Origin of the sequence: Paenibacillus sp. KS1, from assembly GCF_001680695.1 — a bacterium.
Lineage (GTDB): Bacteria > Bacillota > Bacilli > Paenibacillales > Paenibacillaceae > Paenibacillus_B > Paenibacillus_B suaedae.
In genome coordinates this window covers 1-57,671 of the sequence record NZ_MAIS01000009.1, presented here as the reverse complement: position 1 = coordinate 57,671, position 57,671 = coordinate 1, and the positions used below count along the sequence as shown (strand labels likewise).

18 protein-coding genes and 2 pseudogenes (1 of these 20 running past the window's edge) are annotated in these 57,671 nt (G+C 46.7%); 17 read left to right on the top strand and 3 right to left on the bottom strand.

From position 1 onward, the window contains the following. From BBG47_RS04960 to BBG47_RS04905, 13 genes and pseudogenes are all read left to right on the top strand, one after another. Nucleotides 1-3,714: the 3' portion of an SDR family NAD(P)-dependent oxidoreductase gene (locus tag BBG47_RS04960; RefSeq protein ID WP_065290794.1), read on the top strand. The gene continues 4,479 nt to the left of window position 1, outside the view; only the last 3,714 of its 8,193 coding nucleotides appear in the window; its start codon lies beyond the left edge, outside the window; the stop codon is at nt 3,712-3,714. Next, complete coding sequence (locus BBG47_RS04955; RefSeq protein WP_065290793.1) at nt 3,711-12,179, top strand: SDR family NAD(P)-dependent oxidoreductase; 8,469 nt, start codon at nt 3,711-3,713, stop codon at nt 12,177-12,179. Before BBG47_RS04960 ends, BBG47_RS04955 begins: the two co-directional genes overlap by 4 nt. Nucleotides 12,180-12,195: 16 nt before the next feature. Then, entirely contained in the window at nt 12,196-19,371 is a 7,176-nt protein-coding gene (locus BBG47_RS04950) for an SDR family NAD(P)-dependent oxidoreductase (protein WP_175400482.1), read from the top strand. Next, nucleotides 19,371-25,127: pseudogene (locus tag BBG47_RS04945) on the top strand (acyl carrier protein); the annotation flags it as partial. The gene BBG47_RS04950 and the pseudogene BBG47_RS04945, both read left to right, overlap by 1 nt. A gap of 101 nt (nt 25,128-25,228) precedes the next feature. Next, nucleotides 25,229-26,638, top strand: a pseudogene (locus tag BBG47_RS31370) (type I polyketide synthase); the annotation flags it as partial. Beyond that, nucleotides 26,615-27,460 (top strand): acyl carrier protein, encoded by an 846-nt coding sequence (locus tag BBG47_RS31365; protein WP_483310695.1) that lies wholly within the window; start codon nt 26,615-26,617, stop codon nt 27,458-27,460. The pseudogene BBG47_RS31370 and the gene BBG47_RS31365, both read left to right, overlap by 24 nt. Then, nucleotides 27,457-36,465 carry an SDR family NAD(P)-dependent oxidoreductase gene (locus tag BBG47_RS04935; protein ID WP_065290789.1) on the top strand — a complete coding sequence of 3,003 codons (9,009 nt, stop codon included), beginning with the start codon at nt 27,457-27,459 and terminating at the stop codon, nt 36,463-36,465. The genes BBG47_RS31365 and BBG47_RS04935 overlap by 4 nt, the downstream gene beginning before the upstream one ends. Further along, nucleotides 36,462-39,401: a type I polyketide synthase gene (locus BBG47_RS04930; RefSeq protein WP_065290788.1), complete on the top strand. Its 2,940-nt coding sequence runs from the start codon at nt 36,462-36,464 to the stop codon at nt 39,399-39,401. The genes BBG47_RS04935 and BBG47_RS04930 overlap by 4 nt, the downstream gene beginning before the upstream one ends. Beyond that, a complete protein-coding gene (locus tag BBG47_RS04925; protein WP_065290787.1) occupies nt 39,398-45,064 on the top strand; it encodes an alpha/beta fold hydrolase in 5,667 nt (1,888 codons plus the stop codon). The genes BBG47_RS04930 and BBG47_RS04925 overlap by 4 nt, the downstream gene beginning before the upstream one ends. After that, nucleotides 45,045-45,950 carry an alpha/beta fold hydrolase gene (locus tag BBG47_RS04920; RefSeq protein ID WP_065290786.1) on the top strand — a complete coding sequence of 302 codons (906 nt, stop codon included), beginning with the start codon at nt 45,045-45,047 and terminating at the stop codon, nt 45,948-45,950. Before BBG47_RS04925 ends, BBG47_RS04920 begins: the two co-directional genes overlap by 20 nt. Beyond that, a complete protein-coding gene (locus BBG47_RS04915) occupies nt 45,947-47,167 on the top strand; it encodes a glycosyltransferase (RefSeq protein ID WP_065290785.1) in 1,221 nt (406 codons plus the stop codon). The genes BBG47_RS04920 and BBG47_RS04915 overlap by 4 nt, the downstream gene beginning before the upstream one ends. Before the next feature lie 68 nt (nt 47,168-47,235). After that, nucleotides 47,236-48,084 carry a dTDP-4-dehydrorhamnose reductase gene (gene rfbD / locus BBG47_RS04910; RefSeq protein WP_065290784.1) on the top strand — a complete coding sequence of 283 codons (849 nt, stop codon included), beginning with the start codon at nt 47,236-47,238 and terminating at the stop codon, nt 48,082-48,084. A gap of 59 nt (nt 48,085-48,143) precedes the next feature. Then, nucleotides 48,144-49,460: a hypothetical protein gene (locus BBG47_RS04905; protein ID WP_065290783.1), complete on the top strand. Its 1,317-nt coding sequence runs from the start codon at nt 48,144-48,146 to the stop codon at nt 49,458-49,460. Between the two features lie 48 nt (nt 49,461-49,508). On the opposite strand, the gene BBG47_RS04900 is transcribed toward BBG47_RS04905, so the two are convergent. Continuing rightward, nucleotides 49,509-50,681: a cytochrome P450 gene (locus BBG47_RS04900; protein WP_065290782.1), complete on the bottom strand. Its 1,173-nt coding sequence runs from the start codon at nt 50,679-50,681 to the stop codon at nt 49,509-49,511. Nucleotides 50,682-50,869: 188 nt separating this feature from the next. On the opposite strand from BBG47_RS04900, the gene BBG47_RS04895 reads away from it, so the two are divergent. From BBG47_RS04895 to BBG47_RS04880, 4 genes are all read left to right on the top strand, one after another. Next, a complete protein-coding gene (locus tag BBG47_RS04895) occupies nt 50,870-51,718 on the top strand; it encodes a DUF92 domain-containing protein (RefSeq protein ID WP_254659745.1) in 849 nt (282 codons plus the stop codon). Between the two features lie 115 nt (nt 51,719-51,833). After that, the gene (locus BBG47_RS04890; RefSeq protein WP_028533850.1) at nt 51,834-52,412 is read left to right on the top strand and encodes a TetR/AcrR family transcriptional regulator; all 579 of its coding nucleotides are present in this window, start codon (nt 51,834-51,836) and stop codon (nt 52,410-52,412) included. 230 nt (nt 52,413-52,642) lie between these two features. Then, nucleotides 52,643-54,568 carry an ABC-F family ATP-binding cassette domain-containing protein gene (locus tag BBG47_RS04885; protein WP_065290779.1) on the top strand — a complete coding sequence of 642 codons (1,926 nt, stop codon included), beginning with the start codon at nt 52,643-52,645 and terminating at the stop codon, nt 54,566-54,568. A 103-nt stretch (nt 54,569-54,671) separates the two neighbouring features. Further along, nucleotides 54,672-55,202: an STM3941 family protein gene (locus BBG47_RS04880; protein WP_065290778.1), complete on the top strand. Its 531-nt coding sequence runs from the start codon at nt 54,672-54,674 to the stop codon at nt 55,200-55,202. A gap of 114 nt (nt 55,203-55,316) precedes the next feature. Here BBG47_RS04880 and BBG47_RS04875 read toward each other — a convergent pair whose 3' ends face one another. Together BBG47_RS04875 and BBG47_RS04870 are read right to left on the bottom strand one after the other, a co-directional pair. Continuing rightward, the gene (locus BBG47_RS04875) at nt 55,317-56,324 is read right to left on the bottom strand and encodes an oxidoreductase (RefSeq protein ID WP_065290777.1); all 1,008 of its coding nucleotides are present in this window, start codon (nt 56,322-56,324) and stop codon (nt 55,317-55,319) included. Between the two features lie 120 nt (nt 56,325-56,444). Then, nucleotides 56,445-57,530, bottom strand: coding sequence for a M42 family metallopeptidase (locus tag BBG47_RS04870; protein WP_065290776.1), 1,086 nt, complete (start codon nt 57,528-57,530; stop codon nt 56,445-56,447). Between the last annotated feature and the right edge of the window lie 141 nt (nt 57,531-57,671).

The following is a 57,671-nucleotide window of genomic DNA, read 5'->3' as shown; positions in this document are numbered from 1 at the left end:
ATGATCCGATACACCTATACGGATATTTCTATTGCGTTTGTCAATCACGGAAAAAAGGAATTTGGCGCCGATTATCCATTTGTGAATTTCAAAATTCTCAATATAGAGGAAGATCCGGTGAAGCAAGGTTATCATCTGGAAGATTACGATTTGATTTTGGCGACTAACGTGCTTCACGCGACGAAAAACATGACGGTTACGTTAAGACATGTGCAGCAGCTGTTGTCCGAGCAGGGAGTGCTTATTGTCAATGAAGGAACGGAGCGGCAAAATTTCTTAACGCTTACGTTCGGGTTGCTTGATGGCTGGTGGCTTTATGAAGATGAAAACATTCGCCTGAAGAGCTCTCCTCTGCTTTCGGCTGATATGTGGTGCTCGCTGCTTAATCATTTGGGATTTGCCGATGTTGCAGTGCTGGGGACTAACAATTCGGAGCAGCGTGGTACTGGACAGCATGTCATCGTAGCCAAGTCTTTTTTACGTAAACATCAAGAGCTGACTATTGAGAGCCATGTCACTCAGAATCCCGACATGAAGCTGGAATCGCTAAAGCACGCAAAAGATGAAATAAATCTTGTATCCGCAACAGAGTGCATGGAGGCGGCCATTATGGACAGCCTGTCCGAAGTGCTTGAGGTCGAGAGGGAACGCTTTGATATCGATGCTCCATTTACTGACTTCGGGGTAGATTCGATTTTAGCGGTGGAAATCATTGAACTAATTAATGCAAGACTCCAAATGTCGTTGAGGTCGACGGACTTGTTTAATTATGCAACGATTCGCCAGCTAACCGAGTACCTTTGCAAGCAGTGTGAGGATTACCGGTTGTTCGAAGAGGCAGCCAACAGCCGACCTTCCCCGCCAGAGGCTATGTTAATTGAAGATGTTGCGCAAGCCGGAAAGAGAATGGACATTGCAGTTATAGGCATGTCCGCACAAATGCCCGGGACTCGAAATATAAGGGAATTTTGGAGGAATATTTGCAGCGGAATTTCCAGTGTGAAGGAAATCGATCGATGGTCTATGGATTCGTTTTATGACCCCGACCCGGAAGCTGTAGGTAAAAGTTACAGCAAACATGCGGGGCTTATGGAAGATGCGGATAAATTCGATCCAGCATTTTTCAATATTTCTCCAGCTGAGGCGGAATTCATGGATCCACGGCAGCGCTTATTTTTACAAGAAGCATGGAAAGCAGTAGAAGATGCCGGATACAGCATGAGGCAAATGGAGGGAACAAAATGCGGTGTTTATGTCGGTGCTGGTTCCGGTGATTACCATAAATTAATGGAGGGTTATCCCGAATGTCAGGATAGTCATGCATTTATGGGGAATAGCGATGCTATTCTTGCTTCTAGAATTTCATATTACTTGAATTTAAGAGGACCCAGCATGGCAATTGATACAGCTTGCTCTTCCTCTTTGACGGCCGTTCATTTAGCCTGCGAAAGTATTCGAAACGGGTCGTGCGAGATGGCGATTGCTGGAGGCGTGGAAGTGTTGGCCACACCTCAATTTCATGTGCTGGCTAGCAAAACGGGCATGATTTCTGCCGATGGGGCGTGCATGACATTCGATCGGCGAGCCAATGGATTTGTACCGGGTGAAGGAGTAGGCGCAATTCTGTTAAAGCCACTTGCCACTGCGCTGAAGGATGGAGATCATGTATATGCCGTAATAGCTGGTTCAGCCATGAACCAAGACGGAAAAACCAATGGCATTACAGCGCCGAGTGCTCCTTCTCAAGCAGCATTGGTATGCGAAGTATACGATACTTACGGAATCGATCCTGAGAGCATCGGCTATGTGGAGGCGCACGGAACGGGGACGAAACTGGGGGATCCGATTGAAATCGATGCTTTATCGGATGCTTATAAACGATATACATCGAAGACATCGTTCTGCGCAATCGGCTCTGTAAAGACGAACATAGGCCACACACTGGCAGCGGCTGGTATCGCAGGGCTGATTAAAATAATACTTTGCATTGAGCAGAAGCATCTTGTGCCATCGCTTAATTATAAAGAAGCCAACGAATTTATTCATTTTGAGGACAGTGCCTTTTATGTCAATACGGAACTGCGCCCATGGAAAGTCTCAAAGGGGAGTCCAAGGAGGGCGGCAGTCAGTGCATTTGGTTTCAGCGGCACGAATGTGCATATGGTTGTGGAAGAGCCTCCTTTGATACCAAAAAGGCCGCAGAAGCCGGTAGGTCCTCAGTTGATATTCATATCGGCGAAAACGGATGCCGCATTGCGGCAAAAAGCGGCGGATTTGCAGGCGTGGATGGAGCGGGAAGGACATCATTATGATTTGGATGATATTGGCTTTACCTTAAACACAGGAAGAGACCATTTCCCGATTCGCTGCTGCATGCTGGTACAAGATGGGGCCGGTTTAATTGACAATTTAGAAAAAGTAATCCGCGGTGAGAATTCGCAACACATTTATCGCCTTAATCCGGCTGAACGGAAGGTTAAAATGGAGCCATCCACGATTCGGGAAGGGGAGCGCTTTTTGAAGGTTTTGACCCAGTCAACGGATCTGTCTAGTCGATACGAGATACTTCGTACCTTAGCGGAGATGTATATTCACGGTTGCGATTTGCGTTGGGAGGAGCTGTATCCGGGAGAGCGGCCTTTAAAAATTTCGCTTCCCGCATATCCTTTTGCCAAAGAACGCTATTGGTTTGATCCTAATGCGCATCATGCTGCGCCTTCTATGAAGTCGGCGGAGAGCCTGCATCCTTTAATCGACAGCAACATTTCCTCTTTGTACGAGCATAGGTATGAGAAGATATTCACTGGCCACGAATTTTATTTAGCTGATCATGTTGTATTTGGGCATAACATACTGCCTGGTGTGGCGTACTTGGAAATGATGCGAGCCGCGGCCGAATTGGCATCTGACCAGAGGATCTTGCAGTTGAGAAGTGCGGTTTGGGCTAGTCCCATTCAAATGGGCTCCCAACCTCGCAGCGTTTATGTCGGATTGCGTGAGGGAGATGAGGGCTTATTGGATTGCGCGGTATACTCCGTACGGAAAGACGGCAGCAAGGACATGCATTTTCAGGGAAAATTGAGCATCGGCAAGAGCGGAAGCGGTGTGCAAAGGGAGCTATCGGTTGATTTAGGGGTCATACGCCAGCGCTGTACGATGAATTATTTTACTGGTAGGGAGTTGTACTCCCTCATAAGCGCCAAGGGATTAGAACTTGGTTCCCGCTTCCACGCCATTCAACAAGTGTGGGGCAGCCCGATGGAAGCTCTTGCGAAGCTGCAATTGCCTGATGAACTGTGCCAGCAATTTGACCAATATGTCCTTCATCCGATCCTGATGGATGCTGCGCTGCTATCCATTGCCGGGATTAAGACCGAAGAGGGAAGAAATCAGCTATATATACCATTTTCACTGGGGACGCTCGAAATTATAAGGCCAATGTCTACCTCCTGTTATGTTCATGTCACGTTAGCGGATAGGAGCTCGGAAATTGATTTTCGTGCGACCAAGTTCAATATTGTCATTGCAGATGAACAGGGACGAGTAGCTATCCAGATTCGTGATTTTCTTGGCAGGATTGTGGACAAGCAGAGGATGCAGCTGCAAACCGAGGATATGCGTGATAAAGAACTGTTGAATGTATTCCGCAAAATATATAGCGGAGAACTTGATGTTCATGCAGTTGAGTCTATTACGGGAGTGAGCAAGGTATGAGCAGACAATACGAGTTAAGCGCCATTGCTGACATGCTGAAAAGCCGGAAAATTACTCCTGAACAAGGCTTGGCGCTCTATAAAAAGCTTGACTTGACTAATTCGGAAGCAAATGGGGGGATCAGGAAAGAACCTTCCATTCTTCTTTATCGGCAGCATTGGGCGGAAAGTCGACTGGATGTGGAAGTGGAGACAGCGTCTCCGCTTCTGCTGATTGGTCACGATTCGCAACGATTGCGTCGTATCAATGCCTCAATTGAACATGTAGAAGGTATGATTAATAAGGTTGTTTCCGCTTGTTTCGGAGAAAGATTCGAGGAGCTTGACGGACAAGGCTTCGTTATTGCCCGAAACAATGAAGCTGATCTTCATTCGCTGTTTTCCATTTTGGAAAACCGTTTAGAAATATTACCTTCGAGGATCGTATATATCGCGCCGCAATGGGACGGAGAATTAGCAGAAGCTGCAGCTGCTTCTTGGGCCTATGAAATGATGTCGCTTTTTTCTTTCGTGAAAACGGCTATACGACGACAGCCTTCGCGACAAATACAATTTCTATATGTATTTTCAGATACGCAACAGGGAGCAGCGTTTCATCAGGGGATGAACGGGTTCCTGAAATCAGTGAAGGCCGAGCATCATTCATTTTTAGGGCGTACGATTTCTTTTGCAGCTTCCGATGATACGATGCTGGCTAGTATTATTATGGGTGAGCTGGCGTGTTCAGATCGAAATCAAACAGAAATTCGTTATATAGAAGGCACTAGGTGGATTAAAGAGCTGCGCGAAGTCACCGGACAGCCGATGGAGGTAACAACTACGGCCTGTCCGAAGCTACGAGAGAATGGTGTATATGTTATAACTGGCGGTGCAAAAGGTATTGGTTACCTTGTTGCTCGGCATTTAGCAAAAAAGTATAGGGCCAAGCTCGTATTGGCTGGCAGATCTCGCAGCACGGAAGTAGAGGGAAGCATAGCAGAACTTCAATCCTATGGCTCGGAGGTTATTTATGTCGAGGCGGATGTAGCAACTAGGGAAGATGCTTATCGACTCATTGCCACAGCCCGAAGCAAGTTCGGGGCTTTGCATGGCATCATTCATAGCGCGGGCTCAAATAATGATTCGCTTTTGATTAATAAGAAAATAGAAGAGAGCCTAAACATTTTCGGCTCTAAAATACGGGGAACTATTTATTTGGATGAAGCGTCAAAGGACGAATCTCTCGACTTTTTTATGTTGTTTTCTTCACTTGCATCCATATTTGGCAACCGCGGGCAGAGCGATTATGCATTTGCTAACGGATTTATGGATGAATATGCGCGTTGGCGTGATAGCCTGCAGCGCGCAGGGAAGACAGTATCAGTTAATTGGCCTTTCTGGGAAAATGGCGGAATGAAGCTCGAACAGGACACAAAAGATTATTTATCGAATGTGCTTGGTTTGCATTCATTGAGCGATCAGGACGGAATGTTGATTTTTGAATGGCTGCTGACGCAATCTGATTGTCAAGCGGTTGTATTGACAGGCAATCGAGACAAAATCACAACACAAATTAAAGGCGGGAAAAGGCAGCAGCATTCAAGGGGGAATGTTGCGGAAGTGCTACGCCAAAAGGATGACTTCTCACCTTCCGATAAAGAACTGCAGGGAAAAGTGAATCGAGATCTGACTAATTGTGTTCATGAACTGTTAAAAACCGACTTGAAGCGCATTGATCTTGATTCAGAACTCAGCTCCTTCGGATTCGATTCTATCACTTTGACAAGGTTCAGCAACCGTTTGAACGGACTGTACCGCTTGGATATTATGCCCTCGATATTTTTCGAGTTTCCTACTCTGCGGGCGCTTTCTGGATATTTCATATCTGAACATAAGGAACATTTGTGCAGATATTATGGTCTGTCTTCCTTCCCTCCTGAGATGGAGGCGCATGCATCTGTTGCCGAGGCGCCGCCAGTAAATCGAATCGAAGCAGAACAAGTAGAATCGTTAATCCCGGATACGGAAGAGAAGGACGTGAACACATTCGAACCGATTGCCATCATCGGAATGAGCGGCATGATGCCGCAATCGGACAATCTGGACGAGTTTTGGGAACATTTGCGCGACGGACACGATTTGATTACGGAGATCCCCCCCGACCGTTGGGATTGGCGCGAATACTATGGAGATCCAAAAGAGGAAGGCAACCAAACTTATGCAAAGCATGGTGGATTCATGAGAGAAGTCGATAAGTTTGATCCGCTTTTCTTCGGCATTTCGCCGAAAGAGGCGGAACTCATGGATCCGCAGCAAAGACTCTTTATGAACGCAGTTTGGCACGCTATCGAAGATGCGGGATATCGGGCTTCTGATCTGGCTGGATCCAGAACTTCGCTTTTCGTGGGCGCAGCTACGCAGGATTATAATGAAATATTAAAAATGAGTGTACCTAACTTGGAGCCCCAATCCCTGACCGGCATGACGCATTCAGTCCTGGCCAACCGCATTTCGTATCTACTTAATTTGCGCGGGCCGAGCCAACCTGTAGATACAGCTTGCTCCAGCTCCTTGATCGCGATCTATCAAGCGGTGGAATCGATTCAACATGGAGGCTGCGTGATGGCGATAGCGGGTGGAGTAAATGTGATGCTTACTCCAACGCTTCATATTTCTGAAAGCAAAGCGGGGATGCTGAGTCCTGATGGCAGGTGCAAAACATTTGATGACCGAGCCGATGGTTACGTGCGAGGTGAAGGGGTTGCAGTTGTATTGCTGAAACCTTTGCGTAATGCCGTGAGCGATGGCGATCATATCTATGCCGTCATTAGAGGCAGCGCGGTAAATCATGGAGGACGCGGGAATTCCTTAACAGCCCCAAATCCAAATGCACAGGCTGAATTGCTCGTAGAGGCTTACGAGAAGGCAGGCTTCGCTCCAAATACCGTCAGTTACATAGAAGCGCATGGGACTGGAACGAGTCTTGGTGATCCAGTTGAAATAAACGGGCTCAAGAAGGCATTTGCAATACTGCAGAAAAAACATGGGCGGATGCCGGCAACTAAACAGCATTGCTGGATCGGTTCTGTGAAAACGAATATCGGGCATCTGGAAACCGCGGCTGGGATTGCGGGAATAGTTAAGGTTCTGCTTGCCATGAAGCATGCAACGATTCCAGCCAGTCTTCATATGAACAAGTTGAACCCATATATTCGATTGGACGATGGTCCGTTCAAGATCGCTACCCAAACGATACCATGGGATCCGATAAAAGATGATCGTGAACGGGCTATACCAAGGAGAGCTGGTGTCAGCTCATTTGGATTTGGCGGCGCCAATGCCCATATCGTTCTGGAGGAATATGTTTCGGCCAAGAAGCGCGTGCATGATAATATCGATGGGCGAGCTCAAATTATATTACTATCGGCTAAAAATGCAAACAGACTACGCGCGTACGCCCACAGCTTGGGGGTGTACGTAGATCGGTTGCTGGAAGCCCGCTCAGCCGCATGCAATGACTTCACAGAGCCGTTGCTGGCCTTTTTGGCCGAAGCTACGGCCGAAATTTTAGGTATTCGTCAGCAAGATATTTCTTCCAATGAACAATTTACGGATTTGGGACTCGATCCCGTGCATATAAGTCGCTTGGCTGGCATGATTAGCGAGCGTTTCGAATTGGAGATGCAAGCATCCATATTGGCGAATTGTGCAACATTGCATGAGTCAGCCGTTTATTTGCAGCATCATTATGGACGGAGCCTACAAAAACATTTTACAGGGGCTGGTCGGCCTACTCGATTTGATGAACCCTCTATCGGAGATATTGCATATACACTTCAAGTTGGAAGAGAAGCTATGGAAGAGCGCTTGGCATTTGTTGCATCCGATCTTTCCCAAATGAGAGAGGCGCTTTTTGCCTATGCATCAGCCGAAGCTTGTCATGATACTGTTTATGTGGGGAACTCGAAAAAAGGAAATCTCCTTTGTGATCTTCTACTGGAGGGCAGTGAAGGAGAACAATATTTACACAGGTTAATCAAGGATAAAAAATATGCGAAGCTGGCACAGCTTTGGGTGGTGGGTGTGTCTGTCGATTGGAAAATGGTTCATATGGGAAGGGAGTCCCGAAGGGTTTCACTTCCTGTGTACCCTTTTGCCGCAGAAAGATATTGGATTCCGCAAGTGAAGCACAAAGAGAAACCGACCGTGGTAACAAAATTGCACCCGATGGTTGGGGAAAATATATCGACGTTGGATGAGTTTAAGTTCTCTACCAAGTTTAGCAGTTCGGATTTCTTTATTCGAGATCATATTGTAAATGGTGCCCCAATGTTTCCTGGTGTAGCGTATTTGGAGTTGGCTAGAGCAGCAGGAGACTTGGCTTCCGGGCGTACTGTATATGGATTGCGAAATGTTGTTTGGGCCAAGCCTATCATCATGGAAGGTAGAGATTGCCCGATCCATACACGCCTAAGCATAAAATTGCCACAGTCGGGTTCAGTGGAATTTGCGATATCCACGGAGAATGAAATACATGCTCAGGGCAAACTGGTATTTGAGCCCGTTACACAAAGCGACGAGATTATAGATATCGAATCCATTAAACGTCGCTGCACGGTTTCTATTACTGGCAGAGAGTGCTATGAAGCTTTTTCCTTGATCGGATTTCGCTATGGAAATGCAATGCGGTCGATTCAGCGTATTTCAGGAAACGAAACAGAGGCAATTGCGGTTCTATCGCTGCCTAAAGAACTGCGCGGAAGCTTTCTGGATTATGTGCTGCATCCGGCATTAATGGACGGAGCGCTGCAAACCGTGGAAGGATTGATGAACGAAGGTTCTGAGTCGAACGTATCAACGTATTTGCCGTTTTCTGTGGGTGCTGTCGATATATTGCATTCCTTATCTGAGACATGCTATGTACACGTTCTGATGAAGACAGCATCTTCCGCTAGCGGCACTAAGAAGTTTACTATCGTTATCGCGAATGAATCGGGACAAGTGGCAGTAAAAATAGATGATTTCGCGGTGCGGGCTGTACGCGACGACGTGCGATCGCCCTCGGTTGTTTATTTAAAACGACAGTGGGAAAAAAGCGATAGAGACGATTCAGAAACAGCTATGACCCGACTTAACGAAGATGTTCTCGTATTGGCGCCAAATCGGGAATTTATTGAGGCTTCTAAATGGACGCACTATGCGAAGAGGGTTGTCTATTTGCTGCCTGGCCAATCTTTTGGACATATTGGAAAGAGCATATATGAAGTTAATCCGGGCTCTGAAGCGGACTATGATCAATTATTTCAAGTCCTGCGGGATGATGGGATTACTCCCCGCAAAATCATACATCTGTGGATGCTGAATAGAGACGGCGATGAACGTGCAGACCTTCTGATGGAGTTGAAGAAAAGCTTCTACTCCGTATTTTATATGTATCGCTGTTTGTTCAGAAAAAGGCAGCCAATCAGCTCGGATATGATTTATGTTACAGGCAATGATCATGCCACGGGGATTACGTCTCCTGTTGCAGCAGCGACTTATGGATTGTTGAAAACGCTTTCCATTGAGAGTTCAAAGCTTTCCTTTAAATCAATAGAAATAGGAGCATCTGAGTTGCAGGGCGACGTACTATCTATAGCGATGCGGGAACTTCTATACAGTGAAGATGCAGGTAAGGCTATCCGATATGCGGACAGTGGAAGGTATGTCCAAAAATTGCAGCCGGAGAAAGAACAGTCGTTAGTTCCTCGTAATGTCGTCTTTAAGCATCATGGAGTATACGTCATTACAGGAGGTGCCGGAGGCATTGGTCAACACATTTCTGAATACTTAGCCGAACAATATCAAGCGAAGCTAGTACTGGTAGGCAGATCCGATCTTAGCGCCGATCAAAGAAGGAAGATTGATCGCATAGCGCGACAATATGGCACCATAGTTGAGTACAGGAAGGCAGATCTTGCGCAATCTGCTGAAGTTCGCAAGTTGATTCACGAAATAAAATCGGGATTTGGTCAAATTAATGGCGTGATTCATGGGGCTGGAGTAATACAAGACAGCCTTGCGTTGATGAAATCGCCTGAGCAGATCGACAGCGTGCTTGCTCCAAAAGTATACGGCACGATGAATTTGGATAAGTCCTTGGCTGACGAGCCATTGGACTTTTTCGCCCTGTTCTCTTCGGTATCGGCCGTGACTGGAAACCGTGGACAATGCGATTATGCTTTTGGAAATGCATTTATGGATCATTTCATGCTGCGGCGCGAGCAGTTGAGACAGCTCGGCCAAAGGCAAGGCCGAACGGTCACTATTAATTGGCCACTATGGGAAAGCGGCGGCATGCGTGTTGAGGAACATCTGTTGCGCATTATGGAAGAAGAAGCGGGACTTGTGCCCTTACCGACTAAAGAAGGAATCGCCGTATTGGAAGAAGCGCTCGCCTCAGACAGAACGCAGACGATTGCATTGTTCGGACAGAGGAGGAAGATTGTAGCAGCATTATCTCGCAGCGTATCGCCTCGGTCTAACGAAAGTGAAAATTTCGTTGCATCACCAGCGCATTCGGAGAAAGACTTCGAACGGGATATCACTCAAATATGCGCAGAAGCCCTGAAATTAAACATTACAGATTTTCAGCCTGAAGACGATTTAAGCGAATACGGTGTGGATTCGGTGACGATGATGGCGCTTTTGAATCGGTTAGAGCATCATTATGGGGAAACGATCGATCCGAGCGTGATTGCCGAGCATCGATCAATCCGTGGAATTGCCCGTTACTTAACGGAAGAATCGAAAAGTTGGAATGTAATGCGGAATCATGAAACAGTATCAAACGTTGTCATGCCTGAGTCTGTACTTGGTGTGTGGGAATCGGCTGTTACGGTTCCTCGTGGTAATGAAGAGGAAGAACGTCGGAAGGCCCAACAGGAGGACGGTCGTAAGCACGGAAGCTCTGGTGTACAGGATCGCAGGATCGCCGTTATCGGGATGGCGTGCCGCTTCCCTGGATCGGACAATCCCGAGCAGTACTGGGATAATCTTCGCCAAGGGAAAGATTTGGTGACCGAGGTTCCCGGTGAACGCTGGGATGCCGAGCTCTATTATGACAAGAACAAAGCCGAACCGGGGAAGTCGTACTCGAAGTGGGGAGGCTTTATCCGTCATGTGTTCGACTTTGATGCCGAGCATTTCGGGATTGAATCGAATGATGCTTTGATTATGGATCCACAGCATCGAATCATACTCGAGCTGGCTGAAGAGTTGTGGTCTAGAGCGGGCTACCAGAGGGATGAAGCCGCCAACACGAGTACCGGGGTGTTTTTAGGTGGCGGAGCCAGCTCATATGTGAAAATTTCAGATCCGGGGCTTGCTGACGAGTATTATAAGCGCTTAGTGGTCAATTCCATTCCTAATATGATGGCCGCTCGAATTTCCGACTATTTTAACCTGAAGGGAATATCTCAAGTTATAGATACGGCATGTTCCTCATCGTTGGTCGCTATTCACCAGGCTTGCCAATCTATTGCTAACGGAGAAATAGACATGGCTATCGCTGGAGGTATTGAACTGTTGCTTGATCCTTCTGTCTTTATTGCTTACAGCAAAGCGGGAGTGCTTTCTGACGACGGAAAATGTTACGTCTTTGATGAACAGGCAAAAGGATTCGTCTTGGGAGAAGGTGCTGGACTTATTCTGCTGAAACATTATGAAACAGCATTGGAGGATGGCGACCCCATTATTGGGGTTATCGCTGGTTCGGCTGTAAATAATGACGGGAAAACGATGGGGCTTACCGTACCTAACATGGAAGGGCAGAAGCAAGTGATTCAGATGGCGTTGGATAATAGTGGAGTCCGACCAAATGAGATCGGGTACTTGGAGGCGCACGGCACTGGTACGCTCTTGGGTGATCCTATTGAGATTCGGGCAGCCACGCAGGTTTTTCGTTCTTATACGAATGAGACCCAGTTCTGCGCGGTCGGTTCAGTTAAGTCGAATATCGGACATTTGGCAAGGGCTGCGGGAGCCGCCAGCATAATTAAGGTTTTATTGGCTCTTCAACATAAAGAACTCCCTCCAACAATCCATTGCCATAGTCCGCATCCGAGGTTCAAGTTCGAAGAATCACCGTTCTACCCGAACCGTTCCCTGCAAAAGTGGGGCGAGAATGGCTGCACTAGAACAGCAGCAATTTCTTCGTTTGGATTCGGGGGAACCAATTGCCATATTATTGTTCAGGAGGCTCCGGACAGGGAGAGACAAGCTGAGAGATCTCCGCTTGCCGTGCACTCGTTCAACCGGAGAACTTACCGATTGAAGACTTCTCCATCTCGAAACTATCATGTGGATGAAACCCCTAACAATCAATCGATTGAACCGAATACCGATCTAGACGCGATAGCTAAAGTACTGGATGAATTGGAAAAAGGGAAGCTTGATATTGAACGGGCGACACAAATTATTGAGAGCCGTCAAATGAACCGGGGGTGAGTTGGTGAGGTTGGACGTGAAAACGGTTTTGGAACGTTTCGAACATAAAGCATTCACGAAAGAGGAGGCTCAATTGCGGATTTCTTCATTGAATAAGGGAGAATTCTGGTTAACTTTTGAATACGGTGAGCCCTATCTGCAAGACCATACTGTCTTTGGCGAGCAAGTTCTTCTTGGCGTTACCCATTGCTCTTTGGCAATAGAGGCAGTTAATCATGTTCGGCACACTTTTCCGCTTCAATTTAGCCGACTATTGTTCCAAAGAACAGCGACGGTCAAATCAGGAGAATCAATTGATATCAGATCCAGATTGACGATGGGGGACGACAAGAAACAAAAATTTACAAGTTTGTACAAAAAATCGTCCGAAAATACTTGGACGGAAGCGGCTGTCGCAGAAATCGAGAGGATGGAAAAGATTGAGCCGATTCAAAAAAATATCCCAGGTGTATTGGACGAACCGGATCGGATTATGCAAGGTCGGGAAATTTACGAGAAGTTATCGAAGTCGCCTGTCTGTCATGGGGAGTCGCTCAGAACCGTTGAGCATGTTTATATCCGCGATCATGTCGTGCTCGGGAGATTATGCCTTTCGGAAGAATTCGCAAGCTCGGAAGGAAATTATATTGCACATCCCGCCCTTCTGGACGGAGCCATCGTCAGCAGCATGTGCGGTATCCGTGAAGCACGGGACGGGGCGTTTATACCGCTGTTCATCAAACGAGTTACCGTATTTGCGCCTCTGTTGCAGCGGTGCTTTTCATGGTCAGAAGTCATAAAAATGAATTCCGAATTAATTGAAACCAATATTTATGTATGTGACGAAGAAGGGAATTGCCTGTTAATGCTGGAGGGTGTAACCTGCAAGCGGGCAGAGTCCTCCGCGCTTTTGGATAGTTCGGAAAAGGAAGCTAATGTAGCTGGAATTCACCGCATGATCAATAAAACGGAGTCTACAATCGTCAGGTCGAATGCTAGTGCTGAGGGGGATTATCACGATCCGCTCAGAAGCAACATTGAGAAGTATTTGACAGAACGGGTTTCGTGCTTGATCTCGGAAGGAAAAACAATTGGCGATAAGAGCAAAAATTTTATGGATATGGGAATTGACTCTACGAGATTGATCGAATTGGCTCGTGAGCTCGAGGTCGAGTTAGGTATAGAATTATACCCAACTTTGTTTTTTGAATATCAAAATATTCTCGATTTATCGACTTATTTCGCTAAGCAATATCCTGAGGTTATGCGATCAAAATTGCATGTTCCGGAATCGGCAGCCAGTCAGATACTGGAGATGGGGCAAAAGGATCGGGCAGCAGAACTGCCGTTCTCAGAACCGATGTTGTCTACGGGTCCCCAAACTAGTAGCGACGAATTTGAAAGAACGTATGGAGCAAAGGAGCTTCGGAAGCAGAGCAGTGAACGGGATATAGCAGTAATCGGAATGTCAGGCATGTTCGCTGGTTCTCCGGATCTACCTTCATTCTGGAACAACATTCGCGAGGGCGTAGATTTAATGCAAGAAATTCCGCACGAACATTTTGATTATCGGCCATGGTACGACCCGACACCGTATGCAACCGACAAAATGTATTGCAAGTGGGGGAGCTTCATTGATGATGTGGATAAATTCGATGCGGAATTTTTTAATATCTCCCCACGTGAGGCGCAAATGATGGATCCGCAACTTAGACTGCTCTTGCAGGTGCTTTATGGAACGATGGAGGATGCCGGATATGCGGGACGCATAAGAGGAACGCATACGGGGATGTATGTTGGAGCCTGCTTCCAGGATTATAAAGATAGGCTCCCGCAAACGGTTGATCCGCACTCTGGGACAGGGAATGCGTCCACCATGCTGGCTAATCGCCCCTCATTTTATTTTAATTTATTGGGCCCGAGTGTGTTTATCGATACTGCTTGCTCCTCTTCTTTGGTTGCCTTGCATTTAGCGTGCCGGGCATTGCGCAATCAGGAATGTGAAATGGCATTTGTCGCGGGAACCAATTTATTGTTAAGTTCGCATCATTATCGCTATTTCTGCAGCATTGGAGCATTATCCGCTACGGGAAGATGCCATACATTCGATGCCGCGGCAGACGGATATGTTCCAGGAGAGGGAGTAGGGGCAGTTTTATTGAAGCCGTTGCAGCAAGCTTTGCGGGATGGGGATCGCGTTCATGCGGTTATAAAAGGGACGGCGATTAATCATGGTGGATACACTCCATCGATTACGGCTCCAAGCATGTTGCAGGAGGCCAAGGTCATCATGGACGCATGGAAAGATGCCGAAATTAATCCGACATCGATCGGTTATATCGAAGCCCATGGGACAGGAACGAAATTGGGTGATCCTGTAGAAATAAATGCGTTAAAGGAGGCGTTCAAGCCGTACGCCGGGCAAGGCGCAGCATTTTGCGCTGTAGGTTCCGCGAAGGCGCATATCGGACATGCAGAGGGTGCTGCAGGCATAGCGGGCTTGCTTAAGGCGATTTTGTCTTTGCAGCATAAGGAAATTCCTGCAATGCCTCGGTTTCATGAGTTGAATCCGTATATTAAGCTGGAAAGCTCGCCGTTATACATTAATCGTGAAGTCATTCCATGGGAATCGGTCAATGGAGAGCCAAGAAGAGCTGGCGTGAGCTCCTTCGGATTCGGCGGCGCTTACGCGCATGTCGTCGTGGAAGAGTATGTCTCCCCCTCTGTTGACGAGAGCCAGTTGCATACGCTGGCGCCGCACGTAATTGTAATGTCTGCCCTAAATCGGGACAGATTGATAGAGCAAGCGGCACGATTTATTGCTTATGTCGAGAAGTATAATGCAAGTCTGTGCATAGACGATATTGCCTTTACTTTGCAAACCGGGCGGAAGCATATGGAAGAAAGGCTCGCTTTCGTTGCAGCTGATCTTACATCCGTAGTAAGTCGATTGCAGGCCTTTATCAATGGTGGAGGCGTTGAGCAAGGGATCCATTCCGGCAATGTGAAACAAAGTGGATCCTCGTTGGAGCTTATGTTAGGCGGTGCTTCAGGAAAAGACTTCATTCGCTCTATCCAATCTCATGACGAAACATATAAGCTTGCCCAATTGTGGGTATGGGGAGCACAGATCGACTGGTATTCCCTTTGGCCTGAGCGAATAGGCAAAGTCGTATCATTGCCTACTTACCCATTCGCCAAGAAGCGGCATTGGGCTGCAGAGGATCAGCCGCAGCCGCACTCTTCTGGAAGTCTTCTATCGATTGGGAACCTACATGTCGAACGTTCTATGAAAGAGTCCGGTCTCGTGTTCGAAACCGTCGTCGCTCCGGAAGACTCAATTATGTCAGACCATTTAGTTCACGGTTTGCCGACGATGCCAGCCGCAGTATTTTTGGATATGGCGTCTCAAGCGGCAGCGTTGATTGCTAAAGGAAAAGAGTTTCATCTGATGGATGTAGTGCTTGCACGAGCATTGACGGCAGATACCGTGCCCAAAAAAATTGAATTTGTAATGAAAACATCAAATGCTGGAACACAGTTCGAAGTGCGCAGTCCAGGCAAACATTCAGAAATACATGTTCAGGGTCTTATTGGAATGCAGCCCTCGTTAAAATTGCGGAATTCCGTAAATCTGCAGGAGCGAATGGAGATTGCCGATAGCACGATTGAAGCAGAACAATTATATGATGCGTTCCGCAATCTGGGCATTCAGTATGGCCCCTTCTTCGAATCTGTGCGGAAAATATGGATTAAGGGCGATCAAGCGCTCTGTTATCTCGAAGCACCAGAAGGCGGTGCAGGCAGTTTTCATCAAATCCATCCGTCGCTCTTGGACGGAGCATTGCAGGGCATCATTGGCATTTTCGCTGCAAAAGGCATAATAGAGCCATATCTGCCATTCAGTATCGATGAGTTGATATGGTCACACTCAATACAAGGAAGTGCATATGCGTTAGTAACGACTGCAGGGAATGACAAATTCGATATTGAGCTGACGGATGCCCAAGGAAAAGTGGGCGTTCATATAAGCGGCTTGCGCATCAGAAAAGCTAGGGATCCGCTTGCGTCCCTACTGTATGTTCCAAAATGGGAGCGGGATCCAAATGAAATCCGTGAACATGCTGCGACTTCTAGAGGGAAACGGATATTGATTGCCGCTGCTCCGGGGTGGGAAAGGTTCTCTGAGGCTCTATGCCAATATCATCTGGACGATAGGGTGGTCGGATTTCCATTAACTCATGCATCTCTATCGGAACAGCAGGCAGGTGCACATCCTTTTTTCTCGGGAGAGGATGCACCGGAAATTATTTATATCTTGGTGGGCTTCAGCGATACACAGGAACGTGTAGATGCAATCGGCCTGGAGCAAAGCCAAGAATATGGAATTATCGCGCTTTATCGCCTGTTCCGTGCATGGAGCAAACTCGGTTATTTGCATCAATCCGTTCAATTAAAGGTAGTTACAAATCGTGCCTTTGCTGTTGAGGGAGATGAAGCAAGTCCCTTTACCGGAGGCATCTTTGGGTTTGTCAAATCGATTGCTCGAGAATATTTGAACTGGAATATTCATTGCTTGGATGTTAGCCTCGATTTGCAAAATGGGAACGAGGGAGAAAGACGAAGCACTGCTGAAGCGATTGTTAGGGAAAACGAGAGATACCACGGAGAAATTGCATTTAGGAATGGGAAACGGTATAAGCGCCTGTTATATCCGATTGTACTTCCACGGGCCGAGAAGTCTGCCTTCAAACAAGAAGGGGTGTATTTTATCGCTGGCGGAGCTGGAGGAATCGGTATAGAGTTATGCCGCTTTTTATCGCGCCATTACGGGGCGAAACTCGTCTTGATTGGGCGTCGCTCTATTAAAGAATTGACTGCTAGCACACAGTCAATGATTAATGAAATTGGTGCTGATTTGCTGTATTTGACAGCGGATTTAGCGAATCAGGAGGAAATGGAAGAGGCTGCAGCCACAGCTAAACGGCGTTTCGGAAAAATAGACGGGGTCATTCATTCTGCTTTGGTGCTGAAGGACTGCTCGTTAGAAGCGCTCGAGGAGGAAACGCTGCTCGAAGTTATGCGACCGAAGGCCGCGGGCAGCATTGAGCTCTATGAAGTATTTAAAAACGAGCCGCTTGATTTCATGCTCTTTTTCTCATCAGTGCAGTCGTTTTCCGGCAATGCGGGTCAAAGTAATTATGCTGCCGCCTGTTCCTTTAAAGACGCGATTGCAAATTACATTCGTGAAAAGGTCAGTTACCCGGTTCATATCGTGAACTGGGGCTATTGGGGGAGTGTTGGTGTAGTAGCGAATGACAGCTACCAAAAGCGGCTAGCCGCACAAGGATTATATTCCATCGATCCAATGGTAGGGATGGAGGCAATCGTTCGTACTCTCGCTTGGAACATCCCGCAATTAATTGCTATAAATGCGGATGTCAACGTTATTAAGGGAATCGGTGGGAAGCTTGATGCGACCGTTGTCGTTCCCGCAGAACAGTCTGCTTCTATTCCGCATGCAAGACTAAATATCTCGGAACGCCCTAAAATGGGTACGAAGCATGTTAGAAAGTCCCTACATGCACGGGGCATTATCAACGAATTCGGGCAGCAGATGCTGATGAATGCTTTCCAACGCATGGGCGTTTTTTTACCAGATGGAGAGGCTGTCAGAGCAGATGAGTTGCAGAAAAAGCTAGGGATTATTCCGCAATACTCCAGGTTGTTGGAAGGATTGTTGCAAATTGCTGCAACAGCGGGACATTTAGAGGAGCAAGGGACGTATTTGTCTGGCACTTGCACTGCTACCTCACTGGATGAGCTTGCAGAACGCAAGAAGCAGTGGTGTGACTTGCATCCAGACATTAGGCCGCAGCTGGAACTAATATGGGAGTGCGTGCGTCACTATCCGGAAATCTTGACTGGGCAAGTGCCGGCGGAGAACATATTGTTCCCGGAAGGTTCAATGGAACTGGTTGGATCCGTCTATCAAGGAAACGCCGATTCCGATTATTACAATGGCGTAGCGGCTTGGGCACTGCAGCGCTATATCGAATTAAGACTGCCCGATTTGAAGCAAGGCAGCATCATTAAAATATTGGAAATTGGTGCTGGAACCGGTGGAACGAGTTCTCGAATCTTGCCAGCGCTTCAAAAACACAGAGACAACTTATCTTATACGTATTCAGATATTTCAAAAGCTTTTCTCAAATATGGTCAGGAAACGTTCGGAAAGGGATTTCCTTTTGTAGAATTCAAACTGCTTAATATTGAAAAAGAAGTATTGCAGCAGGGATTCGCAACTGGAGAATATGATGTCGTAATTGCGGCAAATGTACTTCATGCTACGCAAAATATTGAGCGCACATTAAGGCATGTTAAAACATTGTTGAAACCGAATGGGTGGCTCGTCATCAATGAAGTGACGTCGAGAATGGATTTCTTGACGATGACATTCGGATTGCTCGAAGGCTGGTGGCTGTTCAAGGATGACTTGCGAATTCCGCACTCGCCACTGTTGTCGCCAGCGTGTTGGAAAAAGCAATTGTCGGTGCAAGGCTTCCGCGGTGTTACGTTATTGGCGGATGCTGAGGAGAAAATGGAGCATAGTCAGCAAGTCATAATAGGTGAGAGCGATGGTCTCTATGTTGTGAATAATCCGGAAGCCATAGAAATATCGGCAACTGGCGCCGCACTAGAAAATGTAGCACCGTCTACTTCTAGGATTGAGCCCCCTTTCCATACGCCCGGTCAAATTGAGCGTTTGGAACAGCCGACGCAAGATACTGGCAGATTGTCGCAAGCGGAATTACAGCGTTATGTAGCCAATAGGCTGGTTTTATTTTTGCGGATGACGTTAAAGCTTACAGACGACGATATAAAGTCGGAAAAGCAATTTACTGATTATGGTGTTGATTCCATAATGGGGCTGGAATTTGTGAAGCACATAAATGAGGAATTCGGCATTACGATGCGGACTACCGCATTGTTTGATTATGGAAATGTTCGTGATTTATCCGCATATCTCTGCAAGGAATATGGCAAGCTCATTGCTCCGCAATCGAAGGAGGGCAGGCATGAAGGTCCTCCGAAGTCGACCAATTCGCTCGTTGAAGAAGTGGGGGAGAGAACGCAATTCGAATTGTTTCAAAATCTGGCGGATGGGAAGATGAGTGGTACCGAAGTGTTAAAGCTACTGGGAGGTATCTGATGGACAACGTTGAAAAAGTGAAGCAGATCATTTCCATGATTGAAAGCCATCAAATGACGCCTGAGGAGGGATATCGGCACATCCAACAGATCAGGCAAGGCATCGAGACCTTCATTGATAAATGCTCAGAATGGTACAAGGTATACTTGACGAAGCCGGGAGCCATTGAAGACATTGTCTTGGATGCTGTTCAACCCAGCGTTCCGTCCAATAGCGAAGTGCAAGTGCTGGTTAAAGCATTTTCGATAAATTTTGGTGATATTTTATGTATTAAGGGGCTTTATCCAACCCAACCGGATTATCCATTTACACCAGGATTTGAATTTTCCGGCATTGTGATGAATACGGGGAGCCGTGTTACACGAGTAAAAATCGGGGATGAGGTCATCGGGCTGACAGGTGCACGCATGGGGGCGCATAGCTGCGTTGTCAACACGGATGAGCATTTCCTCGTTAAGAAACCGAAGCATATTACATTTGAACAAGGCTGTAGTTTTCCCGTCGTTGCCTTGACGTTGCAATCCGTATTTGACAAAGCCAACCTTCGGCCTGGGGAGAAAATATTGATTCAAACCGCGGCGGGAGGAACAGGTCTAGTCGCTGTGCAGATGGCGCAGAAAATAGGTGCTGAAATATTTGCAACCGCCGGATCAAAGGAGAAGCTGGAATATTTAAAGCAGTTAGGCGTGCCACACCTGATTCATTATAAAGAAGAGGATTTTGCAGATAAGATCATACAGTGGACGAATAACTACGGAGTTGACGTTGTCATCAATACGCTGTCTGGAGAGGCAGTGCAAAAAGGCTTGAACTTGTTGGCCCCCAATGGCAGATACATTGAAATTGCCGTCGCTGGCTTAAAGGCCTCCGGTGCAATAAGCTTGTCCCATCTTGTTGACAATCAAAGCTTTCACAGTATAAATATCCGCAAATTACTGACGGGGAGTCCTGACAAGTTATCGCTTTATTTGGAACGAATGGCCAATATGCTGGAAAAAGGTGAGGTACAACCTAGTGTGGGCCGCGTTTTTACTTTTACTGAGATTAAAGAAGCATATAAGTATTTGGAAAGCGGTAGCAATATTGGGAAAGTAGTCGTGTCTACGGAAGCTTCCTTACCGACAGCGTTCTCTACCAGTTGGATGAAGCCGAAGCAGACAGACTTGTCAGAAGAGGTTCGACCGTTACGGAAGTGTTCGGATATAGCTATTATTGGCGCTGCCGGTAAGTTTCCCGGAGCCAAAAATTTGGATGAGTTCTGGGACAATTTGAAGAACGGGCGCTGCACAATCGGTGAAATCCCTAAAGAACGCTGGGATACCGAGCAATATTATGATCCGGATCCGAAGAAGCTTGACAAGACGTATTGCAAATGGGGCGGCATACTCGAAGATATCGATCAATTCGATGCGGTGTTCTTCAACATGTCAGGGAAGGAAGCTGAGGTCACCGATCCACAGCAGCGTATTTTTTTGGAAGTATGCTGGAATGCCTTGGAAGATGCTGGATATGCGATCGAGTCCATGGATAAAAAGAAGTGCGGTGTATTCGTTGGCGCCAGCGGAGGAGACTATCTCGCCAAAATGCAAGAGGACGGGGTACCGATGGAACCCCAGTCGTTCTGGGGCAATTCCGCTTCGGTTCTTGCTGCCAGAATATCGTACTTTCTGAATTTGAAGGGTCCAAGCCTCACTATCGATACGGCTTGCTCATCATCACTGGTGGCGATTCATTTGGGATGCCGCAGCATACTTGCAGGAGAAAGTGAGATGGCTATTGCGGGGGGCGTTTTTATTTCCTTGACACCCGCCTTCATTATTTTATCCAGTAATGCAGGAATGCTGTCTCCCGTCGGTCGATGCAAAGCATTCGACGATGGGGCAGACGGCTTCGTACCTGGTGAAGGGGCAGGCGCCGTTGTACTTAAGTCGCTAGATGCAGCCCTGCGAGACGGAGATCATATTTACGGCGTTATTAAAGGTTCGGCTATCAATCAGGATGGAAAAACGAATGGCATGACGGCTCCTAGCACACTATCCCAGACGGAGGTCGAGCTTACCGTTTATCGCGAGGCCAATATTCATCCTCGTACCATTCAGTTGGTGGAAGCTCACGGAACTGGAACGAAGCTGGGGGATCCGATTGAAGTGGAAGCATTGACAAATGCATTTCGCAAGTATACGCACGAAACCCAATTTTGCAAAATCGGTTCAGTCAAAACCAATATCGGGCATGCTGCTGCTGCTGCCGGAGTCGCCAGCGTCATTAAAGTGTTATTAGCCTTAAAGTATAAGCAAATTCCTCCTAATATACATTTCAGGCAGCAAAATCGGCACATTCAATTTGAAGAGACGCCGTTCCGGGTCGCTGCCGAATTAGAACAATGGACGGCTTCGGACGTTCCTAGGAGGGCAGCCGTCAGTTCTTTCGGCTTTAGCGGCACGAATGCTCACATGGTAATTGAGGAAGCGCCGCGTGCAGATGCATGTTTATCTCCGGAGCTTCCTTATTATGTAGTACCGATCTCGGCCAAAAACAAACAAGCCTATGATAGTGCATTGAAGAAAATGCTGAAGTGGCTGGAAATAGAAGCAGTTGATTGTTCAATTTCAGATATTTCCTATTCATTGCAGATTTCACGTATGCATTTCTCATACCGTTCGATGCTCCTTGTTCAAACTAAACAAGAATTAATCGAAAAGCTTAAACGATACTTGAACGGTGAACAGATTGAAAACTTCTTCCTCTGCAATCTGAAGGATCACAGAAGTATTGAGACAAAGGTATTTCCGGAGGAATCACAAGAAGTCTTATTTGAGGCCGCGATGCTCTCGACGGATTATGGCAACAAAGTTAAGACAGCGATCGAAATGTATTGCCAAGGTAATGAAGTTCCTTGGCATGAGTTGTGGCCGCTTGGAACGGTTCGTAAAATACCGCTCCCGACTTACTCGTTTAACCGGCAACGGTATTGGTATAGACAAGGGAGAAGGCAAAGCGTAAATAAGGCTTCGAGACGATCAGGGGTAAAGCTGCATCCTCTTGTGGAACAAAATGTGTCGACAATCGAAGAAACTAAATTTTCGTTAACCTTAACGGGTGATGAATTTTATATTCAGGATCATGTAGTGGGCGCAGCTCCGTTAATGCCGGGTGCTGCTTATATTGAAATGGCTGTCGCTTCGGCGGAGCTTGCTTTTCAAGCGCAGATTTCTAGTCTGAGGAATGTCATATGGGCAAGCCCGTTGTCAGTAGAGAATGAGCCTTGCCGTCTTGAAATTCGGTACCGGAAGGAAAAAGCGGGAGCATCTTATGAAATTTATTCAATCCAGCCGGGAAGTGGGGAAATCATCCATTCCAGAGGAAACATCGGGACAGTGACGGTTGATAAGCCTGCAAGTAAATTGGATATTCAAGAAATTGTAAACAGGAGCAGCTCTTCTTACTCTAAAGAGCATTGTTACAACATGTTCCGAACGGCGGGATTTCAATACGGTTCGACCTTTCAATCCATTCAGCATTTATGGGTGAATCGTCAGGAGGCGATAGCGCGCCTAGAACTCGCTGCCGAATGTGATGAGAATGATTCCATTTTCAATCTGCATCCAGCTATGTTGGACGGTGCGCTGCAGACGGTCATGGGAAATTTATTGTTCGGCGATGCATCTGTAGATGAGCGATATCTTCCCTTCTCAGTAGGAACGATAGACATCTATGATCGCATACCGAGAAGCGGTTATGCATATGTTCGGGATAGGACGGATTCCCAGCGGATCGCGGACATGAAATGCTTTGATGTGTATGTTACTGACGACGAGGGACGCCTGATTGTTCATTTAAAGGAGTTCTTGAGTCGTGCAGTGTCTGCAGCGCCATTGTTGCAAGTCAAGCAAAATCATACCGCGAGTCCAGAATGGCTGCGCTTCAGACCTATTTGGAAGCCAGAGGAGCGTGTGTCGATTCCTGAGAATCGGCTCGAGGGCTCCGTTCTTGTATGGAGCCATTCAGAGGGATTTTTCAGAAAAATAAGGGGACAATGCGTTAATCCCGAGCGGGCTGTATGGGTTAAGCCGGGGAACTGCTTCCTTACAACGGATTCCGGCCATTATACCGTTGCGCTGGAGAGTGAGGAAGATATGCGCCTTCTCATCCGTGCGACAGAGCAAAATGAAGTGGAACCAAGCCATATCATCGTTCATTCGCGATCTGCGGAAAAAAAGCCTGATTTGCTTCAGGTGGACGAGCAATTGGAGCAAGTCCTTTATCCAGTATTCATGCTGATTAGAGAGCTTGTGGCAGCCAAGTCCAAGCGCCAATTGAATGTGCTCTATGCTTTCCAGAATGGTGGAGGCCAGCCGTTTCCTTATGCCGCGGCCATTGCGTCCTTTTTGAAGTCAGTTTCCTTAGAACATCCGAATGTACAAACCAAGAGCGTGGAATGGGGAATGCCCGTCGAGGATGATTCTGACTTAATGGTAGAAACGCTGATAACCGAATTGGTTCGTATATTGCCATCAGAGAGGGAGATTCGCTACCAAAACGGTAAAAGAGAAGTTGCGGCGATAGAGGAAATCTATTCGCCAAGTGAGTATTCGGCGTATTCTTTGAAAGATAAAGGCATTTATGCGATAACAGGCGGGATGGGAGGAATCGGCTTTGGAATTGCGGAGCATCTTGCCCGAACGCATCAAGCCGGTCTTGCTCTATTGGGAAGAAGCCCGTTTAATCCGTGTATCGAGGAGAAAATAGCCAAGCTTCGCGCTTACGGTTCCGAAGTGATTTATCTCGAAGCTGACTTGGCAATTTATTCAGACACCGAACGAGCTGTAGAACGTATATGCAGCCACTTTGGTCGACTGCATGGCATTTTCCACTGTGCCGGCTTAACTCGCGACTCCTTATTAGTTAAGAAAACGCTTACAGATTTGAAGGGTGTTCTGGCTGCGAAAGTGTGGGGAACGGTTCATTTAGATTGCGCGTCGCAGCGCCATGTTCCTAATCTTGATTTTTTGATGTTGTTTTCATCGGTGTCGGAATGCATGGAAATGTGGGACAAACCGATTATGCGTATGCCAACCGCTTTATGGATCGTTATGCGGAATACAGGAGTGTCCGTGAAGGCGGAGGAAGAACCATTTCTATCAGTTGGCCTTTATGGAAGGAAGGCGGCATGAAAATCGATCCACATACGGAGCGCTTATTCATGACGGCGGTAGGCATGTCGGGCATCTCGACTGAGACTGGACTTGCAATTATTAAGGAAGGGTTGCTTTTGAACCATGCCCATATAGCTGTCATCGCCGGAAACGGAGAGAAAATCAGAAAATGGGCAGGCGTGACTGTGACGGAAAACAACCCAGGAAGAACTAAGCAAGGTCACATACGCGAGAAGGATATATCAATTTCGTCCGAAAGCGATGAAACCAGGTGGCATGAACAATATCGTTCAGACGTTGTACAGATCATTTCGTCCGTTCTTCGTATCGATCGCGAGGCAATTGATTATTACGGGGAGCTTGCCGAATATGGGTTCGACTCACTGACATTGACTGAGTTTGCGGCGCAATTGGGAGGGGCTTATCAACTGGAGCTCACTCCGGCTTCTTTTTTCGGACACTCCACGATTGAAGGAATTGCAGAAGCGATATTCGAAGAATTCAAGGATAATATTTTCATTGCACTCCGTGAAAAAGGGAATTCAGTGCATCCTGAAAAACGTGCAAGCTTGGCGAATAAAAAGGAGCCTCCCGCTGACTTAAGCGAGGATTCGGATCATATGATTCACTCTTCTAAGGTGGATAATGAACTTGGCGCAGCGCAGGATGGAACGGTGGCTTCTGATGAAATACGATCTTATGAGCCCATCGCTATTATCGGGATGAGTGGGAAAATGCCAAGTTCGGACGATTTGGACGAGTTTTGGAGGAACCTCGAGCAGGGAACGAATATGATTTCCATTATTCCGCAAGATCGCTGGGACTGGGCGGAATATTACGGGGATCCGAATTCAGAGATAAATAAAACCGATATCAAGTGGGGCGGTTTTATGAAGGAAGTGGACAAGTTTGATCCGCTTTTCTTCGGAATATCTCCCCGCGAGGCGGAACTAATGGATCCGCAGCAACGAATTTTTCTAGAAAGCGTGTGGTCGGCCATCGAGGATGCAGGCTACAGGGCTTCGGATTTATCTGGTTCTGACACCGGACTGTTCGTTGGCGTGGCAAGTAGTGACTATAATGAAATTTTGCAGCATACAACGGCAGAAGTGGAGGCACAGACGTCAACCGGCATGTCGCATGCCGTGCTTCCAAATCGAATTTCATATTTGCTCAATCTACACGGACCTAGCGAACCGGTAAACACTGCATGCTCCAGTTCGTTGGTGGCGATTCATCGGGCCGTAGAGGCTATCCAGAACGGGCACTGCGAAATGGCGATTGCGGGAGGCATTAACGTGATACTTACTCCGACTCTTCACATTTCGTTTAGCAAGGCGGGCATGCTGGCTCGGGACGGAAATTGCAAAACCTTTGACAGCAGTGCAGACGGGTACGTGCGGGGAGAAGGCACAGGCGTTGTCATTCTAAAGTCATTAAAGAGAGCGGTTGAGGACGGAGATCATATTTATGCGGTAATCAAGGGCTCTGCCGTCAATCATGGGGGAAAAACGAATTCATTGACCGCTCCGAATCCTTATGCACAAGCGAATCTTATCGTAAAAGCATTCGGAAAAGCACATATTGATCCTGCGACCGTAACCTATATTGAGGCGCATGGTACAGGCACTCATTTGGGGGATCCAGTTGAAATAAACGGATTGAAAGCAGCATTTTCGCAACTTTATCAAAAATGGGGAAAGTCCACTCCGATCGTTCCTCATTGCGGCGTCGGCTCGGTTAAGACGAGCATAGGGCACTTGGAGGCAGCGGCAGGAATCGCAGGTATTTTCAAGATTGCCTTGTCCATGAAGCATGGAACTATTCCTGGAAATTTACACTTTGAAAGGATGAATCCGTATATACAGCTTGACGGTTCGCCGTTTTACATCGTCAATAAGACGATTCCGTGGGCTAGGCTGACAGATTGCGAGGGGAGGGAGCTTCCGAGAAGGGCAGGCATTAGCTCCTTTGGTTTCGGAGGGGCCAATTGCCATATCGTATTAGAGGAATTCTGCGATGTGGGGTCAGTCGACTCATGCATTGATCCGCAAATTATCGTGATATCAGCTAAGCAGAAGAGCGCGTTGAAAGAATATTGTAAAAAGCTTTATCAATTTCTAACTATTGGACAAACTGGGGAGCCAGCTGGTCATGAGCTGACCCTTTCGCCTACGGCTCATGAGAGTATCCTAAGTGAGCTAATTCGATATAGTTCGGAAATATTGAATGTGGGCAGAGAAGAGATTGATCCGTGGGATCATTTGCTGCACTTGGGCTTCACACAAGTTGAATTGGTATCCTTGGCCGAACAAATTTCGAAAGCCTATCAAATCGACTTTCCTGCTTCTCTATTAGCCGTATACTCTACACTGGAAGCAGTAACGGGATATTTGCTGGAGAGCGTACCTTATTGCGGTGGATCCGGTAAGTCTGCCGGAATTGATTTGCAGCGGCTTGCCCGTACTTTGCAATCAGGACGAGAAGAATTTGGTTGGAGGCTTGCGATCATTGCAGCCGACGAAGCCGAATTGTCCAATAAATTAATGGAGCTTCTGAAGGCAGAGGATATGAAATTGCCGTCTGTCTTCTACGGCAAAGTAGAACGTAAAATTCGAGGGAAAACGGACATTGAATTCGATGAAGCTTCTGATGAAATTACTGAGGCAATAAGAAAACGTGATCTAACAGCTTTAGCCCAACTATGGGTCAACGGAAGCCAGATTCCATGGGAGCAGGTGCATCGAGGCCGTAAGCAGCTTCGCATGCCATTACCGTCTTATCCGTTTGCCCGGGAAAGATACTGGATACCTGAAACACAGGCCCCGAGTGTGGAGATCGAGGATGAACAGCTCTTGCAGCTGCTTCGCCAATTGGAGAATGGGACATCGTCGATCGAACGTGTGCGGCAGGCCATGGGAGTGATGGAATGAAAGAGCAGAAGATGTTGGATAAAGTGCTTGAACTGGTAAAATCTAATCAGCTCAGTGCTGAACAAGGCATGGAAATGATTAAGACTTTGCGCAAGAAGAAGCAGGGCGATGCAATAGAGAGGACTCCGGATATGGAGCTCCTCTTTTTTGATGATGAATGGGTAGCATCGGATTTGCCAAATACAACTGTGAGCAAAAATACTGTTCTTCTATTTGACAACAATCAGGATTTGAGTACCGTTCTTAAAGAGTACTGGAAGCAACAGGAGATTGAGATTGTTCGAGTCGTACGAGGAATGAAGGCTGAAAGGCGGGGTGATGGGTATTATGCAATGAATCCCGAGAATGATGGTGACTATGAATGGCTGTTGAATGATTTACATCAGTGTGGCAGACATCCGGATATTATCATTCATGCGTGGTCAGATAGTCAGTTCCAGCCGAATATTCATAACCTTTCCGAGCAGTTGGCAAGCAGCTTCCACTCCTTGTTTACTTTATGCCAATCCATGATGGTACGGAAACTAACGCATCCGGTGAAACTGCTTTACGTATTCGAATCCAATGGCAGCGTTCAACCACAGTATGCTGCGATGGCTGGTTTTCTGAAATCGGTGCGCCAGGAAAATCCAGTGCTGGACGTGTGTTGTCTTGAGTTGTGCGATGCAAGCATGAACGAATCCGCAGAGATCATTGCGAAGGAAGCACTCAATCAAGATGGAGAAGTAGATGTTCAGATTCTAAGAGGAGATAGGCATGTTAAACGCCAAATTGTCTGTCCGCTCGAAACAGATTCAGTCCCGTCAGTTCCGTTGAGACAGCGTGGAGTGTACATCATTACCGGTGGATTGGGCGGAGTAGGGTATCTTTTTGCCCGCTATTTAGCCGCTACAGTGCAGGCTCGGCTCGTATTATGCGGAAGATCAGCTCTTACTACCGCGCTGGAGAACAAAATAACGGAATTGGAATCGCTAGGTGCGGAAGTGCTTTACATTCAAGGGGACGTATCTGTACCGGATGATACAGAACGTACGATCACCGAGGCCAAACGTCGATTTTCGTGTATTAATGGGGTCATTCATAGTGCCGGTGCCATTTTCGACTCTTTTCTGATCAATAAAGAAAGAGAACACATGGAAGCGGTTGTGAAGCCAAAACTGTTTGGGACATTATTGTTGGATGAGGCGACTCGTAATGAGAAGCTAGACTGGTTTGTCGTCTTCTCCTCCTTGAGCTCGGTATGGGGGAATCCCGGACAATGCGATTATGCATATGCGAATCTGTTCTTGAATCATTTCTGCTCTGCGCGCAGCAAGCTGAGGGAAGAGGGGAGCAGGGAAGGGCTTTCATTGGCTATAAATTGGCCGCTCTGGAAGGAGGGCGGTATGAAGATCGCTGAAGCCTTGCAAACAGAAGATATACCGCTCCTGTCTTTGCCAACAGATGAAGGAATCAAATCCTGGGAGTTAGCCCTCGCTAGCGGGAAATCTCAAATATCTGTTCTTTATGGAAAAAAAGGCAGGCTGGCGGACTGGCTTCAGCGCATGGAGGAGAGGTCACGAAGAATTGGACATCGGAGCCCAACTGGCTTGCAGAACAGCGAGGTGCCTATTCAAGCACTACATCAGTATATTAAGACTTCAATGGGTAACGTGCTAAAGCTGTCTCCAGATAAAATAGACAATTCGACGCCTTTTCAAGAGTATGGGCTTGATTCGATTGCGATCAAGCTGTTCAATTCAAAAGTGGAATCCGATTTCGGGGAAATGTCCAAAACACTGCTCTATGAGTACCAAACAGTTGACGAACTGGTTGACTTTTTCGCAGTGCATTATGCAGATCGGCTTGGAAATGTGCTTGGCCTGGGGAAGGTAAGCACACCGGTGCATCGATCGGAAAGCATTCAAGAATCAAAGCGGAGCGTGCATGAGACAAGTTGTCCTCAAGCAGCTTTTCCTGAGCGTGGAGCCGTTGCGATTGTGGGTATCGGAGGGCAATATCCTGGAGCACGTACAATCGAAGATTTCTGGGATATTCTGAAATCGGGAACATCGTGCTTTACGGAAATACCTCAGACCCGTTGGAAACATGGGGATTATGGACATGATAACTCGCTGCCGCTTGCAGAAGGGGACATTTATTGCAAATATGGGGCTTTTCTCGATGGCGTGGATGAATTTGACCCAATGCTATTCAAGATGAATCCTCTTGAGGCAAAAATGATAAATCCGGAAGAACGCAAATTTTTAGAAACGGTATGGTCTGCCTTAGAAGACGCCGGATATGCCAAAGAGGCTTGGAGCGGAAAAAAGGTAGGGGTATTCGTGGGTGTGACTTCCATGACATACCCATTGTTGGGGGCCAATCAATGGAATTCTCCCGATCGAACGCCTATTCATTCTACATACTTCAGCTTGCCAAACCGGATATCGTATTTTTTCAATTTTACTGGTCCGAGCTTGGCATTAGATACGGCTTGTTCTTCGTCATTAGCAGCGATTCATTTGGCATGCCGAAGCATTCTGAATGGCGAAAGCGAGGCTGCAATCGCGGGCGGTGTCAATCTATACTTGCATCCTTCGAGATATCTGGGCATGTGCCAGAGCAAAATGCTCTCCACGAAAGAACAAACCAGCATGTTCGATGCCGCTGGAAACGGCTTTATACCAGGGGAGGGCGTCGGAGCAGTATTGATGAAATCGTTGGAGCGAGCTATTGAAGATGGCGATTATGTTTACGGAATCATTCGCGGATCTGGGATCTGTCACAAGGGATATTCTTCGGGATTCTTTTTACCCGATCCGCAGTCACAGATGGGATTGATCGAAGAAGTCATGAACAGCAGCGGAATTCATCCAGAAACGATAGGGTACGTTGAGCTTCAAGCTTTGGGCAGCGATATGACGGATACGATTGAATGGACTGGGGTTCGGCGTGCTTACGAGGCAAGGACACCGTTGCGGCAATATTGTGCTGTTGGCTCGGTAAAGCCGATAATCGGACATTTGGAGGCGGCAGCCGGTATTTCACAGCTTACAAAAGTGCTGCTGCAGATGAAACATAAAGCTTTCGTTCCTAATAAAGTGGCTGATTCAATAAACCCGTCGATCTGCTTGGAAGCATCGCCATTCTATATTCCGGCGGAACTGACAGACTGGCCTGCAATGACTATCCATGACGGAGATACGTACAAAGAGCTTCCACGCCGCGCTGCCATCAGCTCTTTTGGAGCAGGTGGCTTAGAAGCGCATCTAATTGTAGAAGAATACCAATCAATTGAGTTGCCGCCATATGCCGAGACGCTTATACCGGGCGAATGCATCGTTCCACTATCCGCTCGCTCCTCAGCACAATTGCGGCGCTATGCCGAGCGATTGTTGCAGCATTTGGAGCGACATGACTATCCTACGGCAAAAATGCCGGACATTGCGTACACTTTGCAGTTCGGAAGAGAAGCCTTTGCGGAGAGGACGGCCTTTGTTTGCCGAACCCCAGAGGAGCTGAAGGAGCAAATTGGTCGATATTTAGCTGTTTCGGCAATGGGAGATAGAGCGGACTGGAAGATCGAATATTCTACTTTACTCGCTTCTCAGATCGAGAATGAACAAATCGTAAAGCTGCTGGAGCGGTGGATGGCTGGCGAACAAATGGATTGGCCGCTTGTGAATGATATCCAACGGAGGAGGGTACCTTTGCCTACTTATCCTTTTGAACAAAGGAAATGCTGGTTGTACAGTGCGAATGATGAATCGGTTCCGAATTACGATGGCAGATCGAAACCGGCGTTGAATGATCAGGATGCCGTAGTAGCCGACTACTATGATGCATCAGTTCGATTATATGAGGAAAGCACCGAAAAGGAAGGTTATTTGACATTCGCCCCGTTTTCGGAGAAGATAACAGGATTTTCATGGCTGAACGTATTTTCCGAGCCTCAGCAATATCCGGCTATGGCCCAATTCGCCTTGGCTAAACAAAAAGAAATGAGAGATATGCTGTATCGGCATGTAGATTTTAGCAAAGTACATCATTTGTTGGATATCGGCTGCGGTTTTTCAACTGATTTGCTCCATCTCGCAAGAGCCCATGAGCATATACATTGCGATGGATATACCATATCAGCCAATCAGGCCGAATTTGGACAACGGCGAGTTGGCCGAGAAGGTTTGGTGGATCGGATTACTATTCATTGCAAAGACAGTGCAAAAGAGGATTTCCCCGGCATGTATGATCTTATCATTGGACTAGAAGTGACAGTGCATATCGCGGATAAACACGGGGTATTCGGGAACATCGCTAGGCATTTAAAGCGGAAGGGAACTGTTGTATTGGCGGATTGCCTCGCTAACACAGTGAATGAAGTACATTTGCCCCATGTCGGACAGTATACGAATACACAGGGGCAGTACAGCCGAATTCTTGCAGAGAATCGTCTGCGAGTAATTGATTGCATCGATTGCAGTCAAGAGATATCCAACTTTTTGCATGATCCGGAATTTGAGCAGAACTTGTCCATACTTAAGGAGAAATATCCCCACTTAGCTGACATGGAAACGGAACACCGTGCTTGGAACAATTTCGGAAAGGCATTGTCTTTGAACCTCTTTCGCTATGTGCTGCTAACCTTGGAAAAAGCAGACGATCTGCTGACTCAAGAACAATTGTTGATGATGAACGAATCGGCTTTTAAGCATGCAGCGAGCTATACGGATGCAGTCGGAAAGTGGCTTCGAAACAGTCTTCATTATAAAGAAGACGTTGTATACAAACGGGCTGAGGAAGCCGCTTTGCCGCATCATGTCGGCGGGATAAACGGGGATACGATTAGAAAGATGGAGGATAAGCTGGCGCAATGGTTCGCGGACACTCTCGAAATGAAGCCGACTGAAATCGATCGTCGCGCAAGTTTTTCCGATTACGGAATCGATTCGCTGATAGGTCTCAAAATATTGGATGACTTGAACCGGAAGCTGGAATTGAATCTGCAAGTTCAAACGATGTTCGATCATTCAAATCTTCGGGATTTAACTCAATATTTGGCGAAAACCCATCCAGAGGTTATCGAGCGCATTATCGGCGTACAAAAGCCTATGGATTGCTCCTTAAAGCGCGATGATCAAAAATCGGTCGTGCTGGAACGATTCGCTAAGAGGGAGCAGGAGAATAAGAATGAATGTCCTACACCAACAGAAACTGCAATTAAAAAGGAACGCACGGGACTATCCGGTGCATCTTCGGATGTTGCTGTAATCGGCATATCGGGGCGTTTTCCAGGAGCGGAAAATGTTCGCGAGCTTTGGGAGAATCTCCGACAAGGAGTCGATTCAGTGCGCGAAGTGCAGGCTGACAGATGGAACCCGAATATGTTTTATGATCCCGATCCGCTAGCTCCCAACAAAACGTATGGAAAATGGGGTGGCTTCGTCGCGGACATGGATAAGTTCGATCCGATCTTCTTCCAAATATCCCCTGCTGAGGTGGAAATGATGGATCCACAGCAGCGGTTATTTCTTCAAGAAAGCTACCGTGCGCTGGAGGATGCCGGTTACGCACCTGAAAAGCTGAATCACGTCAAATGCGGGGTTATCGCAGGGGTATTCGGCAACGAGTATAGTGCAATCGCGGAGGGAACAGCCGCGGGTTATAATGCACAGCTGATGCTCGGCAACACGAACTCAATATTGGCCTCACGCATCTCTTATTTTCTGAACTTAAAAGGGCCTGCCATCAGCGTGGACACAGCTTGTTCAAGTTCTTTGGTAGCCGTTCATTTAGCATGCAAGAGCTTGTTGAACGGGGAAACGGATATGATGCTCGCCGGAGGGGTTACATTGTATTTAACCGAAAAGCCCTTCATTTCCATGAGCAAAGCGGGCATGCTTTCCAGAGACGGAAAATGCAAAACATTTGCGGACGATGCCGATGGAATTGTTCCTGCGGAAGCTGCCGCAGCCGTCGTATTGAAGCGCTTGGATCGAGCTGTTGCTGACGGGGATTATATTTACGGCGTGATTAAAGGGTCGGAAATCAATCAGGATGGACGCACCAACGGAATTACTGCACCGAGTGCCAAGTCGCAAACGGAGATAGAGTTGGAAGTTTACCGAAAGTACGGTATTCATCCTGAAACAATCACTTATTTGGAGGCGCACGGTACGGGAACCAAATTGGGCGACCCGATTGAAATAGCGGCATTGACCCAAGCTTTTGCCACATACACCGATAGGAAACAATTCTGTGCGATTGGCTCGGCAAAGAGCAATTTAGGACATACATCTGCTGCATCAGGGGTAGTGGGACTAATCAAAATATTGCTATCTATGAAATATAAACTACTTCCTCCCACGCTGCACGCCGCGAAGGAAAATGAGCACATCGACTTCAAGGCTACTCCGTTCTTTGTGAACCGAGAATTGCAGGAATGGGCATCGGACGGAGCACCGCGGCGAGCGGCAATTAATTCTTTCGGCTTTAGTGGAACAAATTGTCACATGATCGTCGAAGAAGCGCCGCAATCATTAGATGTCGAACCATTACATGCAGTGGAATCGAATGCGGCTGATTTGTATATCTTTCCTCTTTCGGCAAAAAACAAAGAGCGCTTGCAGGATTATGCCCTGCAAATTGTACGCTTTATAAGCGGAAATGACGGCAGTGAACAACCTAACATTGCGAATCTATGCTATACCTTCCAAATCGGCAGGAGAATGCTGGAGGAGAGAGTTGGATTTGTTATCGGTTCCATATCGGAATTACAGGAGAAGCTTTTGGCTTACGGCAAGGGCGAGCACAATATCGAAGGTATGTTTACCGGAACGAGCAAACAGACGGATGAAAAATATGGCTTATTGCTCGAAGGTGAAGAAGGGCGGCAGTTCGTAGAGGCAATAATACGAAACCGGAAGTTGCATAAGCTGGCACAGATATGGGTATCCGGAGTTGATTTGAACTGGGAGTTCCTTTATGGATGCCAGGCTCCACATCGGATCCCAGCTCCCACGTATCCGTTTGCTAAAGAACGATATTGGCCAGAGGATCGGGCAAAGATCAGTGCAGCACTGCCTCAACGGATGGAATCCTTGTTCCAGACCGGTTCCAAAGAGGTTGCGGACGGAGAGGAAGACTCCAGAGGCACGGACTATACTTACGTACCAAGATGGAAGCAGGCGCCCACACCATCGGCAGAGGGGCAAAAATTCCAAATTGGCAGTAAACAGGTGCTTATCATGACTTCCGATAGTTCCGACCCGCTTGTGGCTGCAATTCGTTCCCTGCATTCGGCGGATGAAGTCTCAGTAACAGTTCTGGGAAGAGATACAGCAGAGATTTATCCATCCCAAACAATTATTGACGCTAGTAATCCGTTAGCGATTCATCAGCATATCAGTCAATATTCGAGACTGAATACGGTATACTTTTTGGCGAATTTTAGATGCAGCGCTGGAGAACAGATAAGCATGCTTGAGGATAGTCAAGAACAGGGGACGCTATCTTTATTTCGCTTGGTAAAAGCATTGATGGCTGCTCAGCTTGATCTTGGCTTGGAATTGAGAATCGTAACTTATAATCATTACGACGTACTGCCGGATGATATCGTGACTCCATTTGGGGCAGGGGTGCATGGACTGGCACGTACATTGGCAAAGGAGCTTCCGCAACTGCGCTTGACTCAACTAGACTTGAGTTGGAGCGACGTAGTGCAGAATTCAAATGGGAACGCAATAATGAGCCTTGCCAAAGCTATTGCGTACGAGCCTGCTCAGGCGCGTGGAGAAACAATAGCCATTCGTGGATTCCAAAAATTCAAACGAATTCTGGTTCCCGAAAAGATAACCGTTTCAACTACGCCAACGCGTTTTAGACATCAGGGCGCTTACGTTATTGTCGGCGGTTTGGGAACGGTTGGCTATATATTTGCTGAGTATATGGCGAAAACGTCAAATGCTTCTCTCGCTTTAATTGGAAGAAGTGAAATGAATACTGATATGCAGAAGAAGATAGAGCATTTGGAATCACTCGGGGGTAAAGTAATTTACTTGCAAGCGAATGTTGCTGATTATGATGCGATGAGAATAGCAATAGAACGGACAAAGTCGCAATTCGGAACGATTCACGGCATTATTCATTCAGCTTTAGATGTTCAACCCCAAGCGGTGCAAGACATGTCAGAAACGGATTTGCGAACAGCCTTGGAGTCGAAGGCAAAAGGAAGCGTGGTGCTGTATACTCTGGTTCAGCATGAACCACTGGACTTTTTCCTCTTCTTTTCCTCGGCTCAGTCATTTATCGGAACGACTGGATGGGCCCATTACGCGGCAAGCTGTGAGTTTAAAGATGCTTACGTTTCTTATCTTCAAACAGAATCCCACTTCCCTGTGTATATGGTTAACTGGGGGTATTGGGCCAAGCGCCGCGGGGAGTCTAATGAAGAATTAACTCGATACATTGAGCGACAAGGGGCTTATCCGTTAAGCGAAACCGAAGGCTTACAGTTGATCGAAAGTCTGTTGGGCACTAATATCCGTCAAGTTGCAGCCATTAAGGCTCAACCATACGTATTGGAGTTAATGAATGTAGATCACAGTCATTCCGTTACATTTGAGCTTGAAAAAGATAACATGTCACCAGGACATGATGACTCTATGAAGATTGCGGGCAAAGGAGCGGGAAAAGAAGAGGTTACGGAACTGATTACCCGCAGTGTGGCAGAAGTGCTGCATATGGATTCAGCAAGTATCAATCTTGAATTATCTTTTATGGAGCTTGGCGTGGATTCGATTTTGGCATTATCAATTGTAAAAATAGTAAATGATGCCTTGCAGACTGATTTGACGCCAAAGGATATATTCGATCATGCAACAATTGGACGATTAGCTGATTATATTGTGGGTGTAGGTTCCGAAGAGGATGAAGATGAAAGGCTTTTCCAGCTTTTTAAAAGCTTGGAACGCAAAGAACTGGATGTGGATGCGGCAGGCCATCTGCTGAGGGGAGCATCGTCATGATTGACATTGACGCGTACAAGAAGCAAATTCTTCAAATGGTGCGAAATCAAGAACTAACGGCAGAAGCCGGGTTGAAGCTCTATAAAATTTTGCAAGCGGATGAATTCTTGACGCAATCGCGTATAAGCGATGAAGGTATTGCCGTGATTGGTATTTCTGGAAGATTTCCAGAAGCTGATAACGTTCATGAATATTGGACGAATCTTGCGTCAGGAAGGGATTCGGTAAAAGAAATAACACGCTGGGATGTGAATGGTTTTTACGATGCAGATCGGAAGTCAAAAGACAAGAGCTACTGTAAAGACGGCGGTTTTTTGTCGAATATAGACAAGTTCGATCCGCTGTTTTTCAATATTTCACCTAGACAAGCCGAATTGATGGATCCCAGACAGCGCTTATTTCTGCAAGAAGCGTGGAAGGTTTTTGAAGACGCAGGCTATTCCAAACGAGATGTGGCGGGCAAGAAGATAGGAGTCTATGTCGGCTGTGAAGGCGATACCGATTATTTTGCATCATGCGAAACAGGAAGCGAGATTGGTTCCGAATTATTTCTGGGAAACTCCAACTCAATTTTGGCTTCGCGCATTTCCTATTTTTTAGATTTAAAGGGACCCAGCATAACGCTCGATACAGCATGTTCATCGTCATTAGTTGCAATTCATTTGGCCTCGGAAAGCATCCGTTCCGGAGAGTGTGAGATGGCGATTTGCGGTGGAGTTGCGCTATATACAACCTCTCAAGGTTATGTGCTGGCCAGTCGTATGGGAATGCTGTCTCCGGATGGTAGATGCAAAGCTTTTGATGATCGGGCCAACGGTTTCGTTCCTGGCGAAGCAGTCGGAGCTGTACTGCTTAAGTCCGCAGCGAAGGCAATTCGTGATCGAGATCATATATATGGCATTATCCGAGCCTCTGGAATAAATCAGGATGGCAAAACGAACGGCATAACAGCTCCGAGTTCAATGTCACAAACGGCACTGGAAACGGAAATTTATCGGAGATTTGGAATCGATCCCGCTACGATTACTTATGTGGAAGCTCATGGGACAGGGACGAAATTGGGAGATCCGATAGAATTCCATGCGTTGCAGGAATCGTTCAAATTGTTTACTTCCGACAAGCAATTTTGCGGACTGGGATCTGTCAAAACGAATATAGGGCATACAGGGGCGGCTTCCGGATTAGCCGGTTTCATCAAAATTTTACTGGCGATGAAGCATCGTCAGCTTCCGCCTACCTTGCATTTTGAAAAAGAAAATAGCCAGATCTGTTTGCGGGAAAGTCCATTCTATATGGTTACTGAGCTGACCTCGTGGTCAGCAGACCCGGGGAACCCGCGCAGGGCCGCCATCAGTTCATTTGGACATAGCGGAACGAACTGTCATATGGTGCTTGAAGAGTATGATATACAAGTCGAGGAGCCGGATGAATATCCGGCTTCAATGCAGCTTTTCCCGATTTCGGCTAAATCCAAGGACAGCCTTCGCCGAAAAATTTCTGACCTTCTTGCTTGGTGCCAAGAGAACGGGCGCTCGACATCTGTCAAGGAAATTGCTTATAGCTTGCAAACAGGCCGCAGTCACTTCGATTATCGCATTGCTTTGCTCGCCAATAGTATGGAAGATTTTGTTGAACGGTTGAATGATGCTGCGGCAGGGCACAGTCATCAGCATATTTTCTGTGGTATGGACAAATCAGCAAGAAATAAAGAGGATATCCCTTCAGATGAAAAAAAAGAATCAATGCGGCTCGTGCAGGCTTTGCGACAATCCGATCCTGTCGGTTCTGAGAGAGAGAACCTGCTGCAGCGATTAGGACAATTATATTGCAACCGAGTATATATTGACTGGAACGGCGCTTATGGCGATACAGAAGTACGAAAAGTTCCTTTGCCGTCATATCCGTTTGCTATGAAGAAGTATTGGCTTAGTGAAACTGCTGCAGTCAAATCAGAGGCGGTAAATCTCGGGCATTTGCACCCGCTGCTTGATTCCAATGAATCCGTATTCGGTTTGCAAAGATACAAAAAAACATTTCATCTATCCGAGTCAATCATCAAGGATCATGTCATTGGAGGAAACGTAGTGGTGCCGGGCGCTGTTTATTTGGAGATGGCAAGGGCCGCGGGTCAATTGTCCTATCCCGAAAAAAAAGTAACCGCGATTTCAAATATATTTTGGTTAAAGCCACTGCAAGTTTCAACTCCAACGGAAGCGTGGCTGCGATTGGAGCCGACGGGAGAACAGACGGCCGAATTCCAAATTGCAGCAGGTGCCGATGATAGAGAGCATATTCACGCACGCGGTAAAGTACGCTACGCGTCGAAGGGAGAAAGTGAACCCGACTTGGGTGAACTCCCAGTGGATGCTATTCGTGCTAGGTGCGTGGAAAGGTTGAGTGGACTCGATTGTTATGGAATATTCCGCAGCATGGGATTCCATTATGGAGTTTCCTTTCAAACGATAGAAAGTGTAAGTGCGAGTGAGCATGAGGTTCTTTCCCGGTATTGTCTTCCCAATCATTTAAAAAACTCATCGAAGTCTTATCTACTGCATCCGGTGCTACTCGACGGTGCCTTTCAATCATTGATCGGTTTTGGCGGAGCAGAGGAAGATGGAGAAGAGATGTTCTTGCCGTTTTCAATCGGTGAAGTGAAGTGGAGCGGAAGCGTATGCGATGTCGGCTATGTCTATGTGCAATATCGAGATGTCCAACTTCCAGGTGGGGAACAAGCGAAGCGATATCGTTTATGTATAACAGATATAGAGGGTAAAGTTCGGGTATTAGTAACGGATTACTTGGTTCGCAAGGTACCGGTGTCGAAAAAGAGTGCTGCCATGAGCGATGCGGAACTGCTGGAAATGTTGAATAGTGTGAAAAAGGGAACCGCCAGTTCTTTGGAAATTGTTCAACTACTGGGAGGGAACAGAATATGACGAAGTTCTCGTCTTTGCAGGAAGTTATCGAGGGCATTAAATCAGGCATTGTAAGCCCGGAAGAAGGGCTGATTTATGTAAAACGTTTCAAAGAGAAGCAGCTTGCAAGCTATCGTTCGGATAATCTTTCACTTGAGACAGAAGAACTGATTTATTACAGCAGTAAATGGGAGCCGAGACCGATTGGCGACTTTGAGAAAACACAAAACAAGCGAAACCTTGTTATTTTCGATCTCACTCCGCAACTATATCGCAATTTTTTGGCGATTCTGAGAGAGGAATACAGCGAGTCGCAATTATACTGGGTCAAGGATGGAGACATGTTTGACCAAATAGATAGTCAGGAATTTGGATTGAATGTAAGGAATCCGGAGCATATGGATCGACTGCTGGAGCTAATGTCAAATGAGCGGCATACCGAGTGGGTGTGGATAGTCAATTGGGACTGGCAGGATTGGGAAACGGAAATGTATGAGAAGGAGAACAGGCTGGATGAATATATCCTGAATTTATTTCATCTAACAAAAGCCTGGATGAGAAGCGGGAAGCCTCAGACTCTTCGGATTATGTGCATGTATGAAAGTGAGAGCGATGTCCCAAATCCTTTTTTTACGGCAGTCGGTGGTTATGCGAGATCGGTTCGTAAGGAATTTCCGAGCATTATCATTCAAACCTGCCACATTCAAGATTCGAAGCGGCGCGGCTGGGAGCAAAGGATCAAACTATTCCAGCAAATCCTGCGAGAGTTTGATGGTGAAGCAGATGAAGTAGAAATAGCATGCTCGATTCATGGACGACAGGTACTAACCTTGCATGAAGTGAAGGATTCTCCATCTGTCGTAATCAATACTGTCCCTCCACAGAAGAACGGCGCTGTCATTATAACGGGAGGAGTCGGAGGCATCGGATTTATTGTCGCACAATTTTTGGCGAGAACGCGGAAGACTAGCCTCGTCCTCGCTGGTCGATCTGAGGAGGATGTACGGATTGCTGATAAACTTAGTCACCTTCGCTCGCTTGGATCAGAGGTGCTTTACGTTCAGACTGATGTAACCTCACCGGATGAAGTAGATAGGTTAATTGAACGAACCAAGAATAATTTTGGATTCGTTCAAGGAGTTATTCATGGTGCCGGCATCGCAGAGGACAGCGTAATCATAAATAAGACAAGCGCTCAGTTCTGCAGAGTGCTGGCAGCAAAAGTTGCCGGAACGGTGCTGCTGGATCGGGCGACTTGGAATGAACCACTGCAATATTTCGTGTTGTTCTCTTCAATTACGGGGAAGCTGGGCAATGTGGGACAAGCCGATTATGCTTATGCTAACCGCTTTTTAGATGGTTATGCTCAGTATCGTAATCAAGTTGGTCGCTCTGGACACAGCATATCCATCAATTGGCCTCTCTGGACAGAGGGAGGAATGTCTGTAGATTCGCAGATGGAAGAATACATTTATAAAACTTCCGGAATACGAGCAATCAGTGCCGATACCGGGTGCCGAATTTTTGAAAATGCTCTCTATTTGAGTCAGGTGGAAATTATGGCGCTCGCAGGTAATCATTCAAAAATAAAAAGTTGGCTGGCGGCCAAAAAAGAAGAGGAGCAACCGGAGAGAATGCCGGTGCAGCAAATTGCCTCCTATTTGTCATCATCCCAGCCTGTCGGCAATAAAACGGATATAAACGCGCAGACAATCGATGCATCGCTTAATCTTGACCGATTGAGGAATGAACTCTCGATTTTTGCAGCTGCGATCATTAAAATCGACCGCAATGAATTAGATGATGAGACGAGCCTGGCGGAGTATGGATTCGATTCGATTACGTTCGTGGAACTGGCCAATCAGATTAATGATCGTTTCGGAATTGAAATGAGTCCCACCGTGTTTTATGGGTCACCTACGATTCATAGGATTGCCCAAAATATAGCTGAAGAGCACGGAGACACAGTTCAACGCAATTATTATTCGGCTGGTGAGAGCCGTAGTTCATCGGAGTTTGTTCAGGAACTACAGTCTGGTGAGGGGAATATATCCTGTACAGTTCACCACGAACAATCGGATTTATTGAACGGTGCTTTATTGGATGCTTTAGAGAAAGACGTTAAGACGATTATTTCCGAAATCATTCGATTGGAATTCAGTGAAATTGAGATGGATATCAGCTTAAGTGAGTATGGGTTTGATTCCATTACTTTTGTCGAGCTGGCTAACCGAATAAACGAAAAATATACGATAGAATTGACACCAACCGTATTCTATGGAAGTCCTACTGCATATTCTATCGTTCAATATTTGTCTGATCATCACCGGGGGGAAATCAGAAATGTTTATTCTTGTATGGCGGAGGAGCGATACCAGTTGCATTCCGATAACTTGAGCCCTTCGGAGGAAACGGAACAACCTTACATGTCACCGATGGAGTATGACGTATCAAGGGAAACTGAAATACCAGCGATGATTAGCGAATATGAACAACAGTCCACACAAGCAGTTGATGGAGCCACCATCCCTGTTGCCATCATTGGAGCAAGTGGGGCATTTCCTCAATCCGCAAATGTGGATGAGCTGTGGGGAAATCTTGTTGCTGGCCGGAATTTGATTAGTGAAATTCCAGAGGATCGTTGGGATTGGAAAGCTTATTTCGGAGATCCGCGGGTTGAACATAATAAAACGAATATTAAGTGGGGCGGATTCATGCATGAGATCGATAAATTTGATCCCCACTTTTTTGGGATATCCGGCAGAGATGCCGAGATGATGGATCCGCAAGAACGCCTCGTTTTAGAGCATGTATGGAAAGCGATAGAAGATGCAGGTTATCGGGCCAAGCAATTGTCAGGAACGAGTACGGGCGTATTTTTAGGAGTCTGTACCGCGGATTATAAGGAGTTGCAGCTTCAGGCAGGGATTCCTGCAGCGATGTGTCAATGGGGGCTCACCAATCGGATTTCTTATATGTTTAATTTCAGTGGTCCGAGTGAACCTATCGATACTGCGTGCTCCAGTTCCTTGGTAGCTATACATCGTGCAGTTGAGGCGATTCGTTCAGGCCAATGCGATATGGTTCTGGCGGGAGGCGTGAACGTGATTGCGAGTCCGAACCCTTATTTGATGCAGAGTAAAGCAGGAATGCTGAGCGAGGATGGCAGCTGTAAAACCTTTGATGAGAGAGCAGACGGTTATGTCCGTGGAGAAGGCGTTGGTATCCTGCTGTTGAAGCGATTAGATCTAGCTAAAGCGGACGGGGATCACGTTTATGCCGTAATTAGGAGTTCTGCTGTTAATCATGGAGGACGGGCCAGCTCATTCACAGCTCCCAACCCGAACGCTCAAGCGGAGGTACTTGTGAAAGCTTACGAACGCGCGGGAATCGATCCGCAGACGGTATCGTATATTGAGACGCATGGCACCGGAACCAAGTTGGGAGATCCGATTGAAATTGACGCTCTGAAGAAAGCGTTCAGAATGTTATACAAAAAGTGGAATAAGCCTGTGCCCGAAATACCTAATTGTAGGCTGGGTTCTCTTAAAACGAATCTTGGACATCTTGAGGCGGCCGCAGGAGTTGCTGGCGTAATAAAAGTTATGTTGGCGATGAAGCATTGCAAGCTACCCGGCCTTGTCCATTTTAATAGTCTTAATCCATATATTCAGTTGACTGGATCGCCTTTTGTGTTGGGAAGGGATGTATCGGACTGGTGCTCTGAGGTTGGAAATGGTGGAAATCCGCGAAGAGCTGGGATCAGTTCATTTGGCATAGGTGGAGTGAACGCCCATGTCGTACTAGAAGAGTATATTGAGGAAGCCTATTCACAAGAGCAAGAAGAAAATGCATACATCGTTGTTCTTTCGGCAAAGGAAGAGGATAGGCTGCCCGAATATGCGAGACTCCTTGCAAATTATGTATCTAGTTGCGAAAGAGATTGCAACAGTTCCGTTCTTAAGCGACTTGCCTATACGATGCAGTTGGGCAGGGAGGCTCTTGATCACAGAGTGGCTTTTATTGTGTCTGATGTGATGGAATTACACGGTAAGCTTACTTTATTCGCTGACGGAAACACAGAAATTGATAACGTTTACAAGGGATACTCAAAGAGTGGTGGCGCCAATCTTACGCAATTGATTGCCGGACCGGAAGGAAGCGAATTCATACGTTTGTTAATTCAAAATCGTAATTTAGGAAAGCTCTCTCAACTGTGGGTATCGGGTGTGGATTTGGAGTGGGGACTATTCTATGATCGGCAGCGGCCGAAACGATTGTCATTGCCTACCTACCCATTTGCTAAAGAGAGATATTGGATACCAAAAGAAGCGGACATTGTGCTTCAAGCGGCGAATAACAAAGACGAAATTCTGAGAAAAGCCGACAGTCCGAGTCCCGAGGAAAGCCTGCTTCTCCTAGAGGAAGAAATTATTCATATGATGGCAGATACATTGAAGGAACCGATATCGAGAATTCGTCTTGATGCCGAAGTGGCCGAGTTGGGATTCGATTCAATCTCACTCACGGAATTGGCGGCACGAATCAATCGAAAATACGGGCTGGAGCTGAAAATAGATCTGTTTTTTAAATATACGCCCATTTCCCGCTTCATTTCCTATTTGTTAGAAGAGTTCGGGGGGCAGATTACCCAACATAACCAAGTGTTCACCTCCAGCCCGAAGAGTATTGACATTGATAAGGATGAAACGTCAGCAGGAAATGAAGGCAATGGAAATGCTGAGGGTGGCATACCTAAGCTCCCTGGAAATTTGGAAATTTTGGAGATGGGTCCTTATTCGGACAAATCATTTCTTTTGAAATGGTACCAGATGAGAGAACGGGGCGGCATCCAATTGCGAAGCTTTAATTTTATTGAGGAGTATATGCAGCCTAGTCGGAAGCGGAGCCCGAAAATGCTGCATATGTTGGCGAAGGATTCCATTGAAGAGCAGACGGAAGTCATTGTGATTGGTAAAGGCAAACCGTTGCTGCTCATAACCGGATTTGCGCTTACAGCTCCACAATTCATTTATCAAATTAACGAGTGGTCATCCCAGTATCAGTTGATCATTATTCATCTTCCGGGATGCGGCTTGTCAACCGGACGCCACGATTTATCCGTCGGGGGACTCAGCAGGAGATTTGTTCGAGTGTTGGAACGACTTGGTATACAGGAACCAGTCCATATTATTACTACCTCATGGGGTGGTTTAGTTGGACAGAAGCTAGCACAGGAGAATTTTCAATTGGTGGCCTCTCTTGTATTGACTGGAGGATTCTTTCACATAAAGCAAGATTTAGACATAAAAGAAAAGCTGCAGATGGATTTTGAAAGAGTTGGTCATGGACAAGCTTTTGAGATTATCGAAAAAAGCCATCAGATCAATCCCTCCATTTCCAAATACTTTGATTTCTTCAATGAAGAAGCCTCTACGGAAGAGGTGCTGTCAGATGTTCTCGTACCTGCGCTGATCGTTAGCGGTGATATGGATTCGATCGTATCCCCAGAGCATGCCATTGCATTGAGGAAGAGACTTCCACACGCTGAATATCATGAAATAAAAGGGGCCGGACATGCTCCATTTATTACGCATTACAAAGAGTTTAATCGTTGTATCAGCGACTTTATTGCTCGTGTTCAAATAGAAGGAGAGAAAAAGGATGGCACGCAGAACATTTGATGATTTGAAATCTACCTATTACGAAGCGTATGATCGAACCTTGACTCTTTGGAATACTCCATTCACTTCGGTCGAACTGGAGACACATTTTGGAAGAACTCACGTGATTGCAAGCGGCAGTGAGGATGCCCCGCCGCTTGTGTTGCTTCACGCTCATGAATTCAGCTCAACGATGTGGTACCGCAATAGCTTGGAGTTATCAAAGCACTTTCGAATATACGCGGTAGACATTATCGGCGATAAGAATAAAACCTTGGTGACGTGTTTTCCGAATAGTCGGGAAGAGTATGCACAATGGCTCTGTGAAGTATTGGACGCATTACATATTGAACGAGCGGATATTGTTGGATTCTCTTTTGGAGCATTGCTGGCATTAAATCTCGCAATTCATTTCCCTGAACGCGTTGGCCGAGCGATAATAATGAGCCCTTCATCAGGACTAGTGGGCTTAAGTGGCAAATTCATTGCCAAAATCATCTGTAATTCCCTTATATCCACCCGGAGACAATTCGTATCGAAGCTGTTTCGCTGGAACCAGCATGAATCCCATACCCATTTCTTCGAACAGGTCGTTGCCGGAGCATTGTGGAGGAAGCCTCATCCGAATGTAAAGGCAGGAAAAAGAGTATGGCCGCATGTTTTTAAAGACGAAGAACTGAACACTATTACATGTCCGCTTTTGATCATGTTGGGAGAACAGGATATTACCCAGAATCCGCAAGCTGCGATGGCTAAAGCGAGATCGTGCTTACCTAGCGCCGTCATGGAAATGTTGCCGGGGGTGGGACATTTTTTTAATCTCCAAGTTCCTGAAATTGTAAATGAAAGAGTTATATCCTTTATGAAGGATGATAACCCTGCGGCAAAGGGGGATGTAAGACATTGAAAAAAATCGTACTGGCCAGTGAAGGTTCGAACGGAGACCTGTTTCCGATGCTTGCCCTCGCAAACGAATTAATGCGATTAGGTCATGACGTTGTCGTATGCGCTCCGCCCAACAATGATTCTTTCGTGCGCAAATGCGGTTTTCAGTTTATTCCTATAGGCGTCGACTTTCAAGCCCTGCTTCAAGAGCATGCTGATAAAGTCATGGGGAAAAACCCGATGCGAATCATGAAACTCACGGTAAAGTTATTACGGGAGCAGGTGCAAAGACATATTAGCCAGTTAAAAGAGGCTGCTATTGATGCGGATATCATGATCGCATCAGGTGTTATGTATGCGGCGAGGTCTGTAGCAGAATATTACCGGATCCCATTTCGATTATCCGTGGCTATCCCGCAAGTTTTGCCTTCTCGGAGTTATCCGCCATTGCTTATCAACGCTCTTGACTGCCCACAGTGGGTCAATCGCTTTTTGTGGTGGGGAGACAGCAAATTTCAAAATCGAATGATATTGAAAACGTTAAATGAGGAAAGGGATAAGCTGGGATTACCCCCGGTTCGCGATATTCAACACTATTTGTTAAACGATATTATCATTCCGGCCGATCCGGTACTGGAGCCTGTACGGGCCAATCCTGCATTTCGCTTTACTCAAACTGCATATTGGCATTTTGAAGACGGGGCTGATCTTGATCCAAGCATATCCCAATTTATCGAGGAAGGGGATCCCCCCGTCTTCATTGGATTTGGCAGCAGCACGGATCCAGATCCTTTGCGTACAAGAAATATACTAAATGAAGTAATTGAGAAAAGCGGGCAGCGATTTATCATCCTAAAAGGCTGGGCTGAATTGGGAACAGGCTTGAATCATGCCAATGTTCGTACGATAGATTTTGCCCCTTACTTGAAGCTGTTTCCTAAGATGGGAGCCATCATCCATCATGGCGGTTCGGGAACGACGCATTGCGCAGCGCGTTCAGGGGTTCCGCAAATTATTATTCCGCATGCGATGGATCAATATCGATGGGGGAGTACGATCGCAGCGAAAAAGCTGGGGCCCGATCCGATCAATCGTTCTAAGTTAACTGCCGACAAGCTGTTGCACGCCATTAAAGAGGCCGTGACCAACTCCGAATTCAAGAAACAGGCTAGCCAGGTGGGACACTTAATGCGACAAAAGAATGGGGTCGAGGAGTTCATTCGTCAATTCCCATTGTAGCAAGTACGATCCTGAAACACCAAAAACCGAGCACATAATCGTCCCCAAAAACGGGGGGAGGTCATTGGATGAGAGTATTAATTACCGGAGCGCACGGCCAACTAAGCAGCGAATTAATTCGAAAATTGAGCAGCGAACATGACGTATTTGCCTATTCAAGCAAGGACTTAGATATTACTTCATGGTCCAATACCAGTTCTGTTGTGAGGGATGTATCTCCGGATGTGGTAATTCACTCTGCCGCAATCACAAATATCGACAAAGCGGAAGGCGACCCAAAGAATGCTTACTTGGTAAATAGCTACGGAACCCGCAATGTGGCGGTTGCTGCTGAGCAGTGTGGTTCCTCGCTGCTCTACTTAAGTTCGGCTTATGTGTTTGACGGTACCAAAGCTGAGCACGGTGAGTATGATAATCCTCGGCCTTTAAATGTTTATGGCGAGTCGAAATTAGGAGGGGAGTTGTTCGTGCGCTCTTTCCACACTAAATACTGGATCGTACGCACCTCTTGGCTTTATGGGGAGAATTTCATTCGATCGATTATAGATGTGTTGAATCGTCAGCAGTCCTTGAAGGTAAGTCCGAAACAAATCGGATCTCCGACTTCCGTTATTGATTTGGCAGCCTTCATACAAGGACTGATCCGAACCGAATCCTATGGAATTTATCATGTTACAAATAGTGGGGGATGCAATAAATTCGAATATTACAGGGAAATTCTCCGACTGTTGAATGTCCAAAACATAGATAAACGCTTGATCGCATCGGAGTCCTTGTCGAGCGTTCCTCGTCCTCCGTCGTGCTCATTGGGTCAGTTGTCAATTATGTTCCAAGGCTTCGAGATGCTGCGACCATGGGATGAGGCGTTAGAGCATTTTATGAGCACTAGGCAGTTTGTTGACTTGAATGTGATATGAGTTATGCAGTGTTTCGGATGTTCGATGACCGCCCCATTCTTTAAAAGGAGATGAAAATCGTGAATCAATTGAAAGACGCAGGATCATTAATCCATTCTGGGAACTCCACGCGATATCCATTCGTGGCACAGGATAGAGTAAATTCATTATTTGGGCATCAAATTCATTGTGTTCTTCGCTTAGTTGGTTTTGTAGATATGGAACTCCTTGTTCAGGCCTATCGCGTGACGTTGGATATCGAGCCTGTACTAGGCTGTCGGTTAGCGGAAGAAAATCAAGAATGGTTTTGGGAAAGAAGAGCCGATTTGGACATGTTAAATGGCGTCTCTATCCATGAAACGGATGATGTGGAGACTCAGCTTAAAGCTTTCATTTGTGCACCTAGTGATGCGCGAGTTGATCCCTTAATAAGCATTCGTGTATTCAGATCTACTTATGATTTAATATGCGTCAAATGCAATCATGCTTGCTGCGATGCTGGAGGAGTGAAGGATTATATTTCATTGTTGTCATCCACGTACAATCATTTAAGTTCGAGTCCGAACAGCCCACCAACAGTCCCAAATAAGGGAAGACGTGATCAAGGGATCGTGTTCGATCAGCTCGGATATCATAATCTTTTAGAGGCATGGGATGCGTCAGAGGCACAGCCTATTGCCAAGTGGGCATTTCCTTTTGATCCGAGCACAGAGCAGAAGCTTTGGACGTCTGCATATCGTTTTCAACCGGAATCTTACCGTTCATTTCAAACATTTAACCGTCTACACGGAGTATCGTTTAATGATTTGCTTTTGACAGCTTATTATAGGGCTTTATTCAGCATCACCCGTTCGTATGGCGCGGGATCTATGCCTTTACCTGTTACTATGGACTTGCGGCAGCACTTACCGAACGGCAAGGCTAAAGCCATATGCAATTTGTCGAGCTCGATGAATATCGAAATAGAAGTACTTGAGCATGAACCGTTTCTCGATACCTTAATGAAAGTAAACAGGCAGACAAAGAAAGCGAAAAATCCAAGGCTTGGTGTCAATGGGATGGTTACGTTAGAAACACTTGCAGCACTTAACTACGAGGAGTTGAAGAAAACATTTCACATGTCAATGGAAGAAGGGATAAAATCGAAAAAGTCGAACCCGATTTTATCGAATGTCGGCATAATTAGCGACCAGCCCATTTTCTTCAGTGATGTGGAAGTGATTGATGCCTATATTGCAGGTCCGATTATGATGCCGCCAGGTTTCCTTTTGTTAATTAGCAGCTACAACCAGAACCTTACATTATCGACAGGATACGATGCTTCTTCGGTAAAAGAGGAACATGTAGAATTGTTGTTGCGGACAATGGCTTCAGAGCTAATCCTTGCAGTGAGTTGATCGCGTTAGTGAAAGGGAGGCGTCTACAGACGCCTCCCTTTTTGTGTATTAAGCAGTTGTGATATGTAATTGCTGCAATCCATATACATATGGGCTTTCGATAGGGAGCAATGGCTTTGAAAGATCTAATCTCATATGAGGGTACTTCTCAATTAACGCATTTACTGCCACCTTTGCTTCTAAACGGGCTAAAGGAGCTCCAAGACAGAAATTTTCTCCCTTACCGAATGTTAAATGCTGATTAGGTCTTCGATTTGGGATGAATCTGTCAGGATCATAAAAATGCAATTCATCACGATTGGCGGAACCGATCCAGACGACGATGAAGTCACCTTCCTTCAGGAAAGTCCCTCGCAATATCGTATCCTTTCGAACGACTCGATTCATGGCCTGCACGGGTGAGCGGAAACGAAGAGTTTCTTCCAGAACGGATGGTAGCAGTGATGAATTGCTCTTTACGTTATCCACTATCTCTTCGTTGTCTAGCAAGCAATAGATAGTGTTACTAATGAAATGAGATGTAGTTTCGCTGCCCGCGAATATCAGCAGAATGCAGAAGTTTAATATATCATGGGAAGTAAGATTATCGTAGGTGGATTGGGCTTGAACTAAAGCGGAAATGACGTCTTCACACGGATTACGTTTTTTTTCTTCAATAATAGCGGAAAAGTAATGGTACAGCTTACGGGTTGTTTGGTGTTTATGAAATATTTTAGTTTTCATTTCTTCAGGCGAAGAGCTTGAAGGGCTGGATGCAATGATTTGGGCCGATTCTCTAAACATAAGCTGATCCTCTGTTGGAATTCCTAACAACTCAGCCATTACAATAGCAGGGAGAGGTGCCGATATCAAATTTACCACATCGACTGTAGAATTGTTATTATTGTCTTGTTCCAAGAGATTGTCGACGATTTTTTTAATTTTCGCCTCCCATTTATTCGTAGCGGATGGATTGAAAAAATTGCTCACGATTGATCGCATCTGGGCATGCTTCTCTAAGCTAGCGGGATTACCGTTGTTCTCGACACGGTGAAGTGAAAAATACTCTCTATTTTCTAATATCATTTTAACATCTTCGTATAAGAAAATATCCCATGACTTGCGCTCCTCGTCATATTTGACCGGGGAACGGCTTCTCATTTCCTGGTACCAGAGGAAAGGTTCAAAACTATTATCGAGCTGCTTCGCTTTCTTTAAATAGGTCTCCCAAGCATTGTTCATTGGCATGCACTCTCCTAACTTATACTTTATTCACTTATGGTACTACTATATACTATTTCTACATAGATTTATTACCTACCTTCTAGTTTATCTATGATTTTCACAATAAGGGATATTATTCAATTCGTGTGGCAGAATTGGGCACAGACGAAAGGGGTGAAACCACAATGCTTGCAAGGTGGATAGAAATGATAGATAGCTTAAATCCGTGGCTTATCGGCTTTGCAGGAAGTGTTGTCGTTGCGGGAGCTGCACTATGGAAGTGTGCCTTGACGCGATCCGGGGCAGCAGCCGCTGTGGTCATGGGGACCATCTATTATGGGTGCGGCGACCTGGTTTGGTTTGGATTGCTGCTCACCTTTTTCACCACATCGACATTCTGGTCAAAATGGAAAAAACGAAAGAAATCTCATCTGGATCATATTTACGAAAAAACGGGAGAACGCGATGCTGGCCAGGTATTCGCAAATGGCGGGATAGGCATGCTGCTATGTATGGCGAATGCGATATGGCCAAGTCCTATATGGCTGTGGCTGTTCATCGGGGTAATGGCCACAGTGAATGCTGACACATGGGCAACAGAAATCGGCAGTTTAAGCAAGCGTTTGCCCCGCTCGCTTCTGAAGGGCAAGCAGGTTGCTGCTGGCACGTCAGGGGCAATATCGCTGCTTGGTACGTTTGCTTCTGTGGCGGGGGCACTTACGATAGGCCTAGCGGCAGCCGGTTTGATGGTGCTGCAGGGTTTGTTGGGAACTCTTCCGGCAGGTGACGGATTGGGCTGGATCACGCTTCTTATCGTGATCGCTGCTGCGGCAATTGGCGGGACAGTTGGAGCATTGTTCGATTCCCTGCTGGGCGCCACTGTGCAAGCTGGGTATCAATGCACAATTTGTGGAGTATCCACAGAGCGATTATCACACTGCGAAGCAGCGACGAATCATATACGTGGTCTTGTTTGGTTAAATAATGATCGTGTGAACTTGCTGGCTTCATGTACCGGCGCGATTGTTTCACTTTTTGTCGCTTTGCTTCTGTAGTCCAAAAGAGATCTACAATTGTCATGCAAATGAAATCGACAACATTCCTGTCTCATGTTATAGTCGAAGCAGAATGTAAGTAACCATGGCAGCAGCGTACAAGGAGGTGAACCGAGTGAGTTATGGACAGGGTGACAAGCTGCAGTTGATTATGGACGCGGCTTATGAACTCTTCGGTTCGAATGGTTTTTATGAAACGAAAATGTCGGATATAGCTGACAAGGCAGGTATTGCCAAAGGAACGCTATATTTATATTTCGAGAGCAAAGAGCAGCTGTTTACCGTAATGATGATGCAAGGCTTTGAGCAATTTCTGCAAGAGTTGGATCAGGGGCTTCTTGAGCGGGACTCCTTGGAGGGAAGTCTAGGGTTCGTTGCCGAGCATCATTTGGAATATTATTATAATCGCAGGGAGTATACGAAGTTGTTCTTCAAGGCGCCAAATAAGGATCCGGAAATGATGGAGGCGCTGTGCAACTTCATGAAGAGTTATGTACAGCGAATCGCAAGCTCGATGGAGGATTTCAATTTGCCAGATCCTCTCCTTCATGCCAAATCATTTATCGGTATGCTCGATATGCTCAAGATGGATATATTATTTAATCCGACTTTCTCTAACCAGGATTTGCGGCAGCGGATTCAGTTCGCATCTGAGTTGTTTGTGAATGGCTGTAAGCAGGGCATACCGCTATAGCAGCTTCATACCTGATCGCGTGCAAGGGGGGAACCGAAGGTTCTCCTCTTTCGATGATGGGAGAGGAGATAGGCGGATAAATCTGCACTCTATACTGTTGACAGCTATTTGCAATCTGGATGTGTCTACGGGTTAGGATAAAAGGTTATAAGGGGATGAAGTAGGCTTAGTTCGCTTGCAGCTTCACCTTCGTTATAGATGGCTGATGCTTGATTGGAGGAACGGAATTCATGCATGTAATGACGATTGAACAGCTAGGTAAAAGTTATGGGGACAAAACCTTATTTAAAGACGTATCATTCGGAATCGAAGAAGGGGATCGATTCGGAATTGTTGGGGTGAATGGGACGGGGAAATCTACATTCCTTCGTACGATTATGGGATTAGAGCCCGTTGAGGAAGGCAAGATCATGGTTGGCAGCCGCGTTCGGGTTCAATTTGTGCCGCAGGAGCCGGAATTTGATCCTAATGCAACTGTATTGGATCAGGTAATGGGTGGGGATGCCCCAGAAATGGTCGCAATCCGGACGTATACCGCGTGCTTGGAAGCAGCATCTTCCCAACCGAATGATGAGCAAGTACAGCATCGCTTGGTACGCGCGAGTGATGACATGGATCGCCTCCAGGCTTGGCAGCTTGAGAGCGATGCGAAGACGATCCTGTCCCGTCTGGGGATTCAGCGCTTCGATGCCCGAATGGGCGATCTCTCAGGTGGCCAGCGTAAGCGTGTGGCGCTTGCGTCAGCACTTATTCATCCTTCGGATCTTCTGCTGCTGGACGAACCTACGAACCATATTGATAATGAGACCGTAGCGTGGTTGGAAGCATTGCTTCAGAAGCGAAGCGGTGCATTGATTATGATTACGCATGATCGCTATTTCCTCGATCGCGTCGCGAATCGCATGATTGAATTAGATCAAGGACGCGCGTATTTCTATGAAGCGAACTATACGCGTTTCCTAGAGTTGAAGGCAGATCGTGAGGCGCGTGAAGCAGCCTCGGAGGATAAGCGTCAGAATTTGCTCCGTAATGAGTTGGCATGGATTCGGCGCGGGGCACAGGCTCGGTCGACGAAGCAGAAGGCGCGTATTCAGCGCTTCGAGGAATTACAGGCCGATAACCCAGCAGCGAAGAACGGTCAAGTGGAGATATCTGCGATGTCTGCACGGCTAGGGAAGAAGATCATGGAGATTGAGTCTCTGGGGTGTTCGATTGATGGACGGGAGCTGTTCAAGGATCTCAGCTACATCGCAGTTCCAGGGGATCGCATTGGTATCATAGGGCCAAATGGAAGCGGCAAGTCGACATTGCTTCGTGTCATTGCAGGCAAGCGCGAACCGCAGCAAGGGACAATTGTGCTCGGTCCTACGGTTCGGATTGGATTCTTCACACAAGAACATGAAGAGATGGATGAATCCCTTCGTGTCATCGAATATATACGTGAGGGAGCAGAGACCGTGCAAACCGCCGAGGGGTATACCGTAACGGCTGCACAAATGCTCGAACGGTTCATGTTCAGCCCTACGATGCAATGGACATTGATTGGCAAGCTGTCCGGTGGTGAGAAGCGACGCCTTCAACTGCTTCGTATCTTGATGGAAGCGCCGAATGTGCTGCTCCTTGACGAGCCTACGAATGACTTGGATGTACAGACACTTGCTGTGCTGGAACAGTATTTGGATGACTTCCCTGGCGTTGTTATTACGGTATCTCATGATCGTTACTTCTTAGATCGAGTAGCAGAACGTATTTGGTCGTTTGAGAACGGTCGTGTCTCCCAGCATGTTGGCAATTACTCCGAATATATGGAATGGAGAGCTAAGCATGCACATGCGGCGAATACAGAAGGCGGTACGCCAACAGTGAAGACAGCAACTGCTGCAGATCCTGGGGGCCGATCGGAGCGCAAGCCTAAGCTCAAGATGTCATACAAGGAAGAGCGGGAGTATGAACAGATTGAGGAACGAATCATGGAAGCGGAAAGCAATATTGAACGTATCCAGCAAGATATGGAACAAGCGTTCAATGATTCAGTACGCTTGCAGGAGCTGATGAAGGAAGATGCGGAGGCTCAGAAGCTCTTGGAGCATTTGATGGAGAGATGGACTTATTTAAGCGAGCTATCGGAGCAAATCGAGGCTGAGAAGTCGAAATAATGCTGCTGGTTCGAGTGAATGTGAATACACCATAGTTCATCGATGATTATAGCGATCGAAACAACTACGATGGAATATCAGCGGAGTGAGGGGAAGCGTTCGTATGAGGGGGAAGTATGAACCAGCACCACATGATATAGTGATATATCCTAGCAAGCGCAAGTTAGTCGTCATGTTCTTATGTTCCATAGTGTTTATTGCGATTGGAATGGTCATGCTCATGCAAGATCAAGGTGGAGTCGTGCTTCTAGGGGGAGTAAGTGTCGTATTTTTCGGTATGTGCGGTGTATATTGCGCATACCGCATGTTAGTCCCCAAGCCAGCTGTCATCCTGACAGCGGATGCCTTCTATGATCAAGCCTCGCTTGGGGCAGCAGGGAGAGTATTGTGGTCAGAGGTAGAAGAAATTAAAGTGTACGATATGATGGGCCAATCCTTCCTGGGAGTGAAGATGGCCAATCCGGAACAATTCCTTTCTCGGTGTCCGGGCTGGAAACGTTCGCTCATGTCAGCGAACCGAGCATTCGTTGATACGCAGATCAACATCCCAAAGGTTGGCATTCGAGGCTCGCTGGAGCAAGTGGCTCAAGAGATGCTCGTACGCTGGGATCGTGCCAAGTCGCAACATACTTAGGCGAATAAGAGAAGAGCAGGTAACCTCAGTGGGTAGTCCCCATGTGAGGTTCCTGCTCTTTTTTTCGTACGCAAACCGTTCAACAATTCTGCCGATCAATCGCAATTCATACTGTTATTCATCTTCGCCAATCTTGACGATGGCTCTCCCAGATGATTGGCCATGGAGCAACTGGTTGAGATAGCCAGGGACATCAGTCAGCTGCAATTCATGAATCCAGTTCGGGGTATGGGTGAATGACTTCCACTCCGCCGCGATTCGTGACCAGAGGCGGACACGATCTGTACTCGGTACGAATACAGAATCGATGCCATATAAGGCTGTCCCTCTCAGGATAAATGGGAAGACAGAAGCCGGCAAAGTTCCACCAGCCGTCATTCCTGTTGCAGCCACAGCCCCGCCGTAATGGAGAGACGTTAGGACAGAGGCAAGAATCGCGCCGCCACAGACGTCAATCGCCCCTGCCCAGCGCTGCTTATCGAGAGCCCGAGGCCGCTCTGGAAGAAGTTCCTCACGTGCAACAATCTGCTTGGCACCTAGAGAACGAAGTAACTCTTCATACTGGGCTTTACCTGTAGAAGCGGCAACCTCATATCCGAGTTGTGCCAGCATAGAGACTGCGATGGAGCCGACTCCGCCTGTCGCACCAGTAACAAGGATAGGGCCTTTATCAGTTGTAATACCATGGCGTTCTATCCGTTCGACAGCGAGAGCAGCAGTGAGACCCGCTGTGCCGAATATCATCGCTTCCCTTAGGCTAAGCGAATCGGGGAGTGGAACGATCCAATCGCCTGGTACGCGCACAATCTCACTGAGACCGCCTGTATGGGTCACGCCTAGCCCATATCCAGTTACCAGTACACGCTGTCCTGCCGAATATCGTTCATCCTCTGATTCAATGATGACCCCAGATACATCAATTCCGGGGATGAAGGGGTATGATTTTACGATATTCCCTGTCGGAGAGCAGGCCAGCGCGTCTTTGTAGTTCAATCCAGAATACGCGGTACGAATCGTTACGGTTCCCGCTGACAATTGCTCGGTGGTACATTGTTGAACACTTACATCCAGTGTCCCATCCGTTTGCTGGTTAATCCATAACGCTGCAAATTGCTGTTGCATCTTACCTCGAACCTCCCTTTCATTCCATACTGCTTATGTGTAATTAATGTTGAAGACAGACTGATATCACTCGCTTCAGAGTTGGCATTTAGACAGCATTTATTATAAGGGATCAGGTTCTTATTCCTCTGTGATGTATGCAGCAATCAAGCGTGCTGTATTGATTACTGCACGTTGATGAGTGCGTTCCATCGCATGTGAAGCATGAACGCCTGGCCCAATTAAGGCAGCACGGATGTTGTTGCCACCGCGAAGCGCAGCTGAAGCATCGGAACCATAGTGAGGGTAAATATCAACTGCATGTTCGATGCCCTCTCGTTCTGCCAGAGCAATAAGAGTGCCCGTCATCATATAATCGTAAGGCCCGGATGAATCTTTCGCACAGATGGACACGTCCGTCTCCTTGCAAGACAGATCATCGCCCATAGCTCCCATATCAACAGCAAGCATCTCCGTTATTTCCTGGGGAATGTAGGATGCGCCATGTCCGATTTCTTCGTAATTCGTAATGAAAATGACAATATCGTGCTTTGGCTGCCAAGCGTGGCGCTTCATGCTCTCCAGCAATCCGAATAAGGCAGCTACACTAGCTTTGTCATCCAGATGGCGCGACTTAATAAATCCATTTGGCAAGTGTACAGGACGTGCGTCAAATGAAACGTAATCACCTGTGCGAATGCCAAGTTCCTCGGTATCTTTCTTGGTATGTACAAGCTCATCGATGCGCACAATCATGTTCTTCTCTTCACGTGCGTATTCGCGTGCGTCGCTGTATACATGCACGGAAGGGTGGTTCGTCATAATTGTACCTGTGTATGTACGACCGTCACGAGTATGTATGTGGCAATATTCATTCTCCATGGAACTAGACATATATCCGCCTAGGGAAGTTAAGCGAAGTGTGCCATCAGCATGGATGGATCGTACCATAGCACCCAGCGTGTCGACATGGGCAGACAATCCGATGACTTTGTTCGAATCGTGCTTCTCTCCTGCTACCTTAATGACGCCACAGCCTTTTTGAGTCTGCTCGAATGGGTATCCGAGTTGTTCCGCTTCACGGCCAATGCGGGCCATAATATGGTGGGTATAGCCTGTTGGACTCGGTGTATTAAGCAATTCGAGCAGGAAGGAAGTTACGTATTTTTCGTCAATTATCGCTTGGAAGGGTTGTGATGAAATAGTTGAATGATCGGGTGCAGTCATGACTGTATTCCTCCTTGATATGATAAATGGGTACGATTTAATCGCTAAACGCTAAATATCAGTGTTAATCAGTGTTAATGCAAATACTAGTTCTGAGACTAGTACTAATGTAAGTACTAATGCAAGTACTAATGCAAGTAC

What these genes read in the sequence shown, in the direction of transcription:
- BBG47_RS04955 (WP_065290793.1), top strand. Translation starts at nt 3,711, where the DNA reads ATGAGCAGACAATACGAGTTAAGCGCCATTGCTGACATGCTGAAAAGC.
- BBG47_RS04935 (WP_065290789.1), top strand. Translation starts at nt 27,457, where the DNA reads ATGAAAGAGCAGAAGATGTTGGATAAAGTGCTTGAACTGGTAAAATCT.
- BBG47_RS04930 (WP_065290788.1), top strand. Translation starts at nt 36,462, where the DNA reads ATGATTGACATTGACGCGTACAAGAAGCAAATTCTTCAAATGGTGCGA.
- BBG47_RS04925 (WP_065290787.1), top strand. Translation starts at nt 39,398, where the DNA reads ATGACGAAGTTCTCGTCTTTGCAGGAAGTTATCGAGGGCATTAAATCA.
- BBG47_RS04920 (WP_065290786.1), top strand. Translation starts at nt 45,045, where the DNA reads ATGGCACGCAGAACATTTGATGATTTGAAATCTACCTATTACGAAGCG.
- rfbD (WP_065290784.1), top strand. Translation starts at nt 47,236, where the DNA reads ATGAGAGTATTAATTACCGGAGCGCACGGCCAACTAAGCAGCGAATTA.
- BBG47_RS04900 (WP_065290782.1), bottom strand. Translation starts at nt 50,681, where the DNA reads ATGAACAATGCTTGGGAGACCTATTTAAAGAAAGCGAAGCAGCTCGAT.
- BBG47_RS04895 (WP_254659745.1), top strand. Translation starts at nt 50,870, where the DNA reads ATGATAGATAGCTTAAATCCGTGGCTTATCGGCTTTGCAGGAAGTGTT.
- BBG47_RS04885 (WP_065290779.1), top strand. Translation starts at nt 52,643, where the DNA reads ATGCATGTAATGACGATTGAACAGCTAGGTAAAAGTTATGGGGACAAA.
- BBG47_RS04880 (WP_065290778.1), top strand. Translation starts at nt 54,672, where the DNA reads ATGAGGGGGAAGTATGAACCAGCACCACATGATATAGTGATATATCCT.
- BBG47_RS04875 (WP_065290777.1), bottom strand. Translation starts at nt 56,324, where the DNA reads ATGCAACAGCAATTTGCAGCGTTATGGATTAACCAGCAAACGGATGGG.
- BBG47_RS04870 (WP_065290776.1), bottom strand. Translation starts at nt 57,530, where the DNA reads ATGACTGCACCCGATCATTCAACTATTTCATCACAACCCTTCCAAGCG.